Source organism: Sedimentibacter acidaminivorans, assembly GCF_017873955.1.
Taxonomy (GTDB): Bacteria; Bacillota; Clostridia; order Tissierellales; family Sedimentibacteraceae; genus Sedimentibacter; species Sedimentibacter acidaminivorans.
The window spans coordinates 403701-461371 of record NZ_JAGGKS010000002.1 but is presented as its reverse complement, the minus strand read 5'-3'; the positions used below and the strand labels follow the sequence as shown (position 1 = coordinate 461371).

Sequence of the window (57671 nt, the reverse complement as noted above, 5' to 3'; positions counted from 1 at the left end):
TGATGTAATATTAAATATGTATAGTAGTCAAAGAGGAAATAACGAGGATCCGGAGGATAAAAACATTAGCCCTTTTTCTATATTAGGATTACTTTATAGAAAAGAAGACGTCTATTACAGGAATCAACCCGATTTAAGAAAGATAAATTATTGGATAGTATTGTATGAATTATGTTGTTTGTTTGAAAGAGAAGATTCGATTAGTATTGATAGAATATCAGTTGGGGATGAAAGTTTAGGGAATATTTATAATTTATCAAGAGTTACTGTTAATGAGTTTTTAGATAGATTAGATTCTCTAAATTATATAAAAGTTGATAGAACTGCGGGACTTGATATGATATACAAAAAATCAAACATAACAGCAGAATCTGTTATTAGAAGTTACTATAATGAACATAAATAAGGTGGTAAAATGACAATAAATAATTTAAGTGAAATAATTAAAGTTAATAATAATTTTAAAAATGCAATTAACTTATATTTAAATTTGAATAATATAGATAAGATATCAAGCTATATTCCCACAAAGTCATCGGTTGATGTTCTTAAATTATATCTAAATTCTATCGAAAAAAATGAAAATCAATCTTCAATATTAATTGGCCCATACGGTAAGGGAAAATCCCATTTACTGTTAGTGTTATTAGCCATTATTTCGTTAAAAAGAACAAGTGAAAATGATAAGATTGTTAACAAGATAATAGCTTCTGTTAATAATGTTGATGAAACTGTTTCTAATGCAATTAGAAATATTTGGAAAGAAAAAGGACGGTTTTTACCAGTTTTAATTTCAAGTACTTACGGCGATTTAAATCAATCGTTTCTTATTGGGTTAAATGAATCATTAAAAAGAGAAAATTTAATAGATTTAGTTCCTAATACTTATTTCACATATGCTCTTAACAATATTAATAAGTGGATGAATAATTATAAGGAAACATATAATCACTTTATAGAAAAATTAAAAGAGAAAAATATTTCTTATAAAGAAATGGTTTCTAGATTACTAAATTATGATTCTAAAGCGTTAAGCATATTTAAGGAAATATATCCTGAACTAACATCAGGAAGCATATTTAATCCTTTAGTAAATTCTGAAGTATTGGAAATTTATCAAGAGATTGCTCAAGAATTATCTAAAAAACATGGATATAGTGGTATTTATGTTATATTTGATGAGTTCAGTAAATTTATTGAAAGCAGAGATAAAACATCAGTAGGCAATGATATGAAATTACTACAAGATATATGTGAATTATCTCATAATTCAAAAAAATCATCACAAGTATTTATTTCTTTTGTTGCACACAAAAGTATAAAGGAATATGGTAAATATCTTTCTTCTGACTTAATTAATTCTTTTGCTGGGATTGAAGGTAGAATTGAAGAGAGGTATTTTGTAACCTCTTCAAAAAATAATTATGAGCTAATTAAAAATGCAATTTTTAAAGACATTAATGAGATAAAAAAAATTTCTAATTGTAGTAAGCATTTAAGTGATGAAATATCTAAAAGTTATTATGATATTCCTGCATTTAGAACAACCTTTAAAGAAAATGACTTTAAAAAAATAATTGTAGATGGTTGTTACCCATTAAATCCGATAAGCTCATACTTGCTATTAAATGTTAGTGAAAAAGTAGCACAAAATGAACGAACGTTATTTACATTCATGTCAAAAGATGAACCACATAGTATGTTAAGATATATAAAAAACCATAATTGTATGATGCAATGGGTTATTACTCCTGATTTAATTTATGACTATTTTAAAGGAATATTTAAAAAGAATGTTGCTAATGAATATGTTCATAGAGAATGGCTAAAAGCAGAATATGCAATATCCAGTGCTACTACTCCCAATCAAGTTAAGATTTTGAAGATAATGGCTTTAATAAATATAGTTAATAAACCCGATGAGCTATCTACTATAGAAAAATATTTATATTTAGCTTCTGAAATAGAAGATGTAAATGTAGTGTTAGATGAATTATTAAATAGCCAAATTATTTATAAAAAAAGTACAAATGATAATTATGTATTTAAAACTAGGATAGGGACTGATTTAAAGAATGAAATAAATAGAAGAAGAATTATCAAGTCTGATAAGATTAATATTGGGAAGGTTTTTTCAAATATAGCAAGTAATAAATACATAATTCCTAAAAAGTATAATCAAGAATTCTCAATTACAAGGTATTTTAGGATGGAATATCTTCATTATGATGAATTTATGAACATTGATGATTTTTCAGTCCTTTTCGATAACGAAAATTTTTGTGATGGAAAAGTAATAGCCTTAATTTGTACAAAAGAAGATCAAAAAAAGAATAAAATATCTATAATTGAAAAATTGAATAAATTTTCGAATGAGAAGATAGTGATTATAAATCCAACCAAAACATTTGAAATGATAAAACAAGTTCAAGATTATGAAATCATACAAGAATTAAAAAATGACACATTGTTTTTAGATAATAATAAAGTTTTAAAAAATGAATTAAGCATATTTGAAGATGATATTATAAATGAATTATTAATATACTTAAACCATGCTTATGATTTCCAAAATGGGTGTAAAGCATTTTATTATAAAAATGGACAATCAATAGAATCAAAACATATAAATTTAAATAAACTGATTGATTATGTATGTTTTTCGTATTATCGTAAAACCCCAGTTATAAATAATGAGCAAATAAATAGACAATTTATAAAAACGGCACCAATAAGAAGAGCTAGAAAAAATATTATTGAGTATATCCTTAATGGGAATGATGATAAATCTTTTTACGAAAAAACTAATCCTGAAGCAACAATATATAGGTCGTTATTTAAAAATACAGGTATTTTAAATGGAAAATTAAGTGATAATATGAGGGAATTTTTATCTAATATAAATGCTTCTATTTCTTTATGCATAGAGAAGAAGATATCATTGAGTTCTATTATTAATAATGTTGTAAATGCTCCATTTGGAATTAGAGGTGGGGTTTTGTCAATTTATTTAGCATACATTCTGAGAAACAGAACTGAGGATATCATTATATACTTTGATACAAAAGAAGTACAACTTACTTCTGACATTATTTTAAATATGTGTGAGAATCCATCGGATTATTTTTTATTTATGTCGGCACAAAGTGCTAAAAAGGAAAAATATATTATTGGTTTGCTAGATACGTTTTCCAATGGAAGTGTATACAACTTGTCAGGATCAAGAATTAATAACATATTAATATGTATGCAAAGGTGGTTTAGGGCACTACCACAAGTTACAAGAAATTTTAGAGATAAATTTATAACTTTTGAGGATGAAAAAGCATATCAAGCAATGTTAGTTATAAAGCCATTATTACAGAGGGTTGATGCTAATCCTTATGAGATTATATTTGATAAAATTCCAGCGGCTTTTGGTGTAAATGATGATTATGAAAAATGTTTAAATTACATTAAACAATTTAAGTATATTCTTGATAATTATTTAGATTATATTATAAATAATGCGATTTTAGAAACAATTAATATTTTTAAGTCTAAAGAAGACTTATATCATACTTTGAAAAATTGGTATGATAAGCAAAGTTCAATGTCTAAAAAGGGTATTTACAGCAATCAAATAACAAATCTAATGACTTGTATCGCAAATATGACAATTTATGATGACGTAGAGATAGTAAAAAAGGTAATTAAATCAGTTACTGATGTGTATATTGAAAATTGGAATGATAAATCATTTGAAGATTATATTTATGCTCTTAGTGAAACAAAAAAAGGAGTAGAATCAATTAAAGATGAAACCATAGAAGAGAAACATGAATTAGTTTTTAGAAATAAAGAAGGTAAATTAGTACAAAGATATTATGATAAAGCAGATGAAAATACAGGATCTATATTAAGAAATATAATTGAAGATACAATAGACGATTTTTCAGATCTAAGTGTAAATGATAAAGTATCAATTCTGGTAGAAATGTTAGAAAAAGTATTGAGCTAAAAGGGGGTGTAAGAGTGAGTGATGTAATATATTTAGATAATGCAGCAACTACTTTTCCAAAACCAGAAAATGTCTATAATGCAATGGATGAAGCTAATAGAAATTATTGTGTAAATGCAGGTCGAAGTTCTTATAAATTAGCAAAGAAGGCAACGGAAATAATTGAGGATACGAAAAAATTATTATTAAAACTTGTTAACGCTAAAAATTCAGCGAATGTTGTTTTTTCTCCTTCTGTTACAATTTCCTTAAATCAAATTTTGAATGGATTAGACTTTGTAAACAACTCGACAGTGTATGTATCACCATATGAACATAATGCAGTTGCTAGACCACTTAATTTAATAAGTAAAAAGAATAGTATAAATATAAGAGAATTACCTTTAAATGAAAATACACTTGAAATTGATATTGAAAGAATGAAGTACATGTTTGCTAAAGAACATCCAGCTTGTGTGTGTTCAACATTTGTAAGCAATGTAACGGGCTATATCTTGCCAATAGATGAAATTTTTAGAGAAGCAAAAAAATATAACGCTGTTACTGTTTTAGATGCTGCACAAGCAATTGGTTTAATTGATATTAACCTTGAAAAATTAGATATTGATTTTTTAGCTTTTGCTGGACATAAAACATTATATGGGCCTTTTGGTATTGCAGGTTTTATAGACAATAGTAGCATTTATTTAAAGGAATTTATTGTTGGTGGTACGGGTAGCGATTCACTAAATTTGGATATGCCTAAAAATAGTCCTAATAAATATGAATATGCTAGTCCTAATATTGTTGCTATAGCTGGGTTAAAAGCAGCATTAGATTATATAGATGTTGATAAAATTCATAGTCACGAAAGATTATTAACAGACTATCTTATAAAAGGATTAGAAGATATAAAAGGGATTAAAATTTATCTACCACATAACCTAATAAACCATATCAGTATTGTATCATTTGTGGTAGATGGTTATAAATCTGAGGATATTGGAATGATACTAGATGAAGACTTTAATATCGCAGTAAGAACTGGGTATCATTGTGCGCCATTTATACATAAGTATCTAAAAGATGAATTTTCATTAGGAACAGTAAGGGTTGGATTAAGTTATTTTAATTCTAAAGAGGATGTAAGAAATTTGATCAATGCAATAAATGATATTTTATTAATATAGAAGAGTGAGAGCTTAATGAAAAGGTATGAAATTGTTTATGTATAAATATTGAAGTTTATATATTACTAAAACGGTGATTACATAATAAAAATATATATATTTTCATTAATGTACAATTAAATAAAATTCAACTTAAGAAAACATCATTAACTTAAAATAAAAAGGAGCAAAATTATGGGGATTAAGTTAAAAGATATATTTAACAAAAATGATGAAAATAAGTTGGTTCTACCTGACTTTCAAAGAGATTTTGTATGGGACAAGGATCAGCAAAAAAATCTATTAGCTTCATTTATGACATGTTTACCTGTTGGGAGTATATTGCTTTTAGATGGAACAAAAGACGACTTTGCAAATAAAAAAATGTGTTTTCCAAAAGATGGTTGCTCACCTATGGATGAATGCACATATTTACTTGACGGTCAACAAAGAGTTACGAGTTTAAAAAGTATGTTTACTGATCTTTTTTTAGATTTAAATGACTGGAAATTCACTTGGGATAGTATATATAAGGATCTTAGAAATAGATGGTTCATTAGAGTTATACCTAAAGAAAATGAGGAGGATATTTTTGGATATGATACATTAATTTTTAATGGCTTAAATTCATATGAGCCAAATCAAATTGTTGATTATATTGAGTGTAAACCTATTTTTAAAACTAAATTACAAGATTGGTATAATCCAGGATTTATTGTAAAGGACAATAACGACAATATAATTTCTATTGATGATACAAATCTTAGAAATCTGATTATTTCTAAATTCGCTGCAGGTGAGGGTTTAGTCCCTTTATATACTCTTTATAAGAAGGATAAAACTAAAGCATTGCATGAATATGTTGTTGAAAGAATAGGAAGAGAAAAAATTGAATCAATAAAAGCTCATTTAATGGATTTAGATGAAGAACAGAAGAAAATAGAGTTAAAAAAATATTTAGCAGAAATTGAACCTAATATAGATTTATTTATTAAGAGTAACGATGAAAGTGGTATAAATAGTGCATGGTCAAATCTGTCAGCAAAATGGAGTAGAGATATTATAAATTATTTAGAAGGAATAATGAATGAAATAGTTCCAACAACTGAATTACCATCAGATGAGATCAATAGAGCAGTTGCTATTTTTGAAAGCATTAATAAAGGTGGAACACCTTTAGACACATTTGATTTAATAGTAGCAAAAGCTGCTAAAGATAAGTCGTTAGAATCATTATCAAAAAGGTTACTATTTCTTTTGCAAGAAAAAGTGGAACTTAGTAATGCTATAACCGGTACATTACATGATAAAATAAAAGTTTGGTTTACTGAATATGTAGGGCTTACAAAGGATAATGAAATTTCTAAATTTGTAAAATCACAGTTTTTAAATATGTTATCAATTTTATCTAATACAGAATATGGAATCGTTGATGAAATAAAAAGTGATTATGTAAAAAAGAATCAAATTTTAAAATTGAACTCACAACAGATCAATTCCAATACAGAAAAAACAATTAAAGCTTTAATAAGGGCTTGCTCATTTTTACAGTTACGATGTGGAATTGTACATGTTAAAGAGTTACCATATGAATTAATGATTTTACCAATTGCTTATTGTTTAATTGATGATAAAAAGTGGAATGACAAAAAATCGGTCGATAAAATTGAATATTGGTATTGGTCATGCCTATTCGGAGGGGCTTATAGGGAAAGACAAAATGAGCAATCTATTAAAGATATGAAAAATTTATACAAATGGATAGATGGAAAAATTGATAATCCATTTGATAATTATTATCAGATGGTTTTGAAGGATCCCGGATATAGTGATATTAATCTTTTATTGATGAAAGATGAGACTCATGAGGTTCAAAGTTCAGTTAGAAAGGCTATTTTACAATATATATTAAGCCAAGAACCAAAAGACTTTATATTTGATGAACTGTATTTAACGTCATACAAAGTAGGAGCTGAAGGAAGTTTTAATTTTCAAGGAAATAATCAATTAATAAAAATAGAAGATCATCATATTATACCTTTAAAAAATGCAACTAAAATAGGACAATCATCAAAAGAAATAAGAAGTGAAAAAAAACATATATTAAATAGTCCTCTTAATAGAACCTATATAAGTTCTTATTCAAACATTCAAATTAGTGATATGAAACCAGTTGATTATTTCAATTATGTATCAGAAGTCGCAATGTTCGGACATTGTATTTCTAATAATATTGGTAAAATATTTGAGAAGGAAAAAGAAGAAGATGAATTTTATATGAATATTTTAGAATTAAGGTTTGATGAAATTTATAAAACACTAATTATGGAACTAGATAAATTGAAGGCATAATTATTTTTTATAAATATATAACAATATGCTATTTCATAATATTTATATGGAGGATGGGTAACAGTAGTGGGATTTAAAAACTTAGATATTAAGATAAAATATAGAACTTCAGATAATAATATACCAAAAGAATTTCTTATACCAGTATTAAAAGAGGCAAAAATATATAGTAGAGCTGTTGGCTATTTTTCATCGACGTCTTTGTTAGAACTGTCTATTGGGCTATGTAGTTTAGCCAAAAGCAATGGTAAAATTCGCATAATTGCTTCGCCACGGTTGAGTGAAGATGATTTAGATGCAATAAATAAAGGGTATAAAGAGAAGAAAAATGTAATAGAAAATTCCTTGTTTAGAGAAATTAAAGATTTGAAAAATTACTATGAAGAACAAAGGTTAAATCTGATTGCAAATCTAATTGCAAATGGAACATTAGAGCTCAAATTAGCTTTCATGGAAAATGATAATAAGATTAGTCTATATCATGAAAAAATCGGTATACTAATAGATTACGATGGTAATAGAGTAAGTTTTACTGGATCTATGAATGAATCTATTAATGGTTTCGTTGAAAACTTTGAGTCTATAGATGTTTATTGTGATTGGAAAAGCAAAGAAAGCTTAGAACGTGTAAATGACAAACAAATTGATTTTGAAAATTTATGGAGTGATAATACAAATAAAGTAAAGGTTGTTGAATTTCCAGTTGCAATAATAAACAAGTTAAAATCTTATAGAAAAAGCTGTATAGACTATTCGATAGATGAGCAAGAATATTACTATAATAAAAGTATATATAATAATTTTATAAAAAAACCGTCAACTTTGCAACTGTATGATTATCAACAAGAAGCAATAAATAATTGGGCAAGTAATAATTATTGTGGAATATTTGATATGGCTACTGGTACTGGAAAAACATTTGCTTCATTAGGTTGCATTGAAAATTTAGCAAAACATTTAAATAACAATATAGCTGTTTTTATTGTTTGCCCATTTATTCATTTAGTGCAGCAATGGGAAGAAGATGTAGTTCAATGGGGAGGAAATCCTATCATAGCCCATTCTAATTCGCCAGATAACCATTGGAGTACTAAACTAGTTAACTTATATAAGCGTTATAAAGTTAATAGTAAACCTTTTATTTGTATTACTACTAACAAAACATTTACGAGCAATAAGATTCAAGATGTTATAGAAGATGTAACAGAAGATATGAATATACTTATGGTCGCTGACGAAGCGCATAATTTTGGTGCATCATATTTATCTAGGTTTTTAAATAGTAAAATAAGGTATAGACTTGCCTTATCAGCTACAATAGAAAGATATATGGATAAAGAAGGAACAAAAGCTATATATGATTTTTTTGGTGATAAATGTATTGAGTATACTTTGGAAAAAGCAATAAAGGAAGAGTTTTTAGTTAATTACGATTATTATCCAGTTATTACATATTTAAATGATTATGAATTGGAAGATTATTTGAATATATCAAAACAAATATCTAAACAGGTTATAATGAAAGACAATAAACTAAAACTAACTGAACTTGGTCAGATGTTAGTGTATAAGCGTTCGCGTTTAGTTGCTGGAGCACAAAGCAAACTAGAGGCGCTAAGAGAAAAGTTAAAAGATTATGTAGATGATAAATATATTATTGTTTATTGTGGGGCAACAAATGGTTTAGAGCCAGATGGTTTAGACGATGAGATTGAACGTCAAATTGATAGTGTAGAGAATATTATAGGATTAGATCTAGGAATGAGTACACATAGATTTACCTCATCGGAAGACGCTGCAACAAGAAAAATTATAAAACAAGGTTTTGCAGATGGGCAATATCAGGTGATTACAGCAATAAGATGTCTAGATGAAGGAGTTAATATTCCACAGATACGTACTGCCTTTATTCTTGCAAGCAGTAGAAATCCAAAAGAATTTATTCAGAGAAGAGGCAGATTATTAAGAAAATGCCCAGGTAAAAAAAAGGCGATAATATATGATTTTGTTACTTTACCTAGATATTTAGGAAATGTAAAATTTGGAGATATTGATTTGGATAAGGCGCTAGTTAAAGGAGAATTATCAAGAGTGTATGAATTTGGTAGATATTCAATAAACAAAAGAGTTGCGGAACAATTTATAGATAATATACAGAATGCATATGGAACAGATTATATTATGCAATTATTAATTGATGAATTGGAGGAAAAAAGCAATGTATAGAAATGAGATAGACAATACGATGTTTAACTTATTATTTAGCGATATACGCGTTCTGGAGTCTACTAATTTAAAGACTGGAAGATATACTGATTCACAAATGGTACAACTAATAATTAGGATAATTGAAAAGTATTCAAAGGAGGACTATAATGAATTTTACGCAGCTGAAGATGAAAAATTTTATGAGGTATAAGGGTACAAATGTTTTGAATTTTAGTTGTGATCAAGAAAAAAAAGTTACTGTAGTCTTAGGTGATAATACTTCTGGAAAGACTACTATAGCACAAGCATTCCGATGGGCTCTTTATGGAGTATTAATAGAAACAAAGTATGATTTAAAAAACGAAATATCAATATTAAATAATGAAATTTTAGGGGAAATGGGACCTAACGATTATCGGGAAGTTGTTGTTGAAATTGAAATGGAACATGAAGATAAAAAATACAATTTATTAAGAAAAGCTAATTTTTCAAGAAAATATCCTAAATATATTGCAAAACAAGAATATGAAAAACTAACCATGAGAATAAAAGAGAAAGATAGTGGAGTTACAACTTTGTTTGATAATGCAGGTGATGATAACGGAAAAAACAAAGGAAAAGTTGACGATATAATAAATGAATTACTTCCGATAAATCTTTCTAGATACTTTTTGTTTGATGGAGAAAGGTGGAATGAGGATAAAAACAAGAGAAACGATATCAAAGAGTCAGTTTATACAATAATGGGTGTTTCTCCAATACGATTAATGAAATTACATTTAAATGAATTAGGTACGTACGGAAAAAACGGCGTTATAAAGCAATTAAGAAGAAGAATTACTGGATCTGGTGATGATTATAATAATCTTAATGATAGTTTGCAAAACTTATTATCTAAAATTGATGATAGTGAAAAAAAGATAGTCGAAGCATCCAAAAATAAACTATATTATGAACAAAAGATTGCAGATTCGGAGGATATATTAAATGCTAATAAAACAATAGAACTTGATCAGCAAAAAGTTAAATCATTAGAAAAAGATATTGAAAATAGTGAAAAGTATATGAAATCTTATTATGCAGATATTGTTACTTCTTTCAGTAAATCATATATATTTTTTGCTGCTCCTTTATTAGAAGAAGTTATTAGTTTGTTAAAGAATGTTGAATTAGATGGTAAAGATATTCCTGATATTACAAATGATACTATAGCTTATATTATTAATAATGGTATTTGTATTTGTGGACATAAAGTAATAAAAGATTCTTATGAATATGATACATTAATGAAATTAAAACAGGTAATTCCACCTATGGCTATTGGTACATTAGTGGGAAATTATCAAAAAGAACTAAAAAGATGGCATTCAAGTAGCAGTGAAATATATAAGGTTATTAAAGATAAAGCTGATTTATATCAAGGAGAAAAATTTTCAAATGAAGATAATGAGAATGAAATTGAAAAAATAAACAAAAGAATTGATGGTAAAATAAACTTTCAACAAGAACGATTAAAAATGCAATCAAATAAAAAAAACAAGCAAATAGAAGAAGATAAAATACGTAAAGAAGAAAATAATATTGAAGATTATAAAAGAAAAGCAAAACAACTTGAGGAAGAAATCTCAAGACTTCAGGATAAATCAGCTAAAAATGCTCAAATTGAGAGGAATATTTTGATTGCTGAAAAGGTTTATGAAGCGTCTTCTAGGATATATAAAAAAAATGAAACAACTATATTAAATGAACTAAATAATATTATAAATAATAATTTTAAGGTAATGTTTAATGAAAAGGATAAGTATGCACGTTTGGAGGATAACTACGATATTAAATTATATTACAATAAAATAAACGAAGATGATACGTATTCTGAAATGGAGGCACATGGATTGTCTGAAGGAGAAAAAATTGCTAAAAATTTTGTTTTTATTGTTAGTATAATGGAATTAGCTAATTTGAAAAAAAGCGATTCAGAATGTATCGCTCAAACACTTCCTTTAGTATTAGATGGTCCATTTTCTAAATTAAGTTCAGTAAATATTGAATTAATATCACAAGTCTTGCCTAAAACTGCAGATCAGGTAATATTATTTATGCTAGATAAAGATTGGGAACATAGTAAATTAGAAAAGTATACTGGTGCAAAATATATTGTTGCTAAAGAAAAAGAACAAAACTACTCAAAAATTGAAAAGATTTATTAGGGAGAATAATATGGGATTTGAATATTTTCATAAAGAGGTACAAATAACTGGTAAACATAGTAGATATGTTGATGAAATGTGGGAACAAAATCAGATTCAAAACTCTTTTTTTAAAAGATTAGTTGATTTATATACTATTGCACCTGTTATAGGATTAAGAGCTAGAAGAAGATCAGTAGCAGATTATTCTGATGGTAAAAGAACAGTTCCTGTAACTCAGATGTTAGAATTAGAAAAAGATTTGGAAATAATTATGCAAACGATTTTATTGTTAGATGATACAACAACATTGTCTGTTGAACAAAAAATTGATAGAGCTTTTATAGGACCAACAACTGAAGAGGAATTTAAAGCTAATGTTAATTTGTTCAATGATTATTTAAGAGGTGGTATTGAAGTTTTATATGAGTGTTTAATTGAACGTGAATTAACTATTTCAGATGACTATACAGATCAAAGAATAGGAAACATGGTGGCTATTTTTGATAATCCTTTAGTATAATTTGTTGTTTTGATTTTGATAAGTATGCTATAGATATATATAATATTATATTGCTGTATATAAATGGAACAAACTGTAAGGTAGATAAAAAGAAAGGAAATAAATTAATTTTCAATAGGGTTAGTTATGGAATAAAAAACAATAGTAGCAATAATGTATGACTTTGATAAGACTCTTTCTCCTAAGGATATGCAAGAGTATGCATTTATACCTGGCGTTGGAATGAAAGTGAGTTGTGCCAGGTACGAAGTTATTGTGAACATCTTAAGGGCAGACAAGGGGACGTTTCACATATCTTAACAAAGCATGAAATAATAATTAACATAAAGGAGATTCATTGTAATAACATAAGTTATCATAAGTTGTAATGTCTTTACCTATATCTTTACAAAATAAATTTTTGAAGGCTTAGTACATTTATCGGTATATTAGCGTTAGATTTTCTAAATAGAAGTGATAGTTCAGATAATGATATCACTGAATCGGAAAAGAATGATAATGACTACGTATAAGAAGAAATCGCCAGGTTTCCCAATTTAGCATTGAAGTATTATATAAAGAATGGAATTTATATAAATAGAGCGATTTAATGTGACTAGACAATATAGGATATAAATATGCTTATGAACTGAGGAGGAGTACTATGTATTTATATGTTAATTTGTTTAATGAAAAAGTATTGGATAGGAAGAAATACTATCTTAGCGGTGATTTACTTGCACCAACAATTAATTCATTTGAAAAGTTTAAAGATCTAGAAACATCAAAAATCAAAGGCTGTATTGGATTTATGATGGCTAAAGAACATTCCAATAAAGGTGTTTATCTCTTAGAGATTGATAATCTGGTTGCAAATGAAAAAGAGCTTTCTTTTGAGTTTAGCATACAAGACATAATGCAACAAACGAATGAGCAAATCAGAAAAAATTTATATAGGGTAGCAGCTATTAAAGACTGGTTAGATGACAAAAAATATAGCCCTAATGCATATATACTGGATAAGTCAACATTTGACCTTGTCAGGAAAGGTCAGATTAATAAAACAAAACAATCAAGCTATACTTCTCAGATTCAAGAATATAAGTCTAATTATAATTGGAAAAGCATTGTTGAATTATTTGAACCAATTGACTCCATAGGGGAAGGTCATGAACTATGGAACAATGTTAATGATCTATATGAAATTGGATTTGCATGTAGTAAATTAGGTGAACCTAAAAATGAAAAAGCTAAAGATAGAACACATCTCAAAGAGGTTGCACAATATAGGGGGCATAGTATTCGATTATATAAAAGATGTATTGAACTAGAACCACTTGATTACAGATATCTGTCAGCATTAGCATACAGATATTATCTTAATGTAATGGAGTTATCTAAACCTAAAGGTAGAAATGACGGGAATAGAGATCAGGAAATAGAAAGTGCTATAATGTACTTTGAAAAGGCAATTGCATTGAATAGGAAATCTATTAAAAATAATTATAGATTAGGTAAACTAATACTTGAATACAAAATAAAACAGATGAAATATAAATCGCATACGTGGAATCCTGAATTCTTTCATGAGCTTGAACAAGTCGAAAAATGTGGAATTAGATCTATAGTTAATGCAATTACTGAGTTTGATAACTTACATGAAGAGCAGCAAAAGACATATAAAAATGAATATATAAAATCATGCTATTGCTTGGGTAGTTATTACTTACAGAAACCGGATTTATATATTAATGAGCACCTAATGGCGAAATTTTCTGGGACTGATTATAAACCATCTATTACACAAAGAGATATTGAAGATGTTTCGAATGCGAGGAAGTATCTTGAACTTTGTTTTGTTGCAGAATCAGGAAATGAACTGATTGAATCTCTTGAAGTTGAATACCTATTATCAAATCAAAATCGATGGACTATATCACCAATGGATGTACTATATAAATTAGGTGTTGTTTATATGTATATGTACTATATTAAGAGAAATTTTTCAAAAGATATTGAAGCAATTAATCAGTACAAAGCAATAGCGCTAAAATTAATGAATACAAGTTATCAGATTGCATTTGAAGGTAGTAAGAGAAAGACCATAAGAAGAAATACATGGTTTATTAATGATAAATATGCCTTGTTACATATACTGGATGATAATTATTCAGAAGCAATCAATCTGCTAAAAAATGCTCGAGATGGTTATATAATGAATACACTTTGCATTGCATTTTTATTGGAAGGGAAGGACAATGCATATGATAAATGCCTTGAAAAACTAAAGACTGCTGTAGAGAATAAATACAATTTAGCGAAACCAATATCAATTGCAATAATGCTGTATATTTATAAGAAACAAGGTGATAAACTAAATTATAACAAATTGCTTGGATCTGCGGACAAGTCAAGTCGCAAATATTTTGAATGCTTAGGGGTGAGCTAAGTTGATTGTAGATAAAATAGATGGCTGCTTAGTCCTACAAGAGTTTGACTTGGTAAGTACTTTATCAGAATTCAAATATAATAGAACTACTCCAGAATATATTGAAAGAAGTATACTTAAATACATTTACTTGAAAAATCATATTACATTCAATGCTGAGTACGGTTTTGAAGAATTATTATTTGGTATATCGGATGAAGTATTAAGTAAAATAATTAGCGATGTGAAAACAATGTTTTTTTCAAGTGAAAGAATCAATTATAATAGTTTTCATGATGCATACTTGTTCTATTATTTGGAGGCAAATATTTTCAAAGTCTGGAAACCACTGCTTGATTTGCACATAAATAACTTGCTCAAAAAAGATTTGATCATATTGGATATTGGAGCTGGACCGGGATCAGTACCTTTAGGAATTGTTGAATTTTATAAGTTGCTGGCAGTCAAAAATCCGGGATTACAATTTAGTATTATCATAGATATCATTGAGGCTGAAGAGACGTTTATAGATATTGCAAATCATATGATATCAGAGACAGCGAGATTTAATACTTCAAACCTTGGAGTTAAATTAAGAAATAAAGTTCACCAAGTTCTAGATGAAAAGTTTGAATATAATAGCATGGATACGTATGATTTAATAACTATGAGTAATTTTATGACAATAAATGAAAGGGACAATATTAAGCGAGGAACTGCAATTTTATCTCAATTACCAAGGATTCTCAAAGAAGATGGCTCAATAATAATAATAGAACCAGGTGACTCTGTCAATGGACAATTAATGAAAACAATCCGTAATGAGATTACCGATTCAGGCGATCTTAATGTATATTCACCCTGTTCTGGAGTTTGGGAAAAAAAGGAAAGTTATAAATGTAATTGTTATAGTCCAACTAGAACATATTGGAACGTTCCTAGATTACACAAATTTTTATTTAAGAAAGGGATTCGAAAAGCTGGCCGTGAGCAACTACCATTTCAATATGTTGTATATAGACGAGATGGATTGACGAAATACAATGAAGTAGTAAATCAACAGTATTATGTTAAACTAAAGGATTTAAGACAGTGTTTTGGTAAAAGTATCAATGTTAAAGCTAATGTACGCTCGGTGATTGAGCGAAAAAATAGTCATCAGTTGGCTATATTGCTTTGTGATGGAAGTTGCACTTTTGACAAACAAGAATCTGAAATCAAGGCGGTTATGAATAAAGACTTTCTAACGGCAGTGGGAATTACATGTCATGTTATCGCTGGAGAAAGGTTAACCTTAAAAAATGTAATAGTTAAGAGTACAAAATACGGTGTTGAATTGGAAGTTAGTAACGATTCGAAAATAGATATTGAATACTAAGGAGTTGTTTTGAATGATATTGAGTATAAGTAGGAGGAGTGATATACCAGCTTTTTATACAGATTGGCTTGTTAATAGATTTAAAGAAGGGTATGTACTTGTTCGAAATCCAATGAATTATCATCAGGTTAGCGAGGTTAAGTTATCAGCAGAATTGATTGATTGCATTGTATTTTGGACGAAAGATCCTCAGAATATAATACCGAAATTAAAGGTCTTTTCAAAGTACAAGTATTATTTTCATATTACTGTAAATTCATATGGAAAAGATATTGAAAGAAATGTTAGATCTAAACGAGAAATAATAAAAAGTATTATTGAGTTAAGTAATTTGATTGGTAGAGAGCGCATAATATGGAGGTATGACCCAATTATTCTTTCTGATAAGTATGATTTAGAATACCATGAAAAGTACTTTCGCAAGTTGATGGAGAAGTTAAGTCCATTTTGTCATAAATGTGTAATTAGCTTTTTGGACATATATTCTAAGACCAAAAGAAATATGAAGTCAATAGAATATCAAGAAATTAGTGAAGATGGTATGAAAGAAGTTGGTAAAAAATTAGCAAGGGTTGCAGCTGAATTTGAAATGATAATTGAAACATGTTCAGAGGCAATTGATTTATCAGTTTGTGGGATTAGTCATGGAAAGTGCATTGATGATCGCTTAATATCAAAACTAAACAATTGTGGTCTTGTTATCGCTAAAGACATGAATCAACGTGATATATGTGGATGTGTAAAAAGCATTGATATCGGAGCTTACAATACGTGTAATCATAAGTGTTTGTATTGTTATGCAAATTTTAGTGAAAAAGCTATGATCAATAATATTGGAAAGCATGATAGTCAATCACCTTTTTTGATAGGTAACATAGAAGCTGGGGATGTTGTGAAAGAAAGAAAAATGGAAAAATACTGTACCGGTTACGAGCAAATGAAGTTATATGATTTATGAAATAAATATCTAATGAAGCATAAACGAATTTCAGTATTTCATTCTGAAAATCTGATGTATTCTCTAATAAAAGATGCTTTAATAGAGATGAATTTAGGAAATTAGATGTTGCCATTCATCAGCCATTAAATATGCTTATTCACAATCCTAGAAAGCTATCTGGGGAAGAATGTACTTATGCAATGAACTGTGCAACACATTTAGATTTCTTAATATATAACAAATTAAATAAAATTCCTTTTTTAGCAATCGAGGTAGATGGTTATAAGTTTCATAAAGAAGGGACTCGTCAATCAGAACGTGATAAAATGAAAGATATAATTCTTAAGAAGTATGAGATATCATTATTGCGGTTTAAAACAAACGGTAGTCAAGAAAAAGAAGTTTTAGAAAAGAAATTTTTACAATTATTAGGAATATAGAAGGAAGGGAATTGACATCTTATATGATAGTTAATGATAAAACAGAGGAGTGGATTAAAATGTCTGATAAAAATGAAATTAAAAATGATAGAAGTATAGAAAGGCAGCCTCTTAAACTTCTAAAGAATAGAAGTTACCCCAGTTATCAGCTTTATGCAACTGTGAGCAACAGTAAAATAGATCCAAATAAAGCATTGATTATTGCTGTGTTAGAAACAATGTCATGGCTCAGAAAACGTTTTAGAGATTTGGAAATACCTAGTGAAATTAGATTTCCTGAACCAGATGATTATGAAACTGTTAATTTAGACGACTTTAAATCATTTAGAATAAATGAAGGTTATGTTGTAGATGTTATATACATTAAAGAAAAAGGCATTTGGTCATTTCATTTAATTGAACCTGATTTAGGACCAGATCCTGGTAATGAAAATCAAAAACGAAAACCTATACCAGGTAGGGTTTTTGAAACAAATATTGCTTTTAAAATTTATAATGGAAAACTGGAATGTGGATTTAAGACTATATGCTCTGAGCCTATGGGGATTATTAATTCGTGTGAAGTTTTTAGACTTGCTGTTGTGAAATCAATTGTTATGAATAAGATGTTAGGGTTAGAACAAATAATTCCTATTAATCAAGAGCCTTATGTTATAAATAGTGTTGATAAAGTTAATCAAATTATAGATTATATAAAAAGCAATAAAAGACAGCTACCATTTTTGCTAATTGCCGAACATTGCAAGGATGTTGAGTTAAAAACTTTAATAATAGATTTTGATAATCCAAAACTTAATTTAGATAACATAATAAGTCACAATATTACAAATCCGTTTGAGAATAATAAAGGACAAACTAATACGGAAGATTTATTCCAAGATAAGATAAGAGGTTTAATTAAACATAGGATGGGATATGCACAATTTGGATTTATATCTAGTAAGCACATTGACTATTTCAATAAAAGTTTAGAATTGTTAAAATTATCAAAGGGTGATGTTCGTATTATATATCCTTTGCAAGATAAAATAGATAGCAAGTTATTTTATTATAAATATATTGTTTCTAATGAAGTTAAATTTTTTAAAGATTTAGAAAACGAAATGCAAGATTACCCTAAATTTAAAAATATCAACTATGGTAATGTGAAATTTTTTAATGATGCTCGCATTGAAGAATTACAACAAATTATTCAAATGAGTAATTCTAAAGAAGATATTATTAATGCTTATGATAAAAAGATTAAAATTATTGAGCATAAATATGAAAGTAAAGTTAATATGTTAAATCAAGAAATAAATGAAAAGGAAGATAAAATAGAAAGGATAAAGGAAAATATTAAATCATTAGAATCAAAAAATAATGATTTGCTATTAAAAATAGAAGAAAATGAGAAAAACTATAATGAAAAATACAACAAATTACTATTGAAATTAGAAAGAAAGGATAAATTGTTAGAAAGGCCGAAAAAAACTGAAGATATTCCAGAATGGGTTGATAATCAGTTTCAAGATAGGCTTATACTGCATGAAAAGGCTAAGGATTTAATTATTAATACACCAAATGATCTAGTTGATATTGAGTTATTATGTGATGCAATTGAATTTTTAGCTCATGAATATATCGATGAAAAGGTTGGAAATATTAGTTTAGAAGAAAGAAATATGATTTGTTCTGAAACATATAATAGAAGTTTTGAAGTAGGTCCTTCTGGTGATATAAGCATTAAGAATTATAGCAAGGAATATAAAATAAAGTATGGACTTGGTTTTAAAGGGAAACCAGTTGAAGTACCTTTGGATTTGCATCTCAAGGTTGGGAATGATTCTAAAAACTTATTGCGTATTTATTTCTTTTTCGATAAGATAAAACAGTTAATAGTTATTGGTTCTCTTCCGAGGCATTTGAAAACTGTAACGGAGAAGTAGCAAGAACTTGTTATGAACATAAACGTAAGGGAAGTTAGACTAGTTTTTAAAATATGCAGAAAGGTAATGTATTAACTTTAATATACAAGGATAAATTATGGAGCAAAAACCAATAGTAGCAATTATGTATGATTTTGATAAGACTCTTTCTCCTAGAGATATGCAAGAGTATGCGTTTATACCAGGCGTTGGTATGGAGCCTGAGAACTTTTGGAATATATGTCATAAAACAATGGTAGATCATAATATGGACCAAATTCTTGCGTATATGCTTATTATGAAACAAGAAGCTGAAGGAAAAATGCTTTTGTCGAGGGATGAATTTAGGAAGCTTGGTAAAAGTGTTATACTTTTTAAAGGTGTAAAGAATTGGTTTAAGAGAATTAATGATTACGGAGAAAAGCTAGGAGTAGTTGTAGAACATTATATAATTTCTTCGGGGTTGAAAGAAATAATAGAAGGGACAGATATTGCCAAAGAATTTAAACAAATATATGCAGCTGAATTTTGTTATAATGATAAAAATGTCCCAATATGGCCTGCGATGGCGGTGAATTATACTAGTAAAACACAGTTTTTATTTAGAATTAATAAAGGCGTTTTAGATGTGACTGAGCATAGAGGATTGAATGAATTCACTCCTGAAAATAAAAGAAGGATACCGTTTGTCAACATGGTTTATATTGGCGATGGGCTTACAGATGTGCCATGTATGAAACTTGTAAAAGAAAATGGCGGACATTCAATTGCTGTTTATCAAGATAAAAAAGATGAAGTAAATAATATGATTGCACAAGGCAGGGTAGATTTTGTTATATTAGCAGATTATTCAAAAAATAGTGCTATGGAAAATACTGTTTTTGCAATACTTGATCATATTAGTGCTACGAGTAAAACAATTGCTTTACATATTGAACATAAAAATAACGCAGAAAATGATATTCTTGAGAAGCAAAAGCAACAATGGGCTGAAGAGCATAATTGTGTTAGAGAGCTATAATTAGTATTGAAATTTGGATTCCAATTCAAAACTAATCAAATTTAAATTCTTATGGTTGAGTAAAATAGGCATAGTATAAAGTTAAGTTGGCTTATAATTCCCATAAAGTATATAATAATGGAACTCTTTGAAATGAGTTCCATTATTATATACTACATTATCAACACTATTCATTAACATAGCCTAAACTAAAAATAAGTTATATGAAGGAGACCTATTGATGATAACACCTATATTGGAAAGTAAAAGAATAATACTTCGTCCTCTCTCTGTTAACGATGCTGAAGATATTTATAAAAAATGGACATCCGATTCTGAGGTAGCAAAGTTTATGATTTGGGATGTACATAAATCTATTAACGAAACTATTGAATGGTTGAAAATGGAAGTACAAAATGTTGATAAAGAACATCATTATATATGGGGATTTGTATTAAAGGAAACTGGAGAGTTATTTGGTTCAGGCGGTATAAACTTTAAAAAGGAGCTTGGTTGCTATGAACTTGGATATAGTATTATGAAAAAATATTGGGGACAAGGCATGACAACTGAGGCAGGGAAAGTTATATTAGATTTTGCTTTAAATACTTTAGGAGAGAAGAAGTTCTTTTGTAAACATGCAGTAGATAATATTGGTTCAAAAAAGGTTATGACTAAACTTGGATTTGAATATTTTAAAGATAGTTCGTATTTTAGCCTTAGTGGTGAAAAACATTTTCTAAGTAAGGATTATTATCTAAATTGTAAGTAGTTTTTAACACTCAAAATTCATATACTAGCCATATTATTCGAATTGTACGCAACGGTAGACTTAAGTGATGATGCCACGCGCCGCTCGCGTTGTAATTATGTATTGCTAAATATTGTAGGTGTTTGATGCAAAGTGCATGAATTTAAAAAAATCTAATATATTTCTTTAATAATTGGTATATAGTATATATAAGTACTTGTTTGTATTTCTGTAATATATAACAAAAAAAGTGACAAAAAAATGTCTACGAAAGGCTAGTAAAATGGCATAAATATATTGATTTAAAAAAAAATATAATAAGGAGATTGTAAAAATGCAGTACATAGTTTCAGGTTATGATGGCCTTGATGAAAAGGCAATAGAAAGAAGATTAGCGGTAAGAGATGAGCATTTAAAATCTGTAGAAAAAAGATTTAAAATTGGAGAGCATTTGTATGGAGCAGCAATACTTGATGATACTGGAAAAATGATAGGCTCAATGATGGTAGTAAACTACCCTTCGAGGGAAGAACTGGATAAATGGTTAAAGAATGAACCTTATGTAGTTGGTGGCGTGTGGAAAAAAATAGAAATAAAACCTTGTAAAGTAGCACCTATATTTATGGATCTTTATAATTGAAAATATAGAGTAGACATAGGAAGAATATGTTTGGTTGGCGTCAGTTTGGGGGCTTATGGAGCACGGAATTTCGTAATGCAAAGACCTAAATTATTCTCAAGTATTGTATCAATTGCTGGAGGTGCAATGCTTACTAAATATGCAAACCTGATAAGTCATACACCTTCATATATAGTTCATGGTGAACTTGATAAGGAAGTAAGTGTTAGCGAGAGTATTAAAATATCAGAAGCCCTTGTTAGCGCAGGTGGAAAAGTTGATTTAATGGTAATTCCTAACATGGGACACGAGATATGCACAAAGATTTTTGAAAGTAATGAACTATATAATTCGGGAGAAATTTATGGTTAATGATACTGATTTAACAAAAAAAGTAACTCTTTGGACAAGGCAAGACAAAAGAAGTTTAGAAGAACTTAAAAATCATAATGTTATTAGAATTAAAAGAAGTAACTTGGAGGAAAAATTCGATTTAATTTCAGACCATATTATTTATTTGTATAATTGGTTTGTAGATTCTGCAAAAGAAATGGTTCCTAAACCTGATGAAGTTGAATTTCCAATATGGTGTTCTATAAGTGAGGAATATATGTTAAGACCTACATTAAACGAAGTTGTTTATGTACTTGAAGTAGATGAGTCTGATGTAATATATTTTGACGGCATGAAATGGGATTATGTGCTGAATCACCATTATGTTCCTAAAGATGATAGGGATGCAGAAGAGTATGCGAGGGACATTGAGAAAAAGGGCTATAAAAATTCATTTTCTTTTATGGATGAAAAAACATCACACTTTTATCCAGAAGAAAGAAAAAGGGTTATGGACAGTTGGATAAGAGTATTTGAAACAAATCAATGGGACAAATTTAGAATACAAGCAAATATATGGGAAATAAGGCCTGAAATGATAAAAGATATTTTAAGAGTGGAATAATAAATTCACCTATAGTACAAGGATCTTGTCTGTGCCTTGTCATGAGTAGCTATTCGTAACCCAAGCGCTTTAAAATTATATAAACAAATGAACTTTACATTAGGATATAATTCGATAAATAAATCTAGGTTCAATTTTATAGCCTATAAAGTTTACTTGACTATTTCTTGGAGAAATAAAAATATTTCTCCTTATTTTTGTCGAGGTAAACAAAAAATAATAAAGGAGGGACAGAAATGAAAGAAGATGTGACTTGTAGTGTTGTTCAGGATTTACTTCCAAATTATATTGAGCAAATAATCGGTGCTGTACTGTCTGCGGTCATGAGAGGAGCATTTGTTTGATGAATAATGATATTTTGGCAGATAAAAAAGCTTTATATATACTATTTGGAAAGATTGTGCATGGACGCGGAAGAGGAAAAGAAGGAGGTATGCCCACAGCAAATATGGAGGTTAAAAGTGAAACAGTTATACCACCAGTTGGAGTGTATATTTCTATAGCCATTTTGAATGAAAAAGAGCATATTGGCGTAACTAATATTGGAAAGAGACCTTCTGTAGATAACGACAATGATATAACAATCGAAACGCATATACTAGACTTTCAAGAGGAATTATATGGACAGAAAATGGAATTAAGGCTTTATCTGTTCCTAAGAGCCACACAGAAATTTCCTTCGTTTCAAGAATTGAAAGCCCAAGTTTCCCTTGACAGTCAGAGAGCAAAAGATTTTTTTAGTTATAAGAAGGAATTGTAATAGAGTAGGAGATGGTGATGGTTATTTTTGTTTGATGCATAAATATAAGAGTTATAACTAGTCTTAGAAGCAGTATAATGTCAAGAAGTAATAGAAGAATGATAAGACAAATCATAGACCAAAATCAAGCTATATAGGTGTAAAGTAGTTCCATTGAAAAATGCAATAAAGTTATTAACATTTTTGATCAATTAAGGCAAAGAAACTGTAAATATGGAACCGGTGTAGAACTTTCTGTTTTAGGTTTACTAGCTATAACAACAGATAATATTGATGCAGCAGTAAATGACATAGTAGAAGTAAGTAATTATCTTTTAACTTGTAAAGGTTTTGGCGCTTTTGGTATAGGAAAAGCTCAACGAATTATGTATTCATCTATTTTAGTTTCACAAGAAAATAAAAAACAATTCTCTCTGAATACCATCAATTTTGCAGCAGTTAACAGTATTACGAATATAATAATAGCACAACAAGCTGCAATGACAGCGGTTATTGCATCAAGCGTAGCAGCATCATCATCAGCAAATTCTAACTAATATATAAATATTAGGTTCTGACACAAAATTAAAAGACTTTAGATTCAGAGAAGCAATTTATATGTAGTTATGCTAAATATTTGAATTCTTATATTTATGTAGTATATAATTAAACAAATGGACAATTGTATTAAATTAAGAAGAAAATCTATTAACACTGAAATATACAAATCGAAATTTGAAAGGTTGAAACATGGTGATAAAAATAGATGATAGCACTAAAATGCTTTTTAACTTAGATAAGTTGCATACAACTGATTTAGGATTAGTTAGAATTAAGAAAAATCTTTCTTTAGATGTGGATGATGTTATTAAATGGTGCAGAGATAAAATACAAAATCCAAATGCTTTGATAATAAGGAGAGGCAAAAACTGGTATGTAGATATAGATGATTGTCAAATAACGATAAATGCTTATAGTTATACAATTATTACGGCTCACAAGATAAAAAAGTAAGTTAAAATAGGCATAGTATAAAGTTAAGTTGGCTTACAATTCCCATAAAGTATATAATAATGGAACTCTTTGAAATGAGTTCCATTATTATATACTACATTATCAACACTATTCATTAACATAGCCTAAACTAAAAATAAGTTATATGAAGGAGAACTATTAATGATAACACCTATATTGGAAAGTAAAAGAATAATACTTCGTCCTCTCTCCGTTAACGATGCTGAAGATATTACTTTGATACTCATCCCTATGTCTCACTTCAATATGCTATACTAGGACATCGTCATAAATCGATCTTATTAGTGCTAATTTTTGGAAATAATCGATTGATATTTATGTTATATCAGCATATAATTGTTGAAATATATTGTCATAAAAGTATATTGACAATATAAAAATATAGGAAGAGGTGGACTATGTTTAAGACAAAAAGAAGTTTATTAATTATGCTAGTTATCTTAGCGATGGTATTATCTGTTGTTGGATGCTCTAATTCCAATAATGCACAATCTAGTAGTAGCGGGGAAACCACACCGGGAACATCTGATAATCATATAGCAGGTCCTGCTATAGATAAAGACACAGTTGTAATTGCTACAGCTGATGAAACACCTTCTTTATCCGCGGCTGGTCACAATGCAGTTGCCGGAGATTATGTAAATAAATTAACTTATAATGGTTTATTTCGTTTAAATAAGGATATAAATCCTGTTCCAGATCTTGTAAAAGAATATACTGTGGAAGAAGACGAAAATGGGGAAAAAAGTATATGGGTTATGACTCTTCATGAAGGTGTTAAATTCCATGACGGAAGTACTCTTACATCAGATGATATAATAGCTTCATTAGCAGATGCTAAAACACACCCAGAGGTACTTACTTATACAACATCAGTAGTGAAGACAGAAAAGGTTGATGACTTAACATTTAAAATATATACTGATGGGGCTTCTTCTTCTTTACTTTATGATTTAAGTCACCACTCTAATTCTATAAGGCCAAAAGCTTTGATAGATGCTGATAACGATTTCAATGCAAATCCTATCGGCACAGGGCCTTATAAATTTGTAGAGTGGACTAGAGGAGAGCAAATTAAATTCACAGCACATGAAGAATATTTTGATTCCGACCGTGCTCCAAAAATTAAAAATATTGTATGGAAGATTATACCTGAAGGATCTTCTCGAACTATAGCGTTAGAATCCGGTGAGGTAGATTATGTTATTGAATTAGATTCAACATCTTTAGATAGTCTTAAAGCAAATCCTGATATATCAGTTTTGGAAGTACCAAGTCTTTCTCACAACTGGTTAACAGTGAATAATGAAAAAGTACCTTTTGATAATTTGAATGTAAGAAAAGCAGTTTGTAGTGCTATCAATAGAGAAGATGTTATAACTGTAGCATTAAATGGTGCAGGCGTTGCGACTGAAGGGCAAACACCCGAAGGAATGTTAGGATTCTCTTCTGAAGATTTTGATAATTATGATGTGGAAGCAGCTAAAGGTTACATGGATGCTTGGGGTGGAGATCCTTCTACAATTGAACTTGATATAATTTGTTCAAATGATACAAAAAGAAGAGCTGGAGAAGTTATACAAGCTAATTTAAAAGAAATTGGTATCAATGCTAACTTAAGTACAATGGACTTAGCGACTTACCTATCAGTAACAGCAGAAGGTAATTTTACAGGATTCATAGGAGGATACACTTCAAGCAATATGGTTTCTTTTCTGCAAGGTGTCTTTCTCTCTTCCAATATAAATGCTTCTAATAAAACGAGAACAGCTAATCCAGAACTTGACGCTTTAATAAACAAAGCTGCAAAAACTGTAGACCAAGAAGAGAGAAGAAAGGTTCTTGAAGAAGCTTCTATACTATTAAATAAAAATGCTTATCAAATGCCTTTATATCAAAACTATATGATAAGTGCACATAGCAGTGGATTAGATAATACTTTTATATCTGCTAATGGAGATTTCGCAGTTCAAGAGTGGAGCTGGAAGTAGTAGTTAAACTAAGCTATTTCATTAATTTAATTAATGAAATAGCTTAATTAAAAAATAAGGAGGATTTATGTGGAAATATATTGGAAAACGTATTGTTTATCTTATTCCTGTTGTTATTGGGGTTACTTTCATGGTGTTTTTAATAATGAATATGGCACCTGGAGATCCTGTTAAATCAATCCTAGGTGAGCAAGCATCTCCTGAAGCTATAGAAGAATTAAGAGAAGAATTAGGTTTAAATGATAATATTTTAATTCAATATAAAAATTATTTTTTAGGTTTAATAAAGGGAGACATGGGTATTTCCTATAAATCTAAAGTAGGCGTGGCAGAAGAAATCGGAGCAAGATTACCAACAACGGCAAAGCTATCAGTAATAGCCATTGCAATTGCTATATCTCTTTCTATTCCTTTAGGTATTATTGCTGCTGTTAAACAAAATACTTGGATTGATAGTTTAACCATGTTTGTAGCTTTATTAGGGGTTTCGGTTCCTGTGTTTTGGTTAGGGCTAATGCTATTATTATTTTTCTCTCTTAAATTAGGTTGGTTTCCTGTCTCGGGGGCTGCAAATTGGAAATCCTTTATACTTCCTGGAATTGCTTTAGGATTCTTAAGTATGGCTTCTATTGCAAGGGTTACCCGATCTTCAATGCTTGAGGTTATTCGCCAGGATTATATCAGAACTGCAAGAAGTAAGGGAGTTCCGTACAATACAATTATTAGAAAACATGCTCTTAAAAATGCATTAATACCGACAATCACAGTTGCTGGACTGCAAATTGGTACACTCTTAGGTGGATCTGTTCTTACAGAAACAGTTTTTGGACTTCCTGGAATTGGTAGATTGATGATACAGTCAATACAAGGTCGAGACCTCCCCATGGTTTTGGGGTGTATAATTGTATTTACAGTAGCATTTTCAATAGTAAATTTAATCGTCGATATTATATATGCTTTTGTTGACCCACGAATTAAAAGCCAATATACTTAAAGGAGGATATGATGGATGGTATAATACATAATAATAAAAAACCTACTGATGCATTGAAAATTAAGCAAAAATATAAAAAGCAAAGTCAGTTAAAAGAAATATGGTTTAGATTAAAAAAAAATAAAACCTCAGTATTAGGACTTATAATTATACTGATAATTATAAGTCTAGCGATAGCTTCAGGATTTATATATGATTATGATGAAGATGTTATTAACCAAAATATAAGCGAAAGATTGCAGTCTCCTTCATTGGATCATCCTTTCGGAACGGATGAACTAGGTAGGGATATCTTAGCAAGAATAATATATGGATCTCGAACTTCACTATCCATTGGTTTTACAACAGTAGTTATTTCTCTAATTTCAGGAGGAATATTAGGAGCTATCTCTGGCTTTTATGGAGGGCGTATAGACAATGTGATTATGAGAATTATGGATATTTTTCTTGCAATCCCTGGGACTTTGTTTGCCATAACAATTGTTGCTGCTCTTGGCACTAGTACCATAAATTTAATGATAGCTTTGTCTATATCAGGTGTTCCTAGATTTGCCAGGATAGTTCGTAGCTCTGTAATGACTGTTAAAGATGTGGAATTTGTAGAAGCAGCCAGGGCAATTGGAGCCAATAATTTAAGAATAATAATTCAGCACGTAATTCCCAATAGTTTAGCACCAGTAATAGTTCAAACTACTCTTCAGGTAGCAACTATTATACTAACAATAGCTGGACTTAGTTTTTTAGGTCTTGGAGTTTCAGCACCTCAACCTGAATGGGGAGCTATGTTGTCTAGTGCTAGAGCATATATGAGAGAGTATAGTTATATGACTCTATTTCCTGGGTTAGCTATAATGATAACAATCTTGGCTTTGAATCTTCTAGGTGACGGCCTAAGGGATGCCCTAGACCCAAGACTAAAATAATGGGGGACATATGAATACAAAAAGTGAACTTATATTAGATATTAAGAATTTAAAAGTTGAATATAGAACCGATGATGGAGTGGTTAATGCTGTAAACGGTTTGGATTTAGAAATAGAAAAAGGTCAAACTCACGGTCTGGTTGGAGAAACTGGTGCAGGTAAAACAACTACAGCACTTTCCGTATTAGATTTGATACAATCTCCTCCAGGAATAATAGTAGACGGAAAAATTAAACTTGAAGGTAAAAATATAAGAGGATTAAAAGATAAGGATATGGAGAGTATTAGAGGTAACGATGTTTCTATGATTTTTCAAGATCCTATGACATCTTTAAACCCAGTAATGACAATAGAAGATCAGATTGCGGAAGTTATTGAATATCATGAGTCTGGCGGTTATAAAGAGGCTATTGAAAAGACTCATGAGATGCTTACAATGGTTGGTCTTCCACCTAGAAGAGGAAAGGAATATCCTCACCAATTTTCAGGAGGTATGAAACAAAGAGTAGTAATAGCTATGGCTCTTGCCTGTAGACCGAAACTACTAATAGCTGATGAGCCTACTACTGCTCTTGATGTTACTATACAAGCCCAAGTACTTACTTTAATGAAAAATCTAAAAAATCAATACGGTACTTCTATGCTTATGATAACCCATGATTTAGGCATTGTTGCAGAAATATGTGATAAAGTTTCAGTTATTTATGCTGGACATATTATCGAACACGGAGATTTAGTAGATATCTTTGATAATACAAGACATCCTTATACAGAAGGTCTTTTTAACTCCCTTCCGAACTTGCAGGATAGAAAGGCAAAATTAATACCTATTAAGGGTTTGATGCCTGATCCTACAGATCTGCCAACAGGATGCCCATTTCACCCAAGATGTGATTATGCAATGGATATATGCACAAAGAAATATCCAGAAAAAAGATATAGAAATGATCAGCATTTTGTTGAATGCCACCTTTATGATAGTGATAACATAAAAAGAGGAGGAGTGATAAAACGTGGATAAACCATTAATTGAAGTAAAAGGTCTGAAAAAATATTTTAAAACTCCTTACGGAATGCTTCATGCTGTAGATAATATTGACTTTGATATTTATAAAGGAAAAACACTAGGCCTCGTTGGAGAATCTGGTTGTGGTAAATCAACCACAGGCCGTACTATTTTAAGGCTTTTAGAACCAACAGCTGGTAAAATATTTTTTGAAGGAGAAGATTTAGCTAGCTTCAGCAATTCTAAGATGGAAGAAAAAAGAAGGGATTTACAGATAATTTTTCAAGATCCCTTTTCTTCCTTAAATCCTAGAAAAACTGTTAGCCAGACCATAATGGAGCCAATGATAATTCACAAGTTATACAAAACAAAGGCACAAATGATGGAAAAGGTCCTTGAAATAATGGAAATCGTTGGATTAGCAGAACGTTTAGTTAATACATATCCACACGAACTAGATGGAGGTAGAAGACAACGTATAGGTGTAGCTAGGGCACTCTCCTTAAGCCCTAAATTTATAGTATGTGACGAACCAGTTTCGGCCTTAGATGTTTCTATTCAGGCACAGATACTTAATCTGATGAAAGAGCTTCAAGAAGAATTAGGCTTAACTTATTTATTTATAACACATGATTTATCTGTAGTTAATCATTTTTCAGATGAAATTGCTGTTATGTATTTAGGTAAAATAGTTGAAAGGGCTTCCTCGGAAGAGTTATTTAATAATCCTCTTCACCCTTATACTATAGCTTTACTATCAGCAATACCTATACCAGATATACACTACAAACCTAATCGAATAATTTTAAAAGGAGAGATTACATCTCCAATTGAACCTAAAAACGTATGTAGATTTGTTAATAGATGTGGATATGCAACTGAAAAATGTCATTTAGAGGAACCAGAATTGATTGAAGTATCTAAAGATCATCATGTGGCATGTATTAAGGAAGTTATAGAGATGAATGCCAATAAATCAATTTTGAAAAATTAAATAATATTATCAATTGCTAAAAAAGTTTAAATTACTCTATGGAAAAAGAAAAAAGAACATCCCTAAGGACTTATTAGATAAGTAGTCCTTAGGGATATACAAAATTAGTGCTCAATAGTATTTTTATTTAAATTTTTCTCCTATACTTCCCCAATTTCTTAAATATTCTTCTTTTGTATAAACTGGTTCAAATTCTTTAACTACTCTTTCAGCCTCTTGTGCGTCATCATATAAAAGATCAATAACACTTAATGTTAAAGCCTTTGCTGCTCCTAAATAAGCTAATTCTTTGTTAACAAGACGATAATCATCTGAATGAAAGTTTCCAGAAGCTCCTCCAATTCTAGCTTGCAGGGTAGGGATAATACTAGCAACATCACCTACATCCGAACTACCACAAGTATGTTCTTCATTCTTTAATACATGCTCTTCACCAAATAATTCCTTTAAGTTTTGATGCATAATTTCTTGTAGATTTTTATTTGGTATAATTGGTAAATATCCTGGAAGTGAGTTCACAATGCATTTTGCACCCATTGCATCTGCGCCTGCGTGCCAAGATCTAGTTACTCTTTTAGTAGCACTTAATATAGCTTCTAAATTAGACCCTCTAATGTAATTTTCTAGACGAACATCGGCTGGAATAACATTTACTAAATCGCCGCCTCTAGTTATAATTGGATGGACTCTAATATAATCTTTTTCCCTAAAAGTTTCTCTTTGAGCATTAATAGCAGTTAGCGCAATAGTAGCTGCATTTAGTGCATTTACACCTGCGTGTGGAGCACCACCTGCATGAGATTCTTTTCCAATAAATTGAATTTCTTGGCCTATAAATCCATTAGAAGATTCTCCAGCTGAAGCCTTAATAATATCATTTCCTTCATCTTCACTAGAAAAAGTATGTTGCATTAGGGCTATATCCACATCATCAAAAGCTCCCAACTTAATAAATTCCTGCTTTCCTCCTAAGAAACTAATTTCACCTTTCCTAATCAATTCATTTCTATAGCCTATCTCAACAAATTCTTCCGCAGGAATGGCCATTATGCTAACATCTCCTGATAAGCTTTCCATTATAGCAGTATCTTTTAAAGCGTAAATAACACCTATTATACCAGCTATCATACAGTTATGTCCGCAACAATGAGCTGCACCTGTTTCTGGATCACTATCTGGATGCTTTGATGAAATTACGGAATCTAATTCTCCCATTACTGCTACATTATACTTAGAATTTTTCCCTTTAATTAGTCCCTTTAAGCCAGTAATACCTATTTTCTCTTCGTATGGAATGCCCATAGTTTCAAAGACTTGCTTAACCTTTTCTGCTGTTTTAAATTCTTTGTATCCTAACTCTGGTTCATTATAAATTGAATCACCTATGCTTAATATATCTTCTCTTCTTTTATCAATAGCATTAATTGCTATATTTTTTAGTTCTTCCTTTTTTATTTTCATGATAAACTCCTTCTTTGAATCGAATGTTTATTTTATTAATAATACCTGGATTTTCTAAAGACTTAATTTCAGCAACTGCTATAATCATCGACAATTATTCGATGTCAGGTTGATATAATTAAAGTAACATATAGGTATGAAAGGGATAATGTAGTAAGAATTATGCTAATTGAAGTTTGCTCGAAAAACACCTCATTTTAAATATATAATATACTAGTAGAATAATAGAACAAATTTATTGCAAAATAATATTTATTTAGATTATTATTGAATATAGTAATATAGCATATATGCAAAAATTATTTTGGAGGAGAAATATGTCTAACTATTATGAAAATAATTTAGATGAACGACTATTCAACAATTTTATTTAATTAATTTAAAAATTGTGTTATAATATGATTTGTAAAATTCTGTATATTTTGCGTCTTTGAAACGTAAAATAATTGAATAGAATAATTATTTTTTTAATTTAAAACTGAGGTGTCAATTTGACAATACTGTAATGGAGAATAGTGGAGGCGGTATATCAAAGAGAAGTATATAAGATAAATGGCAGGAGTAGATATAACAACAGAAAAACCACTTATGGATACTATAGATTATATAGGAAACATAATTGATGAAATAATTGAACTAACAGAGAAACTTGGTGAATTTACGGACTAACAATTGTTTATTATACCGATAAATAGGAATTTATCAAGCGGATAATTTTTTGAGGAGGTGACAAGGGAAATTATGAATAACAGAACCTATATAGCGATTGATTTAAAGTCCTTCTATGCATCGAAGGAGGGTCAACCTTACTAATCATGTTGTTGATGAGGCAACCACTCAAAAGAAGGATGACTTCGAACAGCTTGATTCCTTTACTGATTACGAGGATATGAAAAAGAAAAAAGAGGAAGAAGAAGCTGAACTTATGCGTGAGAAAAAAATGCAGAAAGCAATGTTGGAGATAAAAAAGAAATACGGAAAGAATGCCATTATAAAGGGTATGAATCTGGAAGAAGGCGCTACCACGTTAGAACGGAATAAACTGATAGGAGGGCATAAGGCATGACGGAGAAATACGATGACATCATCAATCTTCCACATTATGTCTCTAAGACGCGCCCTCATATGACAGCCATTGACCGAGCAGCTCAGTTTTCTCCTTTTGCTGCACTGACTGGTTATGATGCTGAAGTAAAAGAAACTGCAAGTCTGACAGATGAGCGAGTAGAATTGGATGAATATATGAAAGACGCTTTAAGCCATAAGTTGCAAATTATAGAAGACCGGCTTGCAGAGCATCCTGAAATTGAAATTACTTACTTCCAACCAGATGCTAAGAAAAATGGAGGTGCCTACGTTACTGCTATCAGTATAGTTAAAAAAATAGACAAATATAAAAGAGTTGTCGTTATGACTGATGGCATAGTGATTTCCATTGATGAAATTATCAGCATAGATGGACAGATATTCGAGGGATTTATTAAATAACTGAAAGAATGGAAGGTGTTAATCTTATGGACAATCGTTTTATTCAAGGATTAAAAATAAACTGGGAGCGACTTGAAAGAGGTTCTTACATTAAGGAAATACCATCTTTAAAGAACTTGTCAGAACTAATGATACAAAGTAATATAACTTTTTTTGTTGGAGAAAATGGCACAGGAAAATCAACATTATTGGAGGCAATTGCTGTAGCATATGGATTTAATCCAGAAGGTGGAACTAAAAACTTTAACTTTTCTACACAGGATACACATTCATCCTTGGGGAATGCTATTGTATTAGTAAGAGGTGCTATACGCCCAAAAGATGGATACTTTTTAAGGGCAGAGAGCTTTTATAATGTGGCAAGCCAGATAGACAGCTACGAAAGAGATGACCCGGGATATCTATCTTACTACGGTGGGAAATCCTTACATAAACAATCTCATGGTGAAAGTTTCTTGGCACTAATTCAAAATAGGTTTCACAGAGAAGGGCTTTACTTACTGGATGAGCCTGAAGCAGCCTTATCCCCACAAAGGCAATTAACTTTGTTAATTACAATTTGTCAATTGGCAAAGGAAGGAGCACAGTTTATTATTGCAACCCATTCTCCCATATTACTTGGAATTCCAAACGCAGATATTTTGTCCTTTGATGGTGACATTGTTAAGCATATTAGCTATGAAGATACAGAAAGTTATCAGGTTACAGAGATGTTTATTAATAACAAAGAGTATTTACTTAATCAATTGCTGAACTAAATTTAAAAGACATTTTGGGAAACTTACAGCAGAAGAAATCAGTACTGATACAAATATTGAGAAGTTGAGATGCGAAACTGAAAAATGGCTGAAAGAGGACAAGGCGCATAAAAGATTGATTATATAGACACAACAAAACTTACTAAATAAGGAGGACACTATGAACTGGGAACCATGGACAGGCTGCTATAAAATTAGTGATGGTTGCACATATTGTTATTTTTATGGACCCCATGCAAAACGATATGGTCAAAACGTCATAGAAAAAACAGACAAATTTGATTGGCCTATAAGGACAAATGCAAAAGGCGAATACAACATTAAAGGAAACAAAATTCTTGCAACATGTTTTGCAACTGACTTTTTTCTTCCTGAAGCAGATGAATGGCGTAAAGAAATATGGGCTATCATCAAGAAAAGAACAGATATAGAGTTTTTGATTTTGACAAAGCGGATTGACCGCTTCCTTGTATCGCTTCCTTCAGATTGGGATACTGGATATGACAATGTGAATATTGGATGTACTGTCGAAAATCAAATATTGGCCGATTATAGGCTTCCATTATTTTTATCCTATCCGATAAAGCGGCGTTTTATTGCCTGCGCACCGCTTTTAGAAGCGATAGATTTAACATCATATCTTCATGGAGTAGACCATGTTACAGTTGGCGGTGAAACGGGGCGAGAGGCTCGTGAATGTGATTATGATTGGGTACTTAATATCCGTGAACAATGCGTAAAAGCAAATGTAACATTTTGGTTCAAAAATACAGGCTCACTTTTTAAACGTGACGGAGTAGTGGAAAAAGTAAATCCATTTAAGCAAACCAGCATGGCGAAAGAGCTTGGTATAAATATTTCAGACGGAAAAAGGTTGTTTTGACAGGAAAGGCTATGTTAGACTTAATAAGTGATATGGGTATAGAAACCTCATAAATGTGTTATATTATTTAGTTCGCCTAATTTAACAAATGCGTAATCGTTTGCATTAAATTATAACATGCTTTTTATATAAATTATACAAATATTGGGATAATGGAGGTAAGTTGCTATGGAAAATAAAGGGATAAGGGTAATCTGGAATAGTTGGGCTGTAGCATTTTTGTGGTTAAATGCTCTTACAGATATACCCTACATTTTTGCAGCATTAGCATCTTGTTGCATTATTATTGGTAATATACGCAGTAGGCAACTATGAAAAATCCTTATTAAATCCCCTGAAATAAAGGGTACAGAGTATGTAGTTGATACGCTTGAAGCTGCAATATGATGCTTATTGAATACTAAAAGTACATTGCAATATATGATGGTTTTCCTTTTAGCAAGGGCAACATATGTAAATATATTTGAAAGGAAATGAAATATGAAAAAGGTAATTGTAAAAAGAGCATTATGTATTATGATAGTTATGTTTTTTATTGGACTTATACTAATTATATCTTCTACTGCAATAGGGAACAAAATGGGGCATAATGCTATACAGAGAAATGGCGGTTCTATGAATACTATTAGATATGAAAGAATTATTGACAATAGTACATCTAACTTTCGCACTGTTGGTTTGATATTATCATTGGTTGGGGGATTTGGCTTTTTATTAAGTGGATATGCTTTATATAACGAACTATAGCTAAATGGATACACTTGTATGAATGAGGAAGAAAATAGAAAGTCTTTTAATAGAGGTTATACAAATATAAAAAGACGTTTTTTAAATTAAATATATAATAGTGGAACTAATGGTATAATATTGTAGTATACATCAACAAATGGAGGTATAAATGAAATACTGTATTCTTATGGGAAGTCCCCGTAAAAATGGAAATACTCTTAAATTGATAAAGCCTTTTATCGAAGAACTTGAACTTAACCAAATTCAGTATGATTTGATTTGGCTTTATGATAAACATATTGAATCTTGTATTGCTTGTAGGAAATGTCAAAAAGATTGGTCAATTTTTGGATGTCATATTTCCGATGATGTACAGGAAATTTTTGATAAAGTATATGACAGTGATGTTATTATTTTGGCTACACCTATATATTCATGGTATTGTACACCACCTATGAAAGCATTGCTTGATCGTTTGGTATATGGAATGAACAAGTATTATGGTGATGAAAAAGGACCTTCTCTTTGGAATGGCAAAAGATTAGGTATCATAACCACTTGTGGTTATAGGCCAGAAAAAGGGACTGATTTATTTGAGGAAGGTATTAAACGCTATTGTAAGCACTCTCAATTAAAATATATTGGAATGCTTGTCGAAAGAGATTTTGGTTATAAATCTGTATTTATATCAGATGAGAAGATTGAAAATTCAAGGTCATTTGCTCGACAGTTGATAAGTATTATGGAATAATCTTATATGTTTTCTAGTTCGGAATCCTCAAATAACTTGTCACAACAGTATGGCAAAAGTAAATAAACTTGATAAAAATCAATACATTTTTCAAGTAATTGATATATAGTATTATAAGGTTTGATTTAACTAAATATGGTTAATGTATAAATATAAAAAACATACAAACAAAAAAGCTATTGAAAATGATTAAAATGGCATGAAAATGATAGTTTTTTAAAAAAATCACTTTAAAAAGTTTTATAAAGTCTTAAATATCAATATTTGTAGGAGAATTCGAAAATTTACTAATATTTAATCATATAATACATAAAAATTAAATAGGAATGATTATATGATTAAGATAGGAATTTATAGCAATAATATTACTCAAAAAAAGATATTAAAAATCTTATGTTGAAATACTTTAATGATTTAAATATTCAAGCGGAAATTGAGTATATTAGAACAAAGTCAATTGCATTGAAGCATATAGCAGCAAAATTAATTAGTTTAAATATAGTGATTATTTGTGATGGTGATATAATAACATATATTAAAAAGAGTAGCGTTTGTATTGCCAATGATTTGAGCTATATGGCTATTGGGTGGATTGGATACCCGTTAAGCAATGAAAATATTGATGCGATTATGTTTAATGAATGTAATTATAACTGCCCTTTAGGAATGTATAAACTAAATACGAAAAAGGTTGCAATGACTATATCTTATCAGGATGTAGAGTATTTTAAATGGGTAAAGGAAAAGACCATCATACATCTTGCAAATAATGAGGTAGAGGAAACCAATGAATCTATTAAATGTATTAAAGGTAAGTTGGTAGAGGAATTTTTTGTTGATTGTGTTAAGGGATATATAATTAACTTTTACAATATTAAGAAAATTGATAGAATGAATCATATTATTATTATGAAATCTGGTAATAAAATAAAAATTGGAAGAAATAATTGTAGTCATATTATAAGATTGTATTTTAAAATTATTTTTGGTATATAATTTTGCGTAAGACAGTTGTGTCACACTAGTAGTTATTGTGATGCAGGTTGTGGTAAAATTGTAAAACAAAGCAAATATGTAGATAATTATTTTTGCATATTCTTCACCTTTTTATATTTCTGCTTACTGCTATTAGGCTTATCTGGTATCGTCATCTCAATATAACCTAATTCCAAAGCTGGTAACAAATAGTTATCTCTAAATGTAGGTCTATGCCTTAATCCTAGTAATTTCATAAGCTCCTTTGTTGAATATTCTTTATCACCAATAAACTCTAACAGTTTTTCAACTTGTTCGGTTACTTGTTCTGTGACTTGTTCGGTATCAGCAATCTCACATAATGCATCATAAATAGCTTTTAACAGAAACTCTATGAATTTTCCTGAATCAGCACTATGGTCACATTCGCCAAGCACTTTATAATACTCATCTTGCCGCTCCCTGATCAATGTTTCTATTGGAAGCCAGCCAAACAGCGATTTCCATTTATTTAGCAATAATGTCTGCCACATTCGTCCCATTCTCCCATTTCCATCTGCAAATGGATGAATAAACTCAAATTCATAATGGAACACACAACTTTTTATTAGAGGATGTACTTCTGCTTTTTTTGCCCAATCAACTAATTCTTTTATCAGATGTGGAACTTGATTTGCAGGTGGTGCCATATGAATCAACTGTTCTCCAGCAAATACACCTACACCACCACTTCGAAATGTTCCTGCCTCTTTAGTTAATTCATTCATCAACACTTTGTGAGCTAGTAACATATCCTCAACTGAATATGGATTCATTTCTAAAAGCTTGTTGTATGCTTCAAAGGCATTCTTTACCTCGCATATCTCATCTGGAGCCCCAAGAATCCTCTTCCCATTGATAATATCTGTCACCTGGTCTAAAGATAAAGAATTATTTTCAATAGCTAATGAGGCATGAATCGTACGGATACGATTATCCCTTCGAAGTCTTGGGTTGTTGTTCATATTATCATTTATCATAATTTTGGTTATTATTTCAGTAATAGCAGAAATTAAATTTACTGTCTTATCTGTTATTGTATATGGTGGAACATAACCTTTTTCGCTCATATTTTTTCCTCGCTTTGTGCTAAAATTTGCACTTAAATGATTAAACATCAATGCTTTTCTCACTTGTAATTATTATACCGTACAAGTTTCGATAATACCACTACTTTTTGAATTATTTTAAAGATAAAGTAATCCTGTCGTTTCTGATCTTTAGGTGTTTGTTCTGCGCCACATCTGATTCTGGCGCAATCAATTTCTAGATCTGGTGGGCGGATTTATTTCTAACACAAAATAGCGTTGTAATATTTACGTAAAAATGTTATAATATTACATTACAATTAGATGGAAATACATATAAGATAGGAGCATGAAGTATGTCAATACATTATTCTAAAGAATGGAATTGGAAAGAGGAAACAAGCCCAATTTGGCTGAAACCAAGCGAGGAAAGCTATTATATTGTAAAACATTGGAAAGAAAACGGCTATAAAGATGTGCTTGATTTTGGCTGTGGTTTGGGAAGGCATTCCATATTCTTTGCTAAACAGGGGTTTAATGTTTCTGCATTTGATTTATCACAAGAAGGTATAAGTCATTTAGAAAAATGGGCAAAAGATGAAAGATTGACTATTGATTTAACTGTTGCGGATATGCTTAGTCTCCCTTATAACGATAACTCTTTCGACTGTGTTTTTGCCTATCATGTTATTTCACATACAGATACTATAGGAATGCATAAAATTTTATCAGAAATAATTAGAATTTTGAAACCTAATGGAGAAATTTATCTGACCCTATGTTCAAAAGAAACTTGGTCATTTAAAGATGCGGGATATCCAAAAATTGATGAGAACACAGTAGTAAAAACTGAGGAAGGTCCTGAAAAGGGAATACCACACTTTTATGTCACATTACAAGAAATATTAAAAATATTTTCTGATTTTGAGATTGAGAGAATACGTCATACTGATGATTGTTATTTTGCAGGAAAAGAACAGAACAGCAAACACTATTTTATATTGGCAAAACTATGTAAAATGAGCATAATTTGATGTGAACCCGATAGAAAGACTTCGCATTGAGATACAAGTTATGTACGAGGAGATAAAATGAACGGCTTTCTTTTGTTAATTCCATTTATATTGATAAGATTTGGATTTTTAAGCATTTTAAATAAGGAAGGGTTAAAACGTGCGGCTTTCTTCGCTCCGTTGATTGGAAGAGAAAAAGCAGCGTACTTGTTTTATCAGATTTCTAACATTCTGATTTTTATCTATTTATTCTTTCTTAAGATTACGACTGACTCATATTGGTTTTATGCAGGTTTGGTAACATATGGGTTAGGAATCTTGCTGTGTCTTGCGTCCGTATCAAATTTTGCCAAACCTTCGGAGAATGGCATAAATCTTAAAGGATTATACAGGATTTCTCGTAACCCGATGTATGTGTCATATTTTATTTATTTTTTAGGCTGTGTACTGCTTACTAGGTCGTGGATATTACTTACAATACTAATGGTCTTTCAAATATCAACACATTGGATTATCTTGTCTGAAGAAAGATGGTGCATAAAGAAGTTTGGAGTAGAGTACAAAAATTATATGAACAAAGTAAGGCGCTATATTTAAGGGTGGTTATACTAATAAACAATCCTCGTTATCATAGCGCCGGGAGAAATAATAGTTATAACCTTTGAAAATAAAGGATTTAAGTAAAAAAACAGTGGTGTATAGTTGACACTACTAAAAATTAAGGAAGGATAAAGTTATGAATTGCAAATCTGTATTTTCTATTTTAGTGCTTGTATTAATGATTATGCTTTGTTCAGCATGCAACAATGATAATATTCAATATACATTTCCTCTTAGTCAAGAGGATGTGGAGCAGGTTTTTAATAAACAACAATTATCCTGGAATTTAGAAGTTAATCAACCTTACCAGAAGAATCAAACAATATATGTGTTGAAAAATGCAGAAGGGGTTTTCTGTGTAGTTGAGAGCAGATCTAATGAGGGTGAGAAATATTTGTCATTGATTTTACATTTTCCAATTAATTATTCTACCGATCAGATGCGACGTTTTAATGAATTAGAATTGTCACGGTTATTGAATAATGTAAGTATACTTTACGGAAACAGTATAATTGATAAGAAAGTATTTAGAGATTTCTCAACTTATTTTGACGGCAAAAACAGTAAAGAAGATGGTAGCTTATTATGGGATAAACGTATGGGAGATGACCACTATAAATTAAGATTATATCCTAAGGGGGATGAATATCAATTGAGGGACTTCACTATAATGAATAGTGTTGCTTACGAACGGTTAATTTCAGGGTATGCTTCTGCTATGAGAAATACTTATAATAATAGTTCTATGCCACTAAACAAAGGGACAGTTTCATCTATAAAGGGTATTGAGTATCTTGAAGAAAACCAAGATATCGAAATGTCACGTTTTATTATTCATGGCTATTTGAAGGATATATTTGAAACGGAAGATTTTCCAGAGCCTTTCAAAATGATGTCTGATAATTATTTGCCACCAAACAAAGAAGGTTATTTAAGAGCAACATTAGTTGATGATACTGGAAGTATAGAGGTTTTTTTACGACCAACATCACTTAATGAAGATGAATTAAATAAAAAGCGAGATCATTATGTGTATTATTATAATATAAAGGAACCATTTTGTGTTGTTCAGTTAAGTGTTACAGGCGAATAATAAATTTTTTAAAAAAAATACATTTAATTATTACTTAAATATATTTTGCAGTATAAAACTATATTGCATATATACCGATAATAAAATAGAAATATTAATTTACATACATTGTAAAAGAATGATATAATTTTAATAAACTAAATAAATTTACTTTTATGGTAAATCTTGTTTATTGTTTGTAAGTTTGGAAAAATTCGTTCAAGGGAGTGAAATAGAGATTATGAAATATCCATGGATAGATGAATTTTTGTTGTCAATGCCTGGTGCAACTAAGGATTTTAAAGAAGAGTGGCAGTGGACGAGATATTTGATAGGAAACAAAATGTTTGCAGCAGTGTGCAAAGATGAAAAAGGAGAAGATTATATAGTAACAATTAAGTTAGAACCTTCAGATGGTGAGTTTATTAGAAACGAATATGAAGATGTTACTCCAGGATACTATATGAATAAAATTCATTGGAATTCTATTAACCTAGAAGGTGAATTGCCAGATGCTTTAATGAAAGAATTGATAGTAAAATCATATAAATTAGTTCTGGGAGGACTCAGTAAAAAAATGCAGAAGGAGTTAATCACTTTTTAGAGGATGTAGAGTTTGGAGAAATAGAGGACAGATTTAGCGTACAAGTGTTACATAATGTAACATATAAAAAAATAATGATAGATGAGGGTACATATGAATACTGATTTTGTAAACTTAACAACAGAAAACCTTGTCAATGAGCATTTATGCTGCATTATCCGCAGTAAAAAGCCCCATCAAGGTATTGACGCAAAGAGACAATGGCTTTCAGACCGACTAAATGAAGGTCATGTCTTTAGAAAGTTAAATGAAAAGGCTACGGTTTTTATTGAATATGCTCCTCTTGAAACAGCTTGGGTTCCCATAACGGGTGACAACTATTATTATCTGTATTGCTTATGGGTTTCTGGTAGTCACAAAGGAAAAGGGTATGGGAAATCGTTGATGGAGTATTGTTTGGCTGATGCCAAAGAAAGAGGTAAATCCGGCATTTGTATGCTAGGAGCAAAAAAACAAAAATCTTGGCTTTCTGACCAATCATTTGCGAAGAAGTTCGGTTTTAAGGTTGTTGATAAAACCGATAATGGATATGAATTGCTTGCACTTTCTTTTGACGGAACAATGCCAAAGTTCGCACAAAATGTTAAAAACCAAGAAATTGAAAGTAAAGAGCTAACAATTTATTATGATATGCAATGCCCTTATATCTATCAAAATATTGAGATGATAAAACAGTACTGTGAAATGAATAACGTTCCTGTATCTTTAATTCAAGTGGATACGCTACAAAAAGCAAAGGAATTGCCTTGTGCTTTTAATAACTGTAGTGTGTTTTATAAAGGAAATTTTGAGACAGTGAATTTATTAGATGTCGCCTATTTAAAGAGAATATTCAAAAAATGAAAATACAATTTCGGGTTTTTCTCGTTGATTATTAGAAATGTATTTTAATGGGTGCAGTGCTTGTAAAGTGACGAGATATATGCGTACTAAAGTTTGCATTAATCTGATAAATGTAAAATAAAGTATGGATAGGGAGTTCTATTATGAAAAAAATTGTTAGATATGGTTCGGTGTCATCATACAAAAATTTAGCAAGTTATTTTAAAGAAATGGCTAGTAAGGGTTATCTGATTAGTTTTGTACAAAATGGAGTGCATTATTTTGATATAGTTAATCCAGTAGACCTCGATTTTGAGGTTATTATATTTAATGAATTTGATTTATTAATATATGGTGATAGAAAAAAATATATTGATGATATGAAGAAAAAGGGTTGGAAGTATGTATTAAAAAACGATAAAATTATTGTGTTTTGTAAAAAATCTACTGAGGATATATTGTGTCATTGTGACAATGATAGACAACAATATGAAATGGTAAAAAGTGTTTGGAATAGAAATAAACTTAAAAAAATTTTGAGCATACTAATAGCTCTATTTATATATGTGAGTAATGTCTATGACCATGAGTTTACTAGAATATATATCAGTAATAATTTTATTAAAATAGTTATTCCACTAATGATTTTTCTTATTTTTATTCCAATCTTTGGTAAAACACCATATTGGATTTACAAGAATAAAAAAAATATATATACAGGTAAAAAATTATATCATCGCACAAAAAGAACAGATAAACTACTTGATTTATATTTGTATTTTGTACTATATTTTGTATTACCTATAATAATTATAATACAATGGTTTCTGCTACTCGGTGGCGGCGATTATATAGGAAAAGCAATAACACTTATTATTCTCTTTATACCAGTTATTGCATATGTTATTTTCAATAGCAACTACTTTCGTTCTCTAAAATTAAAACGTATTAAATATGCAATTTATTTTGCGGTATTATCGATATATTTGTTTTTAGTATATATGGTAGGATATTATTTTGTTTCAAATGCAGTTAAATAATTTTTATGGTATAAATGGGGATGGTTCTTTTTGATCGTCAAATCATATCAATCAAAAAGAACCGTCTCTAATATTGTTAAATTAAATATTTTATATAAAATATTTAATTTTAATTACCTGTAATAAAGGAAGTGTTTGTATGAAGGAATATAAATATTTGAAAGAATGGACTAAAAAGAAAAAGAAAATTATATATTATTGTGTTGTAATTTCTATACTAATATTACTAATAGCATTCTCGTTATTAATTTTGGAAGACGTGATTTCTAAAGTAACTTTGAGAATAGGGATGTCTATTATACTAATATTATCAATTGTTTTAATTGTACTATTTGTTTTGATTAGAACGTGTCCAAAATGTGGTTACTATTTTGGAAGACATGGATATGCACCTAAAAATTGTCCTCGATGCGGAATTAGGCTAGAAGAATAATTTCTAGTTGGAAGTATGGAAAATATGTTAGTTATCACAGAGAGAAAGTGGATTAATAAAGACACTTCTAATGGGAAAACTATATATATAAGAAAAAATATGAATGGTATGACGATTGTATTTATGCGATTTTAGAAGATGAATGGGTATAATTTGGCTTATAAGATGCTCATTATTTAGATAACAAAAAAAGGGAGGAAAACAAAAATGATACATCTCGTGTATTGTGATAATACAGGCAAAAAGGGGGAACATGTTTTAGATAAAATTTTATCTGGAACTAAAACAATGGTTGTAAGAGGTGCGGCTGGTCGTAAAATACCGCACAGTCGAGTGTTTGAGGGTGAAACAGTTTATTTTATGGAAAAAGGAACGTCACTTATCTCTGCTTTTGCTACTGTAAAATCTGTTCAAAACTATGTGAAACTGACAGAAGACGAAATTGTAAAAACGCTAAATATCAATCAGGATAAGTTGAATTTAACAAAAAAACAAAAAGAACGTTGGCACAAGAAATGCTTATGTCTAGTTGAATTTGATAGTGTTCAGAAAATCGAATCGCCGCTTGCGTTTGATCATCAAGGAAATATGGACGATTGGCTGATTATTGATAAGATTGAAGATGTAGTTGTAGGTACGAGCATACCTTACAACTATGAAAAGTCCAAGTTTTAACACTGAGCATGAGAATAATGGGGGCTATTGATCCATTAAGAGTTCGCATCCAACTAGTAAATTCCAATTTGAACAGGAGGGATCATGATGGAATTCAGCAAAGAAGAATTAGAAAAAGCAATATCATTACTATCTTCTACCATTACCAATTGCGAAAAAATGCAACTTAAGTTTGCAGAGGGAACATTGTTTATTATTCGCTTTTTCAAAACACAGCAAATTTAGCATTGGAAATAGCAATCCAGACTGATGGTACTATAAGAGAATTAATTCCTGATAAGAATTATTCCTTTGACTATAATACAGCCGCAAAAGAAGTAAGAAATCAAATTTCACGGGGATTTTGCCCTAAGCTAATATCTGGAAACGAATCAATAGATGATTATCAGACAATATTTATAGGTACACCTAACTGGTTTAAAACATTAGCTCCACCAGTTATGAGTTTTCTTAGAAAACATGATTTCACAGGGAAAACAATAATTCCCTTCTGCACTCATGGAGGCGGTGGATTTTGTCAAATTGAAAATAATATAGCTATAGAATGCTCAAAATCCATAATGCTACCTGGTATTGCAGTAGATGGTATTGTTTCACCTGAAGAGGTTTCAAAATGGCTTGAGACAATTGGATACCAATTCTAGATTGGATACAATGATTAACCTCTATCCCCTCGTTACAGGGAGATAGAGGTTTTTTATATTTTAGCAAAAGGGTATAATTTAGTGTATTGGAAAATTAGATGCAAAAAGCAATTTTATTGATAAAAATAAATGTAAAAAATAAAATATATCATATTGACGACACCACTACTATGTGTTACTATATACCAGTAGTAAGTAATACTGAATATCGGTAATACTAGATAGAGAGGAGATTAAATTGGAAAATATCACAGAAATGTTAAAGGGTGTACTGGAAGGCTGCATACTTGAAATCATCAGTCACGAGGAAACCTACGGTTACGAAATCACGCGGAGGCTGAATGCACTAGGATTTTCGGACGTTGTGGATGGGACAGTTTATACCATTTTGGTGAGGCTTGAGAAGAATAAATTCGTGGATATAGAAAAAAAACCATCTGATATGGGACCGCCGCGAAAGTTTTTCACTCTTAATGACTCAGGTCGTGAGGAGCTTAGGAAGTTCTGGGAAAGATGGGAGTTCGTATCATCAAAAATTAATGAGTTAAAGGAGAAAAAATAATGAATTTCTGGGAAAAAGTTACAGGAAGCGACATGACTAAAGAAATGAAAAGTTTTGAATTGCGAGTAAAAAAACTACCAGCTGATTATCAAGTAGCATGGGAAAAAGTTAATACAAATCTCTGGGCATACTCAGATTTCACCGGTCGTAATCTCATGCCAATTCTTGATGGTGTTCTTGGTTTGCTCGAAGAAACAGCGGCGGACGGTCAGAGTGTTCAAGAGGTTTTGGGTGATGATATCAAAGGTTTTTGTTTAGCGCTTGTTGGAGAAGAAGGGGCAAAGTCTTATCGCGACAAGTGGCGAGAGCAGCTAAACAATAATATCGCTAAAAAATTAGGTAAATAGGAGGATAAAATGAGAATACAAGAAATCATCGAAGGCAAAAAAGAGTGGCGAGCGCACGTGGCACGTGTTAAAGCGCTTCCGCAAGATTATCAGATTGTTTATAAAGAGATTCAAAAATATTTTTATAAGGTCGGCCCTGTAGAGCTAACCGAAGGGACGGGTTTGCTCTCGGGAATTATAGATCTTTTTGAAGAAGGTGTAGTCTTGGGAAAAGGCGTGCTAGAAGTAACTGGCAGAGATGTAGCGTCTTTTTGTGACGATCTAATTAAAGATTCAAAAACTCATGCTGACATTTATCAAGAATCTGTTAACCAAGAAGTTAACAAGGCCATGAAAAATGTTACGGATAAAAAAAAGTAAAGGGGAAGACATGGATGTTATATTTAAACATTCTCAAGTAAAGAGTGGTACATTGCTTAAATACGAGTGGATTTTATGTCCGGTCTGTGGTAACAAAACTCGTCTCAAGATGCGAACGAGGTTGTGTCGAACATCAGTAAAAACCCACTTGAAATAGATGATGTGCTTTCTGCTGTCGGACTATCAGACAAAAAGAACCGTTTCCCACGGGAACTCTCTGGTGGCGAGCAGCTGTACCTAATTATGTTTTCATACTCAAAAACCTTTACGATGTGCTGCCAACCAGTGGTTTTGGTATCGGAATTGTTTCTTGTACGGATATTGTGGCGTTCCCAGAGGCGGTCACGGTCTATTCGGCATATTTTGAGGACAGGAAAAATATAAATGAACAAACAGCAAAGTTGCACGGGTTGTTAAGTGAAAAAGGCTATTCCCTTTCTGAATGGCTGGATGCTGATAATAACAAGCGTGTTAGTATGCCCTGGTCAAATATAAACAGTATGCAGGCCATGAGCCTTCCTGTATCGACAGCATTTTTTCTGCTTAGCTGCATTATTGTAGGCGTGTTGATTATGCGTATAGTTAAATCTGACAGTGTAGTAATCGGAACGTTGTATGCTCAGGGCTACCGTCGCCGTGAACTGACGAGGCACTATATGGCGATTCCTGTATTGCTGTCTGCAGTGGGAGGTCTCGCTGGCATGTTGCTTGCGCTACCGTGTGTAAGGCCTGTTGTTGATTCTATGCTGATTCATTACAACCTACCTAATAGAGGCATTAGCTTCTCGCCATTAAACCTGGCACTTGCCGTGTTGATGCCGGTAGCTTTTATCGGTCTGTCAAGTTTTTTTATTATACGGAAGATACTCAAAAGAACCGCTGTCAATCTGATGAAAGGCGATGAGCAAAAAGCAAAGGTGAATTTTATAGAACGCGCACTAAGGCTGAATCGGTTTAAATTCAGTACCAAATTCAGGATACGCGAGCAGGTACGAAGCATACCGCGTCTGTTGTTTTTAGTTCTTGGTGTGAGCGCAGCATCGATGATATTGATGTTTGGTTTTACCTTCAACTACTCAATGGATGTGGTGATGGAAAAGGGGGCGCTGGAGAGATATATGTATCCTCTAGAGTATAACTTCAAGGAAGTACAGAATTTACAAGATGGAGGCATTCCCGAAGGGGCGGAGCCGTACAACGCGTTTCGTTGCTATCCAAAGGGAAGACAATCAGTTGAGTTTTATCTGGTGGGTATGATTATTCTCTTTCTTGTTACGTCGCTGATGATCGACGAGAGTCGGAATACCATCTCTCTGTTTAAGATATTGGGCTACCGCAGGAAAGAGCTGGTGAAGCTGATTCTAAACAGCTCTACACCAGCGGTGTTTATCGGCTTCTGGCTGGGGCTACCATTAATGCTTGCCTTCGGGAACAACCTGTACGGTTACGTCGCGGAGATGATCAATATGGTGATACCCATGATTGTGAACCCGCTTTATGTCCTGATAAGCTTCATGTTGATCTTTGTGGTGTATGAGATAGCCAAGCGTTTAAGCGAAAGGAAGCTTAAGAAAATATCCATGAGCGAGGCGCTAAAAATGGGCACAGAGTGAATTTTTCTTAACTGCCAAAACAGTATATATTGCATCATTAATTTTAGTCTTCTTAACTATTTCAAAGCCAATTGATGACAATGCTTTTTCGAGTTCCTCTGAGCCAATACGAATGGACATTGGTGGTCCTTCTATTATCAAGTCGTCCTTTTCATACTCTAGACATAACAAGTGCCCTCCTGTTTTTAGTACCTCAAATAAATTTGAGAGTGCTTTTGTTAGAGAACTCACTTCGTGGAGTATTAAGGATGCCATAACAAAATCAATACTGTCATTTTGAATACTTGAATTTTCAAGATAATCTTGAATCGTTTCAATATTTGTAAGTCCTTTTTCTTTAGCCTTTTCTTATATAACACTGAGCATACGTTTATCAGGATCCAAAGCGTACACTTTGCTAGATGTACTTTCTGCCATTGGAATTGTAAAAAAACCTGAGCCGGCACCGACATCGAGTAACGTATGATTTTTTTGAATTGGCATTTGGCTAATAAGTACTTCAGGGGGTATGAGGCTCTCCCGTTGCTTTATTATGTCAATAATTATTTTAAAAATTAATTATATATATATTTTTTTTGCATAAATGGTTATAATCAATTATAATGTCTTTAAGCTAATAAATTTTATAGTAGGAGGGGTGACTATGGCAAAAATAATTATTATAGAAGATACTGAAACCATAAGAGAAGAACTTAGAACCTTTCTAACCAAATATGGATATGAGACTGTTGCTCCAACAAACTTTCAAAATATTGTTGATTATACTCTAAGAGAAGAACCTGATTTAATACTTCTAGACATAAACCTGCCGGTATTTGATGGATACTATATATGTAGAGAAATAAGAAAAAGCTCGGATGTTCCTATTATAGTAGTTACAAGTAGGGATAACGAGATGGATGAACTTATGAGTATGAATTTAGGTGCCGATGATTTTGTTACAAAACCATATAATACTCAGGTTCTATTAGCAAGAATAACCTCTATATTAAGAAGGGTTCACGGAGTTAAAACTCAAGATTTAATTACTTATAACGACCTAAAGTTTAATTTGTCTAATGGGTCTATTATATATAAAGGCATTTCTTCTGAACTGACAAAAAATGAAATTAAAATACTTTCATGCTTGATTAAAAACAAAGGGAAAATAGTTTCAAGGGATGATCTAATGGACTTCATGTGGAATTCAGATAGTTTTGTAGATGATAATAATTTATCCGTAAATGTAACACGATTAAGAAAAAAACTTGAAGAAGTGGGAATGAAAGAAAACATAGAGACAAGACGTGGATTAGGATATATATTACCATGAAATTAAAGGATTATTTTAAAGATAGAACATTATTCTTGTTGATAAATTTTATGTTATTTGCTATAATGTGCAGCATTATGCTACTTATTGACATTAGGGTTAATATAATTATTCTGATTTTTTGCATATGGTTCCTTCCTGTTTTTTCTTATATGATTACAGAGTTTATTAAGCAAAAAAACTTTTACAATGAAGTTACTAATATAATGGATGATTTGGATAAAAAATATCTGTTATCTGAGATCATTAAAGAACCGGAATTTATAGAAGGAAAATTATTATATGATCTGTTAAAACATGCTAATAGGGATATGCATGAACATGTAAAGAAATATAGAGATATGGAAAGTGAATATAGAGAATATATAGAAACCTGGGTGCATGAGATAAAGACTCCTATTGCCTCAGCAAGACTAATTATAGAAAATAATCAAAATGAAGTTACCAAAAACATTAATTATGAAATAAAGAAAGTTGAAGAATACATTGAACAGGTATTATATTACGCTAGAAGTAATAATGTAAGCAAGGATTACGTTATTAAAGAGGTTTCTTTAAATACCCTAGTAAGAAACGTCATAAAAAGAAATTCCAGAGACTTTATAAGTAAAAGAATTTCTATCGATATAGAAGCTGTAGAAGGCACTGTGTATGGCGATGTTAAATGGTTAGAATTCATTCTAAATCAAGTGATAGGAAATTCCATTAAATACATCAGAGAAAAGGATGGAATGGTAAAAGTATACTCTGTTAAAAATGAAAATAATGTTGTTCTTACAATAGAGGATAATGGCATAGGTATTATAGATAATGATATAAACAGAGTTTTCGAAAAAGGCTTTACTGGAGAAAATGGAAGAAGGTTTGGCAAGTCTACTGGAATTGGACTTTACTTGTGCAAAAAGCTTTCTGATCAGCTTGGCTTAGGACTAAACTTAACTTCGATTATTGGTGAAGGAACAAAGGTTTGTATTATCTTTCCTTTAGGCAAAGTTAACTTAATGAGCTGATTAATTTTATAATAACGAGGTCACAACTACTGCATGTAGTAACTGTGACCTCGTTATTTTTAAAAATTTCAATATACTTCTAACCTTGCAAAAATGTAACCTTAATAAAATGTAAACAAATATGTAATCATAAGTACCCCTGTTATAATAAGCATGCAAATGAAAATAAATTTAGGAGGAATTTAAATTGAAAAAAATATCAATCACAATTATTGCAGTCATTCTTTTATTAATCATAGGCTACTTTGGTTATAATTACTATAACGGTCCTAAGATTGTAGATGGCGTTGTATCAAAAAATATCGATGCCAAGAAGGGGAATCCTGTAGATATAACTACTGAGTTTTCACCAGAGGATACTGTTTATTTTTCTGCAAAAGGTAACAGATTTTGGGTTAAAAAGGCAGATGTAGTATGGTATAAAGGCAAAATTGCAACAGAAAACAGATTTTTAGTTGAAGAAAATGTAGAGATAAACAATGATGGATACTTCTCTGTTAAGCTATCAGTTCCAGAAGATCTTGAAGAAGGTCATTACGGTGTAACTATTTATTCAGGTGGTAAGAGAATTGTAGAGACCCGCGTCGAATTTGATGTAAAAAAATAGAGATACATGTATATGGATCAAATTGAGTTTATCAAACAAATTAAATTATAGGGGAATAACAATGCAAAATATATTAAACGTTGAAAAGATAGAAAAATACTATGGCAATAAAGGTAATACAACAAAGGCAATTGATAATATAAGCTTCAAGGTAGATAAAGGAGAGTTTGTAGGAATAATGGGCCCATCAGGCAGTGGCAAAACTACCATTTTAAATTGTATTTCAACTATTGATAATGTTACAACAGGACATATTATTATAAATGGTCAGGATATTACAACTTTAAAAGTAAAGGACATAGAAAAATTCAGACGCGATGAATTGGGTTTTATATTTCAGGATTTTAACCTTCTTGACACTTTAACCGCCTATGAAAATATAGCTTTAGCTTTAACAATACAAAAAAGAAAAAATACCGAAATAGACAATATTATTAAAAATATTGCGGGGAAACTTGAAATTACTGATGTTCTAAAAAAATATCCCTTTCAAATGTCAGGAGGGCAAAAACAAAGAGTAGCGTCGGCAAGAGCCTTGGTTACAGAACCCTCACTCATACTGGCTGATGAACCTACTGGTGCATTAGACTCTAAATCGTCAAGATTGCTTTTGGATTCATTTGAAAAGTTGAACAAAGAATTTCAATCTACAATACTGATGGTTACTCATGATGCCTTTACAGCTAGTTATGCACATAGAATCTTATTTATAAAAGATGGCAGGATTTTTAATGAGTTAATACGTGGGAGAGATACAAGAAAAGAATTCTTTAATAAGATAATTGAAATTGTAACCTTGTTAGGAGGTGATAGTGGAGATGTTTTCTAAAATTTCATTAAATAATGTAAAAAGAAGCTTTAAAGATTATTTCATATATTTTATTACCTTAACTTTTGCAGTATGTATATTTTACAGTTTCAATTCTATCGAAGCTCAAAATTCAATGCTTGAAATGGGTAAAAATACTATTGCGTTTATGTCAACATTAAACAAGCTCATAGCTGGAGCATCTGTATTTGTAGCCTTTGTTCTAGGTGGACTTATAGCTTATGCTAATAATTTCTTAATAAAAAAGAGAAAAAAAGAGCTAGGCATATATATGATATTAGGTATGCCTAAAGGTAAAATTTCGCAAATATTAATTATTGAAACTATCATAATCGGCCTGATATCTCTAGTTGTTGGAGTTATACTTGGAATTTTAGTATCTCAAGGTCTGTCGATTATAACAGCAAAACTTTTAGTCGTTAATATAAGCAAATTCAAGTTTATTATTTCAGTAAGTGCAGTGATAAAAACTACTGTATACTTTAGCATTATGTTTCTTTTAGTAATGATCCTCAACCAGAGAACTATTTCTAAATATAAGTTGATTGATATGCTAAATGCATCAAAGAAAAATGAAAAAATAAAGCTGAAAAGTCCCTTTCTCTCAATAGTTATATTTCTTTTATCTGTAGTAACATTGGTAGTTGCATATACACTAATATTGAAAATAGGATTAAATCCTGAAAATATTTTGTTTATAGTTTCTATATTGATGGGAATTATAGGAACTCTGTTATTCTTTTTCAGCCTCTCTAATTTCTTTATCCATGCTGTGCAAAAGAATAGAAAAATATATTTTAAAGATTTAAATATATTTGTTCTAAGACAAATAAATAACAAGATAAATACTAACTTTTTATCAATGACTGTCATATGCCTTATGATCTTTTTAACAATAACACTTTTATTTACTATGTTCAGCTTTAAAGGTAGTTATGATAAGTTGATAAAGGGAAATACTTCTTTTGATGCTTCAAGCCAACTTTATATCAATAAAGAAGATCAAAAGATAAAAGATATTAAAGAATATATGGACTTAATGAATTTTAAATATGATAATTATGAAAAACATGTCTTTTTTAAAGAATATAAACTTAATATAACAATAAGTGACTTGCTAAATAAATATTTAACGGAGACAGAAAAAAAGGATTTTGAAGAAAACTATTTAGATGGACCTGTGTCTACTATAAAATTATCTGATTATAATAGGGTCATACAATTAAAAGGGCAGTCCCCTATTAATATAAGTGAAGATGAAGTAATAGTAGTGTCCAACTATGAACAAATGAATAGTGCTCTAGAAAGTTTTATGAAAAATGAAAGCACTATAAATATAGACAATAAAGTTTACTCAATTAAGAATGAAGTTCCCATAAAGGAAAATATAGTTACTACAGGATCTTATTTGGATTTCTTCTATTTAATTGTCCCTGACAACTTCTCAGGAGAGCTAAATTTGTATTCCACAGGATTCAATGTAATGTTTGAAAGTAAAGACCCTAAACAATCAGAAGAAATATTCTCCAACTTCTTAAATGACATTTCAGAGAATGTGGAATATACCTCTATTCAAGTTGTCGGAAATACAATAGAAGATGTACATTTAAGAGTACACGGTTCAACAACAATGATTGTATTTCTGGGTGTATATTTAGGTATAGTTTTTCTAGTATCAAGCGCGGCTGTACTCGCATTGCAACAATTGTCTGATATAAGCGATAGCCTTAATAGATATAACACTCTTAAGAAAATCGGTGTTACTGACAAATTAATAAATAAAGCAATACTTCAACAAAATTTAATATATTTTATGGTACCTTTAGCTTTAGCAATTATTCATTCAATAGTTGGAATGATTGTAATAAACAGAATTTTTAGTGCTTACAGCAGTAGTATAATAGGGAGTTCTTCACTTATGATATCTTTAGCTCTTGTTATAATATATGGTGGATACTTTTATGCAACCTATGTAGGATCTAAAAATATAGTTAGAAACAGCTGATGGTTTTGTTATACCGTTGATATTATAACACTTTACTAATAATTTGAAATTATTATAAAGAACATATTTAAAATTTCTAATAAAAATAGTTTTCTTCATAATATCTTCATAATTCTATGGTAAAAATATATATAATATATTAAACATATTTTTTTAATAAGTTAAACGATCGCTGAGTTAAATCTCTTCCTCTGAGTGTAATCAGAGGCAGGGATTTTTTGTTTTTTATTAAATAAAAAAGGTGGTGAAAGCAAGGATTGAAAATGGTAACAAAATAAATAATATAAAAAATTAAGGAGAATAGTATGAATACAAATATATTAGTAGTAATAAATATTATCATCTTGTTAGCTGTAATATTCGGATTAGTATTACTAAAGAAAAAGAGGGTATCTTTTACAATTAGAGTTATTTTAGCATTGACAATAGGAATTATCTTTGGAACTATACTTCAATTAAAGTATGGAGCTTCATCAGATGTTGTAAAGCAGTCCAATTCATGGTTTTCAGTTATAGGAACTGGTTATGTAAGACTTTTAAGCATGATTGTAATTCCATTGATTTTTATTTCGATTACATCTGCTATAATAAATCAGGATTCTAAAAAATTAGGTAAAATGGCAGCTACATTTTTAATTAAGTTAATTTTAGTAACAACTTTATCTTCATTTGGAATAGCTGGTGTAGGAGGTGGAGCTACATTTGCTTCTTTAATAGTTTTACCTGCTATGGGTTTGCCGGTAGGATTAGTAGGATTGTTAATTGCAATAGAACCATTGATAGACATGGCAAGAACTTTAGTTAATGTTAGTGATTCTATGATTACAGGACTAATTTCAAGTAAGCTTATGGGTGAATTAAATTTAGATGTTTATAATAGCAAAATAAAAATAGAAGGTTAAAATTCACATAAAAAATTCCGTGGAATGAAAATTCTACGGAATTTTTTATGTTTTATTATTAGAAGTCATCATATTATGATATTTGGTTATGATGAAAGTAACTAGAAATAAATTTTGATTTTATTGACAGGCAAGTCAGCATATGATATACTAACTGCAAAGTCAGTAAATTATAGGAGAAGAGAATATGCCTAAGAAACTATATGATAAAGAAGAAATATTAGACACATGCTTATCTGTGTTTGCAGAGCATGGTTATGATAAAACCTCAACAGCAATGTTAGCAGAGGCTTCTGGAATTTCCAGAGCATTAATTTTTCATCACTTTAAGAGTAAAAAAGATTTATATATATCCTTACTGGATAGGTGTTTTGAGAAAGGTAGCATGGTAATGGGTTTTGAAAGTGTATCTGAAGATGAAGATTTTTTTGAGGTTAAAGATAGGATAAGCACTATAAAGTTTAAATATTACAAAGAAAATCCTGATCTTTATAAAGTTATTATAGAGGCATTTTACAATACTCCAGATGAGTTGAAGTCAGAAATTGAAACGAAGTATGGAAGTTTAATCGAAGAGAGAGACAAGGTTCAAGAACGGTTGTTTGCAAATGTGCCTCTAAGAGAAAATGTAGATCGAAAAGAGGCGTATAAACTTATTAAACTAACACTAGATTATTTCGAAAATAAGTATGTATCCGAATTAGTAGATAATAGGGAATTAAATGAATGCATTCTTGAAAACATAATTAAAGAAAGAAGTAGTTTTATTAATATGATTCGATTTGGAATTCAAAAATAAAGGAGGATTTGTAATGGAAAATATGATTAAAAGATTTAAAGAACTAACTCCTGAGTTACAGTCATATGCAGGAGGAAAAGGCAGTATTTTAGCAAAGATGTATCAGTCAGGATAGTAACGTTGCCTTTTTAGTGCCAATATTATCTATAAGCAGTATTTTTGTTGAAGGCAAACTAAATAATAAAAACTTGCTGAATAAGAGAAATAAAGTAAAAATGAAGGGCTTGGAAATATGAAAATGATGGTAACTGGAGGATTTGATTCTTTTTGGAGAACAATAAATTTACTCAACACTTATAGGAAGTAGAACAACTTGCAGATAAAATAGCTATTCGTATATGTATTTGGAGGTGTGGAATTATTGGGCTAGTTACGCTTGCTTTGACTTGGATTGCTGTAACTGCTGTAGAACTTATTGCCGTGGGGTGGTGGTATTGATGTCTCATGGTGAGATAATTACTATAAGTGTTTTATTTCAATATTTTAGGGTATCATATACTTATAAATATTTTAATTGGAGGGATTTTATATGAGTCAAATAAATGAAATGATTCAAAGACAGTTGCAGCATCGTACAATACGTGAGTTTAAAGACACGAGTATACCAAGGGAAATCCTTGAAGCATTAATGGAGGTTGCAAGACGCACAGCTACATCAAATGGAACACAACAATTTTCTATTATTAGAGTAACTGATTCTTCAATTAAGAAAGAAATTGCAGAAGTATGTAATCAAGAATATGTGGGAAGAGCACCAGAACTTTTGATTTTTATAGCAGATCAATTCAGAAACAATAAAATTATAAAGGAAAAAGGCGCAGAAACTGAGAATGCATCTGATATGGATAGATTTTTTCAAGGATTTACAGATGCGTGCTTAGCTGCTCAAAATGTTGTCAATGCTTCAGAATCTATGGATTTAGGTGTTGTATTTTTAGGGAGTATATTAAATGACTCGGCAAAAATTTGTAAGATTTTAAAGCTTCCTAAATTAACATTTCCTGTTGTCGGGCTAGGTATCGGCTATTCAAATCAAAATCCTCAGCTTAAACCTAGGTTTGATAATAGACTCAGAATTTTTGAAAACAGCTACACAATTTTTGATAATTATTTAGAAGAAATGAAGGAATATGATGAAGAAATGACATCGTATTTTGATTTAAGAAATGCAAATAGAAGGATAGACTGCTTTAGTGATCAGGTAGTATCTAAAATATCTAATTCTTTACCTAATAGACAGGATATATTAAAAGTAATCCAAGAGCAAGGTTTTAAAACAGAAAGATGTTCATCATGATATATTTGTTAGTAAACATAATGTCATAGGAGATAGCTATAACATGAAGTTCTTAAAGGATATCTACATAAGATTTTTATCGAATTTTAATTATCCCTATATTTCAAAGGAACTTTTAAAGGATTTACCGGTAAGATTAGTAGGATTGTTAATTGCAATAGAACCATTGATAGACATGGCAAGAACTTTAGTTAATGTTAGTGATTCTATGATTACAGGACTAATTTCAAGTAAGCTTATGGGTGAATTAAATTTAGATGTTTATAATAGCAAAATAAAAATAGAAGGTTAAAATTCAAAATAAGATTCCGTAGAATGAAAATTCTACGGAACTTTTTATGTTATATTATTAGGAGTCATCATATTATGATATTTGGGTATGATGAAAGCAACTAAAAATAAATTTTAATTTTATTGACAGGCAAGTCAGTATATGACATACTAACCGCACAGTCAGTAAAATACAGGAGGACTTGTAATGGAAAATATGATTAAAAGATTTAAAGAACTAACT

General features: G+C 30.4%; 61 protein-coding genes and 3 pseudogenes (2 of these 64 cut by a window edge). 60 read left to right on the top strand and 4 right to left on the bottom strand.

Annotated features, from left to right (window positions below):
• The 26 genes from J2Z76_RS05515 to J2Z76_RS05390 all read left to right on the top strand — a co-directional run.
• Window positions 1-406, top strand: partial view of a DUF4007 family protein gene (locus J2Z76_RS05515; RefSeq protein WP_209510991.1) — the 3' portion only. It extends 467 nt beyond the left edge of the window; the window shows 406 of its 873 coding nt (coding positions 468-873); the start codon falls outside the window, past its left edge; its stop codon occupies window positions 404-406.
• A gap of 9 nt (window positions 407-415) precedes the next feature.
• Window positions 416-4000, top strand: coding sequence for a hypothetical protein (locus J2Z76_RS05510; RefSeq protein WP_209510990.1), 3585 nt, complete (start codon window positions 416-418; stop codon window positions 3998-4000).
• Between the two features lie 14 nt (window positions 4001-4014).
• A complete protein-coding gene (locus J2Z76_RS05505) occupies window positions 4015-5169 on the top strand; it encodes an aminotransferase class V-fold PLP-dependent enzyme (protein WP_209510989.1) in 1155 nt (384 codons plus the stop codon).
• A gap of 174 nt (window positions 5170-5343) precedes the next feature.
• On the top strand, window positions 5344-7500 hold the full coding sequence (locus J2Z76_RS05500) for a DUF262 domain-containing protein (RefSeq protein ID WP_245210333.1): 2157 nt from the start codon (window positions 5344-5346) through the stop codon (window positions 7498-7500).
• A gap of 66 nt (window positions 7501-7566) precedes the next feature.
• Window positions 7567-9726 carry a DEAD/DEAH box helicase family protein gene (locus tag J2Z76_RS16955; RefSeq protein ID WP_209510988.1) on the top strand — a complete coding sequence of 720 codons (2160 nt, stop codon included), beginning with the start codon at window positions 7567-7569 and terminating at the stop codon, window positions 9724-9726.
• Complete coding sequence (locus tag J2Z76_RS05490) at window positions 9719-9919, top strand: hypothetical protein (protein WP_209510987.1); 201 nt, start codon at window positions 9719-9721, stop codon at window positions 9917-9919. Before J2Z76_RS16955 ends, J2Z76_RS05490 begins: the two co-directional genes overlap by 8 nt.
• Window positions 9876-11915: an AAA family ATPase gene (locus tag J2Z76_RS05485; RefSeq protein WP_209510986.1), complete on the top strand. Its 2040-nt coding sequence runs from the start codon at window positions 9876-9878 to the stop codon at window positions 11913-11915. Before J2Z76_RS05490 ends, J2Z76_RS05485 begins: the two co-directional genes overlap by 44 nt.
• A gap of 10 nt (window positions 11916-11925) precedes the next feature.
• Window positions 11926-12417 (top strand): hypothetical protein, encoded by a 492-nt coding sequence (locus tag J2Z76_RS05480; protein WP_209510985.1) that lies wholly within the window; start codon window positions 11926-11928, stop codon window positions 12415-12417.
• Window positions 12418-13060: 643 nt separating this feature from the next.
• Window positions 13061-14845 carry a hypothetical protein gene (locus tag J2Z76_RS05475; RefSeq protein ID WP_209510984.1) on the top strand — a complete coding sequence of 595 codons (1785 nt, stop codon included), beginning with the start codon at window positions 13061-13063 and terminating at the stop codon, window positions 14843-14845.
• 1 nt (window position 14846) lies between these two features.
• Complete coding sequence (locus J2Z76_RS05470) at window positions 14847-16202, top strand: small ribosomal subunit Rsm22 family protein (RefSeq protein ID WP_209510983.1); 1356 nt, start codon at window positions 14847-14849, stop codon at window positions 16200-16202.
• 13 nt (window positions 16203-16215) lie between these two features.
• A complete protein-coding gene (locus tag J2Z76_RS05465) occupies window positions 16216-17160 on the top strand; it encodes a DUF1848 domain-containing protein (RefSeq protein WP_209510982.1) in 945 nt (314 codons plus the stop codon).
• A gap of 131 nt (window positions 17161-17291) precedes the next feature.
• Window positions 17292-17582, top strand: a complete 291-nt coding sequence (locus J2Z76_RS05460) for a DUF2726 domain-containing protein (protein WP_209510981.1) — start codon at window positions 17292-17294, stop codon at window positions 17580-17582.
• A 23-nt stretch (window positions 17583-17605) separates the two neighbouring features.
• Complete coding sequence (locus J2Z76_RS05455) at window positions 17606-19510, top strand: spectrin repeat-containing protein (protein ID WP_209510980.1); 1905 nt, start codon at window positions 17606-17608, stop codon at window positions 19508-19510.
• A gap of 97 nt (window positions 19511-19607) precedes the next feature.
• Window positions 19608-20510: an HAD family hydrolase gene (locus J2Z76_RS05450; protein WP_245210332.1), complete on the top strand. Its 903-nt coding sequence runs from the start codon at window positions 19608-19610 to the stop codon at window positions 20508-20510.
• A gap of 220 nt (window positions 20511-20730) precedes the next feature.
• Complete coding sequence (locus J2Z76_RS05445) at window positions 20731-21261, top strand: GNAT family N-acetyltransferase (RefSeq protein WP_209510979.1); 531 nt, start codon at window positions 20731-20733, stop codon at window positions 21259-21261.
• A gap of 313 nt (window positions 21262-21574) precedes the next feature.
• Window positions 21575-21880 (top strand): YciI family protein, encoded by a 306-nt coding sequence (locus J2Z76_RS05440; protein ID WP_209510978.1) that lies wholly within the window; start codon window positions 21575-21577, stop codon window positions 21878-21880.
• Between the two features lie 15 nt (window positions 21881-21895).
• Window positions 21896-22231, top strand: coding sequence for a prolyl oligopeptidase family serine peptidase (locus J2Z76_RS05435; protein WP_342455017.1), 336 nt, complete (start codon window positions 21896-21898; stop codon window positions 22229-22231).
• Window positions 22224-22817, top strand: coding sequence for a DUF3841 domain-containing protein (locus J2Z76_RS05430; RefSeq protein WP_209510976.1), 594 nt, complete (start codon window positions 22224-22226; stop codon window positions 22815-22817). Before J2Z76_RS05435 ends, J2Z76_RS05430 begins: the two co-directional genes overlap by 8 nt.
• Before the next feature lie 343 nt (window positions 22818-23160).
• Window positions 23161-23577: a riboflavin kinase gene (locus J2Z76_RS05425; RefSeq protein ID WP_209510975.1), complete on the top strand. Its 417-nt coding sequence runs from the start codon at window positions 23161-23163 to the stop codon at window positions 23575-23577.
• 152 nt (window positions 23578-23729) lie between these two features.
• A complete protein-coding gene (locus J2Z76_RS05420) occupies window positions 23730-24113 on the top strand; it encodes a DUF4003 family protein (protein ID WP_209511038.1) in 384 nt (127 codons plus the stop codon).
• 193 nt (window positions 24114-24306) lie between these two features.
• Entirely contained in the window at window positions 24307-24570 is a 264-nt protein-coding gene (locus J2Z76_RS05415; RefSeq protein ID WP_209510974.1) for a DUF3781 domain-containing protein, read from the top strand.
• A 419-nt stretch (window positions 24571-24989) separates the two neighbouring features.
• On the top strand, window positions 24990-26582 hold the full coding sequence (locus J2Z76_RS05410) for an ABC transporter substrate-binding protein (RefSeq protein WP_209510973.1): 1593 nt from the start codon (window positions 24990-24992) through the stop codon (window positions 26580-26582).
• 67 nt (window positions 26583-26649) lie between these two features.
• Window positions 26650-27576 (top strand): ABC transporter permease, encoded by a 927-nt coding sequence (locus J2Z76_RS05405; protein WP_209510972.1) that lies wholly within the window; start codon window positions 26650-26652, stop codon window positions 27574-27576.
• A gap of 11 nt (window positions 27577-27587) precedes the next feature.
• Entirely contained in the window at window positions 27588-28499 is a 912-nt protein-coding gene (locus J2Z76_RS05400) for an ABC transporter permease (RefSeq protein ID WP_209510971.1), read from the top strand.
• Between the two features lie 10 nt (window positions 28500-28509).
• Complete coding sequence (locus J2Z76_RS05395) at window positions 28510-29520, top strand: ABC transporter ATP-binding protein (RefSeq protein ID WP_209510970.1); 1011 nt, start codon at window positions 28510-28512, stop codon at window positions 29518-29520.
• A 52-nt stretch (window positions 29521-29572) separates the two neighbouring features.
• Entirely contained in the window at window positions 29573-30499 is a 927-nt protein-coding gene (locus J2Z76_RS05390; protein ID WP_245210348.1) for an ABC transporter ATP-binding protein, read from the top strand.
• A gap of 123 nt (window positions 30500-30622) precedes the next feature.
• Here the strand turns inward: J2Z76_RS05390 and J2Z76_RS05385 are convergent, their stop codons facing one another.
• Together J2Z76_RS05385 and J2Z76_RS16795 are read right to left on the bottom strand one after the other, a co-directional pair.
• Window positions 30623-31960, bottom strand: a complete 1338-nt coding sequence (locus J2Z76_RS05385) for an amidohydrolase (protein ID WP_209510968.1) — start codon at window positions 31958-31960, stop codon at window positions 30623-30625.
• Complete coding sequence (locus J2Z76_RS16795) at window positions 31920-32054, bottom strand: hypothetical protein (RefSeq protein ID WP_280922369.1); 135 nt, start codon at window positions 32052-32054, stop codon at window positions 31920-31922. The genes J2Z76_RS05385 and J2Z76_RS16795 overlap by 41 nt, the downstream gene beginning before the upstream one ends.
• 699 nt (window positions 32055-32753) lie before the next feature.
• Here J2Z76_RS16795 and J2Z76_RS16605 point away from each other — a divergent pair.
• The 8 genes and pseudogenes from J2Z76_RS16605 to J2Z76_RS05345 form a co-directional block, all read left to right on the top strand.
• A pseudogene (locus J2Z76_RS16605) lies at window positions 32754-33026 on the top strand (Y-family DNA polymerase); the annotation flags it as partial.
• Complete coding sequence (locus J2Z76_RS05375; protein ID WP_209510966.1) at window positions 33023-33448, top strand: hypothetical protein; 426 nt, start codon at window positions 33023-33025, stop codon at window positions 33446-33448. The pseudogene J2Z76_RS16605 and the gene J2Z76_RS05375, both read left to right, overlap by 4 nt.
• A 26-nt stretch (window positions 33449-33474) precedes the next feature.
• Window positions 33475-34206 carry an AAA family ATPase gene (locus J2Z76_RS05370; RefSeq protein WP_209511037.1) on the top strand — a complete coding sequence of 244 codons (732 nt, stop codon included), beginning with the start codon at window positions 33475-33477 and terminating at the stop codon, window positions 34204-34206.
• 160 nt (window positions 34207-34366) lie between these two features.
• Complete coding sequence (locus J2Z76_RS05365; protein WP_209510965.1) at window positions 34367-35089, top strand: DUF5131 family protein; 723 nt, start codon at window positions 34367-34369, stop codon at window positions 35087-35089.
• A gap of 168 nt (window positions 35090-35257) precedes the next feature.
• Window positions 35258-35404, top strand: a complete 147-nt coding sequence (locus J2Z76_RS05360; RefSeq protein WP_209510964.1) for a hypothetical protein — start codon at window positions 35258-35260, stop codon at window positions 35402-35404.
• Between the two features lie 165 nt (window positions 35405-35569).
• Entirely contained in the window at window positions 35570-35836 is a 267-nt protein-coding gene (locus J2Z76_RS05355; protein WP_209510963.1) for a hypothetical protein, read from the top strand.
• Window positions 35837-35987: 151 nt separating this feature from the next.
• Window positions 35988-36569, top strand: coding sequence for a flavodoxin family protein (locus J2Z76_RS05350; RefSeq protein WP_209510962.1), 582 nt, complete (start codon window positions 35988-35990; stop codon window positions 36567-36569).
• 393 nt (window positions 36570-36962) lie between these two features.
• Window positions 36963-37565: a LytTR family DNA-binding domain-containing protein gene (locus J2Z76_RS05345; protein ID WP_209510961.1), complete on the top strand. Its 603-nt coding sequence runs from the start codon at window positions 36963-36965 to the stop codon at window positions 37563-37565.
• An 86-nt stretch (window positions 37566-37651) separates the two neighbouring features.
• Here the strand turns inward: J2Z76_RS05345 and J2Z76_RS05340 are convergent, their stop codons facing one another.
• A complete protein-coding gene (locus tag J2Z76_RS05340) occupies window positions 37652-38653 on the bottom strand; it encodes a Fic family protein (RefSeq protein WP_209510960.1) in 1002 nt (333 codons plus the stop codon).
• A gap of 314 nt (window positions 38654-38967) precedes the next feature.
• Between J2Z76_RS05340 and J2Z76_RS05335 the strand changes: the two genes are divergently transcribed.
• The 16 genes and pseudogenes from J2Z76_RS05335 to J2Z76_RS05265 all read left to right on the top strand — a co-directional run bounded on the left by J2Z76_RS05335 (window position 38968) and on the right by J2Z76_RS05265 (window position 48396).
• The gene (locus tag J2Z76_RS05335; protein ID WP_245210331.1) at window positions 38968-39645 is read left to right on the top strand and encodes a class I SAM-dependent methyltransferase; all 678 of its coding nucleotides are present in this window, start codon (window positions 38968-38970) and stop codon (window positions 39643-39645) included.
• 57 nt (window positions 39646-39702) lie between these two features.
• On the top strand, window positions 39703-40221 hold the full coding sequence (locus J2Z76_RS05330; RefSeq protein ID WP_209510959.1) for a methyltransferase family protein: 519 nt from the start codon (window positions 39703-39705) through the stop codon (window positions 40219-40221).
• A gap of 139 nt (window positions 40222-40360) precedes the next feature.
• Window positions 40361-41317 carry a hypothetical protein gene (locus tag J2Z76_RS05325; protein ID WP_209510958.1) on the top strand — a complete coding sequence of 319 codons (957 nt, stop codon included), beginning with the start codon at window positions 40361-40363 and terminating at the stop codon, window positions 41315-41317.
• Window positions 41318-41537: 220 nt separating this feature from the next.
• Window positions 41538-41900, top strand: a complete 363-nt coding sequence (locus J2Z76_RS05320) for an MmcQ/YjbR family DNA-binding protein (RefSeq protein ID WP_209510957.1) — start codon at window positions 41538-41540, stop codon at window positions 41898-41900.
• Between the two features lie 93 nt (window positions 41901-41993).
• Window positions 41994-42743, top strand: a complete 750-nt coding sequence (locus tag J2Z76_RS05315; RefSeq protein ID WP_209510956.1) for a GNAT family N-acetyltransferase — start codon at window positions 41994-41996, stop codon at window positions 42741-42743.
• Window positions 42744-42886: 143 nt separating this feature from the next.
• Window positions 42887-43762 (top strand): DUF2812 domain-containing protein, encoded by an 876-nt coding sequence (locus tag J2Z76_RS05310; protein WP_209510955.1) that lies wholly within the window; start codon window positions 42887-42889, stop codon window positions 43760-43762.
• A 139-nt stretch (window positions 43763-43901) separates the two neighbouring features.
• The gene (locus tag J2Z76_RS05305) at window positions 43902-44195 is read left to right on the top strand and encodes a hypothetical protein (protein ID WP_209510954.1); all 294 of its coding nucleotides are present in this window, start codon (window positions 43902-43904) and stop codon (window positions 44193-44195) included.
• A gap of 207 nt (window positions 44196-44402) precedes the next feature.
• On the top strand, window positions 44403-44870 hold the full coding sequence (locus tag J2Z76_RS05300) for a hypothetical protein (protein WP_209510953.1): 468 nt from the start codon (window positions 44403-44405) through the stop codon (window positions 44868-44870).
• Between the two features lie 87 nt (window positions 44871-44957).
• Window positions 44958-45095: a hypothetical protein gene (locus J2Z76_RS05295; RefSeq protein ID WP_209510952.1), complete on the top strand. Its 138-nt coding sequence runs from the start codon at window positions 44958-44960 to the stop codon at window positions 45093-45095.
• Window positions 45096-45097: 2 nt separating this feature from the next.
• A complete protein-coding gene (locus tag J2Z76_RS05290) occupies window positions 45098-45514 on the top strand; it encodes a flavodoxin (RefSeq protein WP_245210330.1) in 417 nt (138 codons plus the stop codon).
• A 238-nt stretch (window positions 45515-45752) separates the two neighbouring features.
• Entirely contained in the window at window positions 45753-46076 is a 324-nt protein-coding gene (locus J2Z76_RS05285; RefSeq protein ID WP_209510951.1) for a PadR family transcriptional regulator, read from the top strand.
• Entirely contained in the window at window positions 46076-46423 is a 348-nt protein-coding gene (locus J2Z76_RS05280; protein ID WP_209510950.1) for a DUF1048 domain-containing protein, read from the top strand. Before J2Z76_RS05285 ends, J2Z76_RS05280 begins: the two co-directional genes overlap by 1 nt.
• A gap of 9 nt (window positions 46424-46432) precedes the next feature.
• Window positions 46433-46783: a DUF1048 domain-containing protein gene (locus J2Z76_RS05275; protein WP_209510949.1), complete on the top strand. Its 351-nt coding sequence runs from the start codon at window positions 46433-46435 to the stop codon at window positions 46781-46783.
• On the top strand, window positions 46761-46940 hold the full coding sequence (locus J2Z76_RS17055) for a cysteine-rich KTR domain-containing protein (protein ID WP_425347556.1): 180 nt from the start codon (window positions 46761-46763) through the stop codon (window positions 46938-46940). The genes J2Z76_RS05275 and J2Z76_RS17055 overlap by 23 nt, the downstream gene beginning before the upstream one ends.
• Window positions 46901-47014 (top strand): annotated as a pseudogene (locus tag J2Z76_RS16600) (ABC transporter ATP-binding protein); the annotation flags it as partial. The gene J2Z76_RS17055 and the pseudogene J2Z76_RS16600, both read left to right, overlap by 40 nt.
• A 41-nt stretch (window positions 47015-47055) precedes the next feature.
• The gene (locus J2Z76_RS05265; protein WP_209510947.1) at window positions 47056-48396 is read left to right on the top strand and encodes an FtsX-like permease family protein; all 1341 of its coding nucleotides are present in this window, start codon (window positions 47056-47058) and stop codon (window positions 48394-48396) included.
• On the opposite strand, the pseudogene J2Z76_RS16790 reads toward J2Z76_RS05265, so the two are convergent.
• Window positions 48376-48732, bottom strand: a pseudogene (locus tag J2Z76_RS16790) (class I SAM-dependent methyltransferase); the annotation flags it as partial. The gene J2Z76_RS05265 and the pseudogene J2Z76_RS16790 sit on opposite strands and share 21 nt — an antisense overlap.
• Before the next feature lie 307 nt (window positions 48733-49039).
• On the opposite strand from J2Z76_RS16790, the gene J2Z76_RS05255 reads away from it, so the two are divergent.
• From J2Z76_RS05255 to J2Z76_RS05210, 10 genes are all read left to right on the top strand, one after another.
• A complete protein-coding gene (locus J2Z76_RS05255) occupies window positions 49040-49708 on the top strand; it encodes a response regulator transcription factor (protein ID WP_209510946.1) in 669 nt (222 codons plus the stop codon).
• Window positions 49705-50718: a sensor histidine kinase gene (locus J2Z76_RS05250; protein WP_209510945.1), complete on the top strand. Its 1014-nt coding sequence runs from the start codon at window positions 49705-49707 to the stop codon at window positions 50716-50718. The genes J2Z76_RS05255 and J2Z76_RS05250 overlap by 4 nt, the downstream gene beginning before the upstream one ends.
• Before the next feature lie 187 nt (window positions 50719-50905).
• Window positions 50906-51325 (top strand): hypothetical protein, encoded by a 420-nt coding sequence (locus J2Z76_RS05245; RefSeq protein WP_209510944.1) that lies wholly within the window; start codon window positions 50906-50908, stop codon window positions 51323-51325.
• A gap of 61 nt (window positions 51326-51386) precedes the next feature.
• Window positions 51387-52154: an ABC transporter ATP-binding protein gene (locus J2Z76_RS05240; RefSeq protein ID WP_209510943.1), complete on the top strand. Its 768-nt coding sequence runs from the start codon at window positions 51387-51389 to the stop codon at window positions 52152-52154.
• The gene (locus J2Z76_RS05235; RefSeq protein ID WP_209511034.1) at window positions 52144-54159 is read left to right on the top strand and encodes an FtsX-like permease family protein; all 2016 of its coding nucleotides are present in this window, start codon (window positions 52144-52146) and stop codon (window positions 54157-54159) included. The genes J2Z76_RS05240 and J2Z76_RS05235 overlap by 11 nt, the downstream gene beginning before the upstream one ends.
• A gap of 305 nt (window positions 54160-54464) precedes the next feature.
• Window positions 54465-55061: a cation:dicarboxylate symporter family transporter gene (locus tag J2Z76_RS05230; RefSeq protein ID WP_209510942.1), complete on the top strand. Its 597-nt coding sequence runs from the start codon at window positions 54465-54467 to the stop codon at window positions 55059-55061.
• Between the two features lie 187 nt (window positions 55062-55248).
• On the top strand, window positions 55249-55860 hold the full coding sequence (locus tag J2Z76_RS05225) for a TetR/AcrR family transcriptional regulator (RefSeq protein ID WP_209510941.1): 612 nt from the start codon (window positions 55249-55251) through the stop codon (window positions 55858-55860).
• Between the two features lie 529 nt (window positions 55861-56389).
• On the top strand, window positions 56390-57157 hold the full coding sequence (locus J2Z76_RS05220) for an NADPH-dependent oxidoreductase (protein ID WP_209510940.1): 768 nt from the start codon (window positions 56390-56392) through the stop codon (window positions 57155-57157).
• A 43-nt stretch (window positions 57158-57200) separates the two neighbouring features.
• Window positions 57201-57449: a cation:dicarboxylate symporter family transporter gene (locus tag J2Z76_RS05215; RefSeq protein ID WP_342455013.1), complete on the top strand. Its 249-nt coding sequence runs from the start codon at window positions 57201-57203 to the stop codon at window positions 57447-57449.
• 186 nt (window positions 57450-57635) lie between these two features.
• On the top strand, window positions 57636-57671 hold the start of the coding sequence (locus J2Z76_RS05210) for a PEP/pyruvate-binding domain-containing protein (protein ID WP_209510939.1). It continues 144 nt past the right edge of the window; only the first 36 of its 180 coding nucleotides appear in the window; its start codon is at window positions 57636-57638; its stop codon lies beyond the right edge, outside the window.

Excerpts from the sequence above, each read along its gene's own strand:
- J2Z76_RS05510 (WP_209510990.1), top strand. The coding sequence starts at position 416 with ATGACAATAAATAATTTAAGTGAAATAATTAAAGTTAATAATAATTTT.
- J2Z76_RS05500 (WP_245210333.1), top strand. The coding sequence starts at position 5,344 with ATGGGGATTAAGTTAAAAGATATATTTAACAAAAATGATGAAAATAAG.
- J2Z76_RS05490 (WP_209510987.1), top strand. The coding sequence starts at position 9,719 with ATGTATAGAAATGAGATAGACAATACGATGTTTAACTTATTATTTAGC.
- J2Z76_RS05485 (WP_209510986.1), top strand. The coding sequence starts at position 9,876 with ATGAATTTTACGCAGCTGAAGATGAAAAATTTTATGAGGTATAAGGGT.
- J2Z76_RS05480 (WP_209510985.1), top strand. The coding sequence starts at position 11,926 with ATGGGATTTGAATATTTTCATAAAGAGGTACAAATAACTGGTAAACAT.
- J2Z76_RS05475 (WP_209510984.1), top strand. The coding sequence starts at position 13,061 with ATGTATTTATATGTTAATTTGTTTAATGAAAAAGTATTGGATAGGAAG.
- J2Z76_RS05465 (WP_209510982.1), top strand. The coding sequence starts at position 16,216 with ATGATATTGAGTATAAGTAGGAGGAGTGATATACCAGCTTTTTATACA.
- J2Z76_RS05460 (WP_209510981.1), top strand. The coding sequence starts at position 17,292 with ATGCTTATTCACAATCCTAGAAAGCTATCTGGGGAAGAATGTACTTAT.
- J2Z76_RS05455 (WP_209510980.1), top strand. The coding sequence starts at position 17,606 with ATGATAGTTAATGATAAAACAGAGGAGTGGATTAAAATGTCTGATAAA.
- J2Z76_RS05450 (WP_245210332.1), top strand. The coding sequence starts at position 19,608 with ATGGAGCAAAAACCAATAGTAGCAATTATGTATGATTTTGATAAGACT.
- J2Z76_RS05445 (WP_209510979.1), top strand. The coding sequence starts at position 20,731 with ATGATAACACCTATATTGGAAAGTAAAAGAATAATACTTCGTCCTCTC.
- J2Z76_RS05440 (WP_209510978.1), top strand. The coding sequence starts at position 21,575 with ATGCAGTACATAGTTTCAGGTTATGATGGCCTTGATGAAAAGGCAATA.
- J2Z76_RS05430 (WP_209510976.1), top strand. The coding sequence starts at position 22,224 with ATGGTTAATGATACTGATTTAACAAAAAAAGTAACTCTTTGGACAAGG.
- J2Z76_RS05425 (WP_209510975.1), top strand. The coding sequence starts at position 23,161 with ATGAATAATGATATTTTGGCAGATAAAAAAGCTTTATATATACTATTT.
- J2Z76_RS05415 (WP_209510974.1), top strand. The coding sequence starts at position 24,307 with ATGGTGATAAAAATAGATGATAGCACTAAAATGCTTTTTAACTTAGAT.
- J2Z76_RS05410 (WP_209510973.1), top strand. The coding sequence starts at position 24,990 with ATGTTTAAGACAAAAAGAAGTTTATTAATTATGCTAGTTATCTTAGCG.
- J2Z76_RS05405 (WP_209510972.1), top strand. The coding sequence starts at position 26,650 with ATGTGGAAATATATTGGAAAACGTATTGTTTATCTTATTCCTGTTGTT.
- J2Z76_RS05400 (WP_209510971.1), top strand. The coding sequence starts at position 27,588 with ATGGATGGTATAATACATAATAATAAAAAACCTACTGATGCATTGAAA.
- J2Z76_RS05395 (WP_209510970.1), top strand. The coding sequence starts at position 28,510 with ATGAATACAAAAAGTGAACTTATATTAGATATTAAGAATTTAAAAGTT.
- J2Z76_RS05390 (WP_245210348.1), top strand. The coding sequence starts at position 29,573 with ATGCTTCATGCTGTAGATAATATTGACTTTGATATTTATAAAGGAAAA.
- J2Z76_RS05385 (WP_209510968.1), bottom strand. The coding sequence starts at position 31,960 with ATGAAAATAAAAAAGGAAGAACTAAAAAATATAGCAATTAATGCTATT.
- J2Z76_RS05375 (WP_209510966.1), top strand. The coding sequence starts at position 33,023 with ATGACGGAGAAATACGATGACATCATCAATCTTCCACATTATGTCTCT.
- J2Z76_RS05370 (WP_209511037.1), top strand. The coding sequence starts at position 33,475 with ATGGACAATCGTTTTATTCAAGGATTAAAAATAAACTGGGAGCGACTT.
- J2Z76_RS05365 (WP_209510965.1), top strand. The coding sequence starts at position 34,367 with ATGAACTGGGAACCATGGACAGGCTGCTATAAAATTAGTGATGGTTGC.
- J2Z76_RS05360 (WP_209510964.1), top strand. The coding sequence starts at position 35,258 with ATGGAAAATAAAGGGATAAGGGTAATCTGGAATAGTTGGGCTGTAGCA.
- J2Z76_RS05355 (WP_209510963.1), top strand. The coding sequence starts at position 35,570 with ATGAAAAAGGTAATTGTAAAAAGAGCATTATGTATTATGATAGTTATG.
- J2Z76_RS05350 (WP_209510962.1), top strand. The coding sequence starts at position 35,988 with ATGAAATACTGTATTCTTATGGGAAGTCCCCGTAAAAATGGAAATACT.
- J2Z76_RS05345 (WP_209510961.1), top strand. The coding sequence starts at position 36,963 with ATGTTGAAATACTTTAATGATTTAAATATTCAAGCGGAAATTGAGTAT.
- J2Z76_RS05340 (WP_209510960.1), bottom strand. The coding sequence starts at position 38,653 with ATGAGCGAAAAAGGTTATGTTCCACCATATACAATAACAGATAAGACA.
- J2Z76_RS05335 (WP_245210331.1), top strand. The coding sequence starts at position 38,968 with ATGTCAATACATTATTCTAAAGAATGGAATTGGAAAGAGGAAACAAGC.
- J2Z76_RS05330 (WP_209510959.1), top strand. The coding sequence starts at position 39,703 with ATGAACGGCTTTCTTTTGTTAATTCCATTTATATTGATAAGATTTGGA.
- J2Z76_RS05325 (WP_209510958.1), top strand. The coding sequence starts at position 40,361 with ATGAATTGCAAATCTGTATTTTCTATTTTAGTGCTTGTATTAATGATT.
- J2Z76_RS05320 (WP_209510957.1), top strand. The coding sequence starts at position 41,538 with ATGAAATATCCATGGATAGATGAATTTTTGTTGTCAATGCCTGGTGCA.
- J2Z76_RS05315 (WP_209510956.1), top strand. The coding sequence starts at position 41,994 with ATGAATACTGATTTTGTAAACTTAACAACAGAAAACCTTGTCAATGAG.
- J2Z76_RS05310 (WP_209510955.1), top strand. The coding sequence starts at position 42,887 with ATGAAAAAAATTGTTAGATATGGTTCGGTGTCATCATACAAAAATTTA.
- J2Z76_RS05305 (WP_209510954.1), top strand. The coding sequence starts at position 43,902 with ATGAAGGAATATAAATATTTGAAAGAATGGACTAAAAAGAAAAAGAAA.
- J2Z76_RS05300 (WP_209510953.1), top strand. The coding sequence starts at position 44,403 with ATGATACATCTCGTGTATTGTGATAATACAGGCAAAAAGGGGGAACAT.
- J2Z76_RS05295 (WP_209510952.1), top strand. The coding sequence starts at position 44,958 with ATGGAATTCAGCAAAGAAGAATTAGAAAAAGCAATATCATTACTATCT.
- J2Z76_RS05280 (WP_209510950.1), top strand. The coding sequence starts at position 46,076 with ATGAATTTCTGGGAAAAAGTTACAGGAAGCGACATGACTAAAGAAATG.
- J2Z76_RS05275 (WP_209510949.1), top strand. The coding sequence starts at position 46,433 with ATGAGAATACAAGAAATCATCGAAGGCAAAAAAGAGTGGCGAGCGCAC.
- J2Z76_RS17055 (WP_425347556.1), top strand. The coding sequence starts at position 46,761 with ATGTTACGGATAAAAAAAAGTAAAGGGGAAGACATGGATGTTATATTT.
- J2Z76_RS05255 (WP_209510946.1), top strand. The coding sequence starts at position 49,040 with ATGGCAAAAATAATTATTATAGAAGATACTGAAACCATAAGAGAAGAA.
- J2Z76_RS05250 (WP_209510945.1), top strand. The coding sequence starts at position 49,705 with ATGAAATTAAAGGATTATTTTAAAGATAGAACATTATTCTTGTTGATA.
- J2Z76_RS05240 (WP_209510943.1), top strand. The coding sequence starts at position 51,387 with ATGCAAAATATATTAAACGTTGAAAAGATAGAAAAATACTATGGCAAT.
- J2Z76_RS05235 (WP_209511034.1), top strand. The coding sequence starts at position 52,144 with ATGTTTTCTAAAATTTCATTAAATAATGTAAAAAGAAGCTTTAAAGAT.
- J2Z76_RS05230 (WP_209510942.1), top strand. The coding sequence starts at position 54,465 with ATGAATACAAATATATTAGTAGTAATAAATATTATCATCTTGTTAGCT.
- J2Z76_RS05225 (WP_209510941.1), top strand. The coding sequence starts at position 55,249 with ATGCCTAAGAAACTATATGATAAAGAAGAAATATTAGACACATGCTTA.
- J2Z76_RS05220 (WP_209510940.1), top strand. The coding sequence starts at position 56,390 with ATGAGTCAAATAAATGAAATGATTCAAAGACAGTTGCAGCATCGTACA.
- J2Z76_RS05215 (WP_342455013.1), top strand. The coding sequence starts at position 57,201 with ATGAAGTTCTTAAAGGATATCTACATAAGATTTTTATCGAATTTTAAT.